The organism is Zoogloea sp., from assembly GCF_041904905.1.
In the GTDB taxonomy this organism is placed as follows: Bacteria; Pseudomonadota; Gammaproteobacteria; order Burkholderiales; family Rhodocyclaceae; genus Zoogloea.
On the sequence record NZ_JAYRMI010000012.1, the window covers coordinates 1 to 52581 of the forward strand.

At 67.9% G+C, this 52581-nt stretch carries 61 protein-coding genes and 1 tRNA gene (1 of these 62 only partly in view); 28 read left to right on the forward strand and 34 right to left on the reverse strand.

All coding sequences use genetic code 11. The annotated features are described in order from the left end of the window. Positions 1 to 297: DUF769 domain-containing protein (locus ACE3N6_RS05375; protein WP_374244156.1), on the reverse strand; the 297-nt coding region annotated here is incomplete at its 3' end. A 486-nt stretch (positions 298 to 783) separates the two neighbouring features. Between ACE3N6_RS05375 and ACE3N6_RS05380 the strand changes: the two genes are divergently transcribed. The 4 genes from ACE3N6_RS05380 (at position 784) to ACE3N6_RS05395 (ending at position 3835) form a co-directional block, all read left to right on the forward strand. Next, positions 784 to 1458 (forward strand): dihydrodipicolinate reductase, encoded by a 675-nt coding sequence (locus tag ACE3N6_RS05380; protein WP_374244157.1) that lies wholly within the window; start codon positions 784 to 786, stop codon positions 1456 to 1458. Positions 1459 to 1523: 65 nt separating this feature from the next. Then, positions 1524 to 2159, forward strand: a complete 636-nt coding sequence (locus ACE3N6_RS05385) for an FMN-binding negative transcriptional regulator (RefSeq protein ID WP_374244158.1) — start codon at positions 1524 to 1526, stop codon at positions 2157 to 2159. A 164-nt stretch (positions 2160 to 2323) separates the two neighbouring features. Then, the gene (locus ACE3N6_RS05390; protein ID WP_374244159.1) at positions 2324 to 2671 is read left to right on the forward strand and encodes a hypothetical protein; all 348 of its coding nucleotides are present in this window, start codon (positions 2324 to 2326) and stop codon (positions 2669 to 2671) included. A gap of 732 nt (positions 2672 to 3403) precedes the next feature. Next, positions 3404 to 3835, forward strand: coding sequence for a GIY-YIG nuclease family protein (locus ACE3N6_RS05395; protein ID WP_374244231.1), 432 nt, complete (start codon positions 3404 to 3406; stop codon positions 3833 to 3835). Between the two features lie 76 nt (positions 3836 to 3911). Here the strand turns inward: ACE3N6_RS05395 and nifM are convergent, their stop codons facing one another. The 6 genes from nifM to nifV form a co-directional block, all read right to left on the reverse strand. Beyond that, the gene (gene nifM / locus ACE3N6_RS05400) at positions 3912 to 4730 is read right to left on the reverse strand and encodes a nitrogen fixation protein NifM (protein WP_374244161.1); all 819 of its coding nucleotides are present in this window, start codon (positions 4728 to 4730) and stop codon (positions 3912 to 3914) included. 3 nt (positions 4731 to 4733) lie between these two features. Beyond that, positions 4734 to 5210 (reverse strand): nitrogen fixation protein NifZ, encoded by a 477-nt coding sequence (locus tag ACE3N6_RS05405; RefSeq protein WP_374244162.1) that lies wholly within the window; start codon positions 5208 to 5210, stop codon positions 4734 to 4736. A 61-nt stretch (positions 5211 to 5271) separates the two neighbouring features. Next, complete coding sequence (gene nifW, locus ACE3N6_RS05410; RefSeq protein ID WP_374244163.1) at positions 5272 to 5613, reverse strand: nitrogenase-stabilizing/protective protein NifW; 342 nt, start codon at positions 5611 to 5613, stop codon at positions 5272 to 5274. A gap of 10 nt (positions 5614 to 5623) precedes the next feature. After that, entirely contained in the window at positions 5624 to 6166 is a 543-nt protein-coding gene (locus ACE3N6_RS05415) for a hypothetical protein (protein ID WP_374244164.1), read from the reverse strand. Positions 6167 to 6173: 7 nt separating this feature from the next. Then, positions 6174 to 6953 carry a serine O-acetyltransferase gene (cysE, locus tag ACE3N6_RS05420; RefSeq protein ID WP_374244165.1) on the reverse strand — a complete coding sequence of 260 codons (780 nt, stop codon included), beginning with the start codon at positions 6951 to 6953 and terminating at the stop codon, positions 6174 to 6176. Next, positions 6946 to 8082, reverse strand: a complete 1137-nt coding sequence (gene nifV, locus ACE3N6_RS05425) for a homocitrate synthase (RefSeq protein WP_374244166.1) — start codon at positions 8080 to 8082, stop codon at positions 6946 to 6948. The genes cysE and nifV overlap by 8 nt, the downstream gene beginning before the upstream one ends. 172 nt (positions 8083 to 8254) lie before the next feature. Here nifV and ACE3N6_RS05430 point away from each other — a divergent pair, with 172 nt between their 5' ends. Then, on the forward strand, positions 8255 to 8728 hold the full coding sequence (locus ACE3N6_RS05430; protein ID WP_374244167.1) for a Crp/Fnr family transcriptional regulator: 474 nt from the start codon (positions 8255 to 8257) through the stop codon (positions 8726 to 8728). On the opposite strand, the gene ACE3N6_RS05435 is transcribed toward ACE3N6_RS05430, so the two are convergent. Then, positions 8721 to 8969 (reverse strand): hypothetical protein, encoded by a 249-nt coding sequence (locus ACE3N6_RS05435; RefSeq protein ID WP_374244168.1) that lies wholly within the window; start codon positions 8967 to 8969, stop codon positions 8721 to 8723. The two genes, ACE3N6_RS05430 and ACE3N6_RS05435, sit on opposite strands and share 8 nt — an antisense overlap. A gap of 232 nt (positions 8970 to 9201) precedes the next feature. On the opposite strand from ACE3N6_RS05435, the gene ACE3N6_RS05440 reads away from it, so the two are divergent. From ACE3N6_RS05440 to aroQ, 3 genes are read left to right on the forward strand one after another with little or no spacing between them, the layout of a single operon-like run. Next, a complete protein-coding gene (locus ACE3N6_RS05440) occupies positions 9202 to 9951 on the forward strand; it encodes a TerC family protein (RefSeq protein WP_374244169.1) in 750 nt (249 codons plus the stop codon). Then, entirely contained in the window at positions 9948 to 10376 is a 429-nt protein-coding gene (locus tag ACE3N6_RS05445; RefSeq protein ID WP_374244170.1) for a universal stress protein, read from the forward strand. The genes ACE3N6_RS05440 and ACE3N6_RS05445 overlap by 4 nt, the downstream gene beginning before the upstream one ends. A 46-nt stretch (positions 10377 to 10422) precedes the next feature. Further along, entirely contained in the window at positions 10423 to 10860 is a 438-nt protein-coding gene (gene aroQ, locus ACE3N6_RS05450) for a type II 3-dehydroquinate dehydratase (protein WP_374244171.1), read from the forward strand. A 7-nt stretch (positions 10861 to 10867) separates the two neighbouring features. Here aroQ and ACE3N6_RS05455 read toward each other — a convergent pair whose 3' ends face one another. After that, on the reverse strand, positions 10868 to 11785 hold the full coding sequence (locus ACE3N6_RS05455) for a LysR substrate-binding domain-containing protein (protein WP_374244172.1): 918 nt from the start codon (positions 11783 to 11785) through the stop codon (positions 10868 to 10870). Between the two features lie 137 nt (positions 11786 to 11922). Here ACE3N6_RS05455 and ACE3N6_RS05460 point away from each other — a divergent pair, with 137 nt between their 5' ends. Both ACE3N6_RS05460 and ACE3N6_RS05465 read left to right on the forward strand, forming a co-directional pair. Further along, on the forward strand, positions 11923 to 13128 hold the full coding sequence (locus ACE3N6_RS05460) for a YbfB/YjiJ family MFS transporter (protein WP_374244173.1): 1206 nt from the start codon (positions 11923 to 11925) through the stop codon (positions 13126 to 13128). Between the two features lie 86 nt (positions 13129 to 13214). Further along, a complete protein-coding gene (locus ACE3N6_RS05465) occupies positions 13215 to 14849 on the forward strand; it encodes a murein L,D-transpeptidase (protein WP_374244174.1) in 1635 nt (544 codons plus the stop codon). 95 nt (positions 14850 to 14944) lie between these two features. Here the strand turns inward: ACE3N6_RS05465 and ACE3N6_RS05470 are convergent, their stop codons facing one another. From ACE3N6_RS05470 to ACE3N6_RS05495, 6 genes are all read right to left on the reverse strand, one after another. After that, positions 14945 to 15703: a hypothetical protein gene (locus ACE3N6_RS05470; protein WP_374244175.1), complete on the reverse strand. Its 759-nt coding sequence runs from the start codon at positions 15701 to 15703 to the stop codon at positions 14945 to 14947. Next, positions 15703 to 16728, reverse strand: a complete 1026-nt coding sequence (locus ACE3N6_RS05475; RefSeq protein ID WP_374244176.1) for a hypothetical protein — start codon at positions 16726 to 16728, stop codon at positions 15703 to 15705. The genes ACE3N6_RS05470 and ACE3N6_RS05475 overlap by 1 nt, the downstream gene beginning before the upstream one ends. 100 nt (positions 16729 to 16828) lie before the next feature. After that, the gene (locus ACE3N6_RS05480) at positions 16829 to 17398 is read right to left on the reverse strand and encodes a YceI family protein (protein WP_374244177.1); all 570 of its coding nucleotides are present in this window, start codon (positions 17396 to 17398) and stop codon (positions 16829 to 16831) included. Positions 17399 to 17435: 37 nt separating this feature from the next. After that, entirely contained in the window at positions 17436 to 18008 is a 573-nt protein-coding gene (locus ACE3N6_RS05485) for a YceI family protein (protein ID WP_374244178.1), read from the reverse strand. Positions 18009 to 18033: 25 nt separating this feature from the next. Then, positions 18034 to 18573: a cytochrome b gene (locus ACE3N6_RS05490; RefSeq protein WP_374244179.1), complete on the reverse strand. Its 540-nt coding sequence runs from the start codon at positions 18571 to 18573 to the stop codon at positions 18034 to 18036. Further along, complete coding sequence (locus ACE3N6_RS05495) at positions 18570 to 19391, reverse strand: dioxygenase (RefSeq protein ID WP_374244180.1); 822 nt, start codon at positions 19389 to 19391, stop codon at positions 18570 to 18572. Before ACE3N6_RS05495 ends, ACE3N6_RS05490 begins: the two co-directional genes overlap by 4 nt. A gap of 121 nt (positions 19392 to 19512) precedes the next feature. Between ACE3N6_RS05495 and ACE3N6_RS05500 the strand changes: the two genes are divergently transcribed. Then, a complete protein-coding gene (locus tag ACE3N6_RS05500) occupies positions 19513 to 20415 on the forward strand; it encodes a LysR family transcriptional regulator (RefSeq protein WP_374244181.1) in 903 nt (300 codons plus the stop codon). On the opposite strand, the gene ACE3N6_RS05505 is transcribed toward ACE3N6_RS05500, so the two are convergent. The 8 genes from ACE3N6_RS05505 to rpsU all read right to left on the reverse strand — a co-directional run bounded on the left by ACE3N6_RS05505 (position 20412) and on the right by rpsU (position 29611). Beyond that, positions 20412 to 20756 carry a diacylglycerol kinase gene (locus tag ACE3N6_RS05505; RefSeq protein ID WP_374244182.1) on the reverse strand — a complete coding sequence of 115 codons (345 nt, stop codon included), beginning with the start codon at positions 20754 to 20756 and terminating at the stop codon, positions 20412 to 20414. The genes ACE3N6_RS05500 and ACE3N6_RS05505 overlap by 4 nt on opposite strands. A gap of 246 nt (positions 20757 to 21002) precedes the next feature. Further along, positions 21003 to 23774, reverse strand: a complete 2772-nt coding sequence (gene mgtA, locus ACE3N6_RS05510; RefSeq protein ID WP_374244183.1) for a magnesium-translocating P-type ATPase — start codon at positions 23772 to 23774, stop codon at positions 21003 to 21005. 47 nt (positions 23775 to 23821) lie between these two features. Further along, positions 23822 to 24595, reverse strand: coding sequence for a methylmalonyl-CoA decarboxylase (gene scpB, locus ACE3N6_RS05515; RefSeq protein WP_374244184.1), 774 nt, complete (start codon positions 24593 to 24595; stop codon positions 23822 to 23824). Positions 24596 to 24710: 115 nt separating this feature from the next. After that, positions 24711 to 24787, reverse strand: a tRNA-Ile gene (locus ACE3N6_RS05520). A 39-nt stretch (positions 24788 to 24826) separates the two neighbouring features. Continuing rightward, a complete protein-coding gene (rpoD, locus tag ACE3N6_RS05525; RefSeq protein WP_374244186.1) occupies positions 24827 to 26785 on the reverse strand; it encodes an RNA polymerase sigma factor RpoD in 1959 nt (652 codons plus the stop codon). Positions 26786 to 26858: 73 nt separating this feature from the next. After that, positions 26859 to 28748, reverse strand: a complete 1890-nt coding sequence (gene dnaG / locus ACE3N6_RS05530; RefSeq protein ID WP_374244188.1) for a DNA primase — start codon at positions 28746 to 28748, stop codon at positions 26859 to 26861. Between the two features lie 54 nt (positions 28749 to 28802). Continuing rightward, the gene (locus ACE3N6_RS05535) at positions 28803 to 29249 is read right to left on the reverse strand and encodes a GatB/YqeY domain-containing protein (RefSeq protein ID WP_374244189.1); all 447 of its coding nucleotides are present in this window, start codon (positions 29247 to 29249) and stop codon (positions 28803 to 28805) included. A 149-nt stretch (positions 29250 to 29398) separates the two neighbouring features. Beyond that, on the reverse strand, positions 29399 to 29611 hold the full coding sequence (gene rpsU / locus ACE3N6_RS05540; protein WP_079432811.1) for a 30S ribosomal protein S21: 213 nt from the start codon (positions 29609 to 29611) through the stop codon (positions 29399 to 29401). 140 nt (positions 29612 to 29751) lie between these two features. On the opposite strand from rpsU, the gene tsaD reads away from it, so the two are divergent. Next, complete coding sequence (tsaD, locus tag ACE3N6_RS05545; protein ID WP_374244190.1) at positions 29752 to 30795, forward strand: tRNA (adenosine(37)-N6)-threonylcarbamoyltransferase complex transferase subunit TsaD; 1044 nt, start codon at positions 29752 to 29754, stop codon at positions 30793 to 30795. A 25-nt stretch (positions 30796 to 30820) separates the two neighbouring features. On the opposite strand, the gene plsY is transcribed toward tsaD, so the two are convergent. Next, on the reverse strand, positions 30821 to 31432 hold the full coding sequence (plsY, locus tag ACE3N6_RS05550) for a glycerol-3-phosphate 1-O-acyltransferase PlsY (RefSeq protein WP_374244191.1): 612 nt from the start codon (positions 31430 to 31432) through the stop codon (positions 30821 to 30823). Between the two features lie 64 nt (positions 31433 to 31496). On the opposite strand from plsY, the gene ACE3N6_RS05555 reads away from it, so the two are divergent. Beyond that, a complete protein-coding gene (locus ACE3N6_RS05555) occupies positions 31497 to 31892 on the forward strand; it encodes a dihydroneopterin aldolase (RefSeq protein ID WP_374244192.1) in 396 nt (131 codons plus the stop codon). Positions 31893 to 31913: 21 nt separating this feature from the next. Here the strand turns inward: ACE3N6_RS05555 and ACE3N6_RS05560 are convergent, their stop codons facing one another. The 9 genes from ACE3N6_RS05560 to leuS form a co-directional block, all read right to left on the reverse strand. After that, entirely contained in the window at positions 31914 to 32294 is a 381-nt protein-coding gene (locus ACE3N6_RS05560) for an H-NS family nucleoid-associated regulatory protein (protein ID WP_374244193.1), read from the reverse strand. Positions 32295 to 32452: 158 nt separating this feature from the next. Continuing rightward, positions 32453 to 32941 (reverse strand): Cys-tRNA(Pro) deacylase, encoded by a 489-nt coding sequence (gene ybaK / locus ACE3N6_RS05565; RefSeq protein ID WP_374244194.1) that lies wholly within the window; start codon positions 32939 to 32941, stop codon positions 32453 to 32455. Positions 32942 to 33007: 66 nt separating this feature from the next. Further along, positions 33008 to 33523 (reverse strand): methylated-DNA--[protein]-cysteine S-methyltransferase, encoded by a 516-nt coding sequence (locus tag ACE3N6_RS05570; protein ID WP_374244195.1) that lies wholly within the window; start codon positions 33521 to 33523, stop codon positions 33008 to 33010. 40 nt (positions 33524 to 33563) lie between these two features. Beyond that, entirely contained in the window at positions 33564 to 34154 is a 591-nt protein-coding gene (locus tag ACE3N6_RS05575; RefSeq protein WP_374244196.1) for a chalcone isomerase family protein, read from the reverse strand. 125 nt (positions 34155 to 34279) lie between these two features. Next, positions 34280 to 35557, reverse strand: a complete 1278-nt coding sequence (locus tag ACE3N6_RS05580; RefSeq protein ID WP_374244197.1) for a glutamate-5-semialdehyde dehydrogenase — start codon at positions 35555 to 35557, stop codon at positions 34280 to 34282. Positions 35558 to 35588: 31 nt separating this feature from the next. After that, positions 35589 to 36614: a DNA polymerase III subunit delta gene (holA, locus tag ACE3N6_RS05585; protein ID WP_374244198.1), complete on the reverse strand. Its 1026-nt coding sequence runs from the start codon at positions 36612 to 36614 to the stop codon at positions 35589 to 35591. After that, entirely contained in the window at positions 36611 to 37156 is a 546-nt protein-coding gene (gene lptE / locus ACE3N6_RS05590) for an LPS assembly lipoprotein LptE (protein ID WP_374244199.1), read from the reverse strand. Before lptE ends, holA begins: the two co-directional genes overlap by 4 nt. Then, entirely contained in the window at positions 37153 to 37365 is a 213-nt protein-coding gene (locus tag ACE3N6_RS05595; protein ID WP_374244200.1) for a hypothetical protein, read from the reverse strand. The genes lptE and ACE3N6_RS05595 overlap by 4 nt, the downstream gene beginning before the upstream one ends. A 17-nt stretch (positions 37366 to 37382) precedes the next feature. Further along, positions 37383 to 40019 carry a leucine--tRNA ligase gene (leuS, locus tag ACE3N6_RS05600; RefSeq protein WP_374244201.1) on the reverse strand — a complete coding sequence of 879 codons (2637 nt, stop codon included), beginning with the start codon at positions 40017 to 40019 and terminating at the stop codon, positions 37383 to 37385. A 217-nt stretch (positions 40020 to 40236) separates the two neighbouring features. Here leuS and ACE3N6_RS05605 point away from each other — a divergent pair, with 217 nt between their 5' ends. Genes ACE3N6_RS05605 through hisD form a run of 13 tightly spaced genes read left to right on the forward strand, consistent with a single transcriptional unit; the run spans position 40237 to position 50576 of the window. Continuing rightward, a complete protein-coding gene (locus ACE3N6_RS05605) occupies positions 40237 to 41040 on the forward strand; it encodes an ABC transporter ATP-binding protein (protein ID WP_374244202.1) in 804 nt (267 codons plus the stop codon). Next, the gene (gene mlaE / locus ACE3N6_RS05610) at positions 41040 to 41822 is read left to right on the forward strand and encodes a lipid asymmetry maintenance ABC transporter permease subunit MlaE (protein ID WP_374244203.1); all 783 of its coding nucleotides are present in this window, start codon (positions 41040 to 41042) and stop codon (positions 41820 to 41822) included. The genes ACE3N6_RS05605 and mlaE overlap by 1 nt, the downstream gene beginning before the upstream one ends. Further along, positions 41822 to 42295 (forward strand): outer membrane lipid asymmetry maintenance protein MlaD, encoded by a 474-nt coding sequence (gene mlaD / locus ACE3N6_RS05615; protein WP_374244204.1) that lies wholly within the window; start codon positions 41822 to 41824, stop codon positions 42293 to 42295. The genes mlaE and mlaD overlap by 1 nt, the downstream gene beginning before the upstream one ends. A gap of 58 nt (positions 42296 to 42353) precedes the next feature. Beyond that, positions 42354 to 43091, forward strand: coding sequence for a VacJ family lipoprotein (locus tag ACE3N6_RS05620; protein WP_374244205.1), 738 nt, complete (start codon positions 42354 to 42356; stop codon positions 43089 to 43091). A 42-nt stretch (positions 43092 to 43133) separates the two neighbouring features. Further along, a complete protein-coding gene (locus ACE3N6_RS05625; RefSeq protein WP_374244206.1) occupies positions 43134 to 43766 on the forward strand; it encodes a phospholipid-binding protein MlaC in 633 nt (210 codons plus the stop codon). Beyond that, the gene (locus ACE3N6_RS05630) at positions 43763 to 44047 is read left to right on the forward strand and encodes a lipid asymmetry maintenance protein MlaB (protein ID WP_374244207.1); all 285 of its coding nucleotides are present in this window, start codon (positions 43763 to 43765) and stop codon (positions 44045 to 44047) included. The genes ACE3N6_RS05625 and ACE3N6_RS05630 overlap by 4 nt, the downstream gene beginning before the upstream one ends. A gap of 21 nt (positions 44048 to 44068) precedes the next feature. Continuing rightward, complete coding sequence (locus ACE3N6_RS05635; protein ID WP_374244208.1) at positions 44069 to 44971, forward strand: ABC transporter ATP-binding protein; 903 nt, start codon at positions 44069 to 44071, stop codon at positions 44969 to 44971. A 15-nt stretch (positions 44972 to 44986) separates the two neighbouring features. After that, positions 44987 to 45742: an ABC transporter permease gene (locus ACE3N6_RS05640; RefSeq protein WP_374244210.1), complete on the forward strand. Its 756-nt coding sequence runs from the start codon at positions 44987 to 44989 to the stop codon at positions 45740 to 45742. A 20-nt stretch (positions 45743 to 45762) separates the two neighbouring features. Continuing rightward, on the forward strand, positions 45763 to 46017 hold the full coding sequence (locus ACE3N6_RS05645) for a BolA family protein (protein ID WP_374244211.1): 255 nt from the start codon (positions 45763 to 45765) through the stop codon (positions 46015 to 46017). A gap of 15 nt (positions 46018 to 46032) precedes the next feature. Then, positions 46033 to 47283: a UDP-N-acetylglucosamine 1-carboxyvinyltransferase gene (gene murA / locus ACE3N6_RS05650; protein ID WP_374244212.1), complete on the forward strand. Its 1251-nt coding sequence runs from the start codon at positions 46033 to 46035 to the stop codon at positions 47281 to 47283. Between the two features lie 13 nt (positions 47284 to 47296). After that, a complete protein-coding gene (locus tag ACE3N6_RS05655; protein ID WP_374244213.1) occupies positions 47297 to 48565 on the forward strand; it encodes an AAA family ATPase in 1269 nt (422 codons plus the stop codon). Positions 48566 to 48618: 53 nt separating this feature from the next. Beyond that, complete coding sequence (gene hisG / locus ACE3N6_RS05660; RefSeq protein WP_374244214.1) at positions 48619 to 49263, forward strand: ATP phosphoribosyltransferase; 645 nt, start codon at positions 48619 to 48621, stop codon at positions 49261 to 49263. Continuing rightward, positions 49260 to 50576, forward strand: coding sequence for a histidinol dehydrogenase (gene hisD / locus ACE3N6_RS05665; protein WP_374244215.1), 1317 nt, complete (start codon positions 49260 to 49262; stop codon positions 50574 to 50576). The genes hisG and hisD overlap by 4 nt, the downstream gene beginning before the upstream one ends. 109 nt (positions 50577 to 50685) lie before the next feature. Here hisD and hisC read toward each other — a convergent pair whose 3' ends face one another. After that, positions 50686 to 51768, reverse strand: coding sequence for a histidinol-phosphate transaminase (hisC, locus tag ACE3N6_RS05670; protein WP_374244216.1), 1083 nt, complete (start codon positions 51766 to 51768; stop codon positions 50686 to 50688). A gap of 110 nt (positions 51769 to 51878) precedes the next feature. Between hisC and hisB the strand changes: the two genes are divergently transcribed. Beyond that, entirely contained in the window at positions 51879 to 52466 is a 588-nt protein-coding gene (gene hisB, locus ACE3N6_RS05675) for an imidazoleglycerol-phosphate dehydratase HisB (RefSeq protein WP_374244217.1), read from the forward strand. After that, positions 52466 to 52581 carry the beginning of an imidazole glycerol phosphate synthase subunit HisH gene (hisH, locus tag ACE3N6_RS05680; protein ID WP_374244218.1) on the forward strand. 523 nt of this gene lie beyond the right edge of the window, so 116 of the gene's 639 nt are visible here — the first part of the coding sequence; it begins with the start codon at positions 52466 to 52468; its stop codon lies beyond the right edge, outside the window. The genes hisB and hisH overlap by 1 nt, the downstream gene beginning before the upstream one ends.

Genomic DNA, 52581 nt, shown 5'->3' on the forward strand with positions numbered 1-52581 from the left:
TCGGACATCGCCGGGTTCGGCACCGCTATAGCACGCGCTGATATTGACGCCGTCCAGGTAGGCGTGGGAAACGCGGTACGCTCCGAACAGGTTGAGCGTGTAGTACTTGAGCGTCAATTCGCGCGGAGCGCGGGGCGAGGATGGCAAGGGCTCATCAATTCGAGCTTGAGGTGACTTGACGGTGCAGGCCGATACTGTCGCGGCCAAGCTGCACGAGAGCAGCCATCTCCATTTTCTTGAACTCATTTTGTCGATTCCCGGTCGCCGGCATAAGCCATCGAGTTGACAGACATGCATGACGAATCCTTGTGTGGCCGCACAGGATAATGTGTAACGGTCGATAGGTCGGTAGGGAATCGCTGGCCCGGCCACCGCACCCACCCGGCCTCACTCCATCCAGCTTAGCGTTCGTCGTCGTGTGCTTACGACGGGCGGGCGCGCCGCCGTCATGGACGGTCGGCCCAGGCCGAAGGTCGGCTGCCCGGCATCGGGCATCGGCGGCGTGACATGCGACCCAGGCCCCGGCCTTGGTCGTCCGCCTGCTGGGGCTCGTTCCTCGCCGGAAGCGGGGGGGCTGCCGGGCCGCGCCCTGGCGGTTTTCATGGTTTATCCGCTGCTGTATAAGTGCGGCGTGGTCACAAAAACCCGGATTGCAAGTCGCCGCGCCGGCGAAGACACCCGGCCCGCTCCGGGGGCGACGGGCCTTGACCACGGCCCGCCCCGGCCGCCGCCGGGCTTGGGCGCCGGGCGTCTTTCGATCTCCACCCATCAAGGTAAGACACAATGCAGGTGCTCATCGTCGGTTCGGGAAAGCTGGCTTCGGAGTTGCTTCAGGCCCCCTCGCTCCCGGCCCCCTTTGTTGTTGACGGCTGGTCGGGGCCCCCGTCGGCGCTCACGCCCGCCATCGTTGTGCACGCCGGCTCTGGCAGGGCGCTGGACGAGGTGATCGCCTATTGCCACAAGACCGGCTCGGTGCTGATCGAGCTGGCCACCGGGTCGAAGCTCGAAGGCGCCGCGCCGAGCTTCCCGGTGGTGCTGTGCCCCAACACCAACATCCTGATGCTCAAGTTCATGAACATGCTGGCGCACAGCGGAAAGCTGTTTCAGGGCTGCCGCATCGGGCTGACCGAATCCCACCAGTCCGAAAAGCGCTCCACCCCGGGCACCGCGCTGGCGATGGCGCAATCCCTCGGGCTGGCCGCCGCCGACGTGGTCTCCGTACGGGATCGCGATGTGCAGCAGACGGCGCTGCACATCCCCCCGGCGCACCTGGACCGCCACGCCGTGCATTCGATCTCGATTGACGACGGCAGCTGTCGCATCGTGCTCGAGACGCGAGTCTATGGGGCCGCCCCCTACGCCGAAGGCGTCTCCCGAATCGTCGCCGCCGCGGCCGCGCGCCCCCTTGAGCACCGGGTGTATCAGGTGGCCGAGTTTGTAGAAAACGGCTGGGTGTAGATGCCGCCAAAGCCCCGCCCCAGCCCCGCAGGGGCGCCTCGATCAAGCCCCTGATCGGAGAGACTGTGTACATCCCCCCTTATCACGAAGAGCAGAACCTGGATGTCCTGCATGGCCTGATGCGGGCGCATCCCCTGGGGGCGTGGGTCGCGCTGGGCCCCGCGGGATTGACGGCCAACCACCTGCCCTTCGTGCTGGACGCCACCCGGGGGCCCTACGGAACCCTCCGGGCCCATGTCTCCCGCGAGAACCCGGTCTGGCAGGCGCTCTCGACCGCCGTGCCCTCCATCGTCATGTTCCAGGGCCCGCAGTCCTACATCACCCCGTCCTGGTATCCCACCAAGCCCATCGACGGCAAGGTGGTGCCCACCTGGAACTACGCCGTCGTTCACGCCCACGGCACCCCGGCGGTCATTCACGACCGCGACTGGCTACTGCAAGCCGTGACCGACCTGACCAGGCAGAGCGAAGCCCACCGCCCCGACCCCTGGAAGGTATCCGACGCCCCCCGCGAGTTCATCGACAAACTCCTCCGCGCCATCGTCGGCATCGAAATCCCGATCTCGGAGATCCACGGAAAATGGAAAGTCAGCCAGGACGAAGCCCTACCCGACCGCATCGCCACCGCAAAAGCACTCCTGCAACTGGACGACCCCAACGCCAAGGCACTGTCGGGCCTGGTGTCGGGCAGGATTGGGTGAGGGGGTGGCCGGTGCTGTCACTGGGACGCTTTTCCACCTACGTCAGCAATGTGGTCGGTCGCGGCCTGTGGCTGCATCGCGGAACTCGAGCCCGAGCCTGTTGACCGAGTGATTGAGAGGTTATAAAATTTCATAACTTTAATAACCATTCAGGGGTGATAAATATGGGCGGTAAACTTGTAAAAGACGGTTCTTCGAGGCATCCAGTACCGGCCGTTTTTGAGTATTTAGGCCTCGGGAATGTGAAGCCGAGTGATGAGCTTATGCTAGTTATGCGCAATCGAACACTTGAAGCGACCGTCAAGCGAGCGTCCGGTGTAACGCAAACGGCTACTTTACACATTGGTTCGGGTGGTTTTAAGTCTATGACTGAGTTTGATCCCGGCCAGATGCCAAAAGATGAGCGCAACGATCTGATCCGCCAAAAGCATGCAAAGGGTGAGAGACAGAGCGCATTAGCCAAGATGTTTGGTATTTCGCAAGCCATGGTGTCCAAGATCGTCCGAGAATAACTCATTTCTGCCCTATGGTTTTTCCTAGGCTCCCGCAGCTACCGATTCTGGATTCACGTCTTTGCTGCATCACCAGTTGCACACCTCGAAGAAACAAGGGGGTGCGAAGTCGTGAGAAGGCTGCGGAACGGCTGGAAATCAATGCTATACGGGCTGCTGTGGTAGTCCTGAAGGTTTTTCGACGATATTTGTATGCTGCAGCTAGCAGGGTGATGCAAAAGCAAAAAATCGGACCCGAAAAAATATGACGCCCTCTCAGAACGGCCCGTATGCGATTTTTTCGGGGTGGCGGGGGTGACGAGACCCCCGAAAACAACGTTTATGACGGCGCTAAATAGTTTTGCATCACCCTGCTAGGCGGCTGAAACCTTGAGAGCAAATGGCCCCAATTTATCGTCATGAGGCCAATATGCAGAACTTCAATCACTCCTTTGGCTGGGTCGGGGCTACGCCAATAGAGACGCAAAGGCCGTGGAATGGGTATCCTGGTTCAGCCACCACAGGCTGCTCGAACGCATTGGCTACATTCCCCCAGCCGAAGGTGAGGCACACTACTACCGGCAACTCGCCAGTCAGGCAGCAACGCTGGCCTGACTTAAATCAAGTGGCCACCACGGCAGGCGGGGCGGTTCAATTCGGCGAAAAATTCAACTGCTATCTATAGGACTAATCAGAAATGGAATTTAAATCGTGGGACTAAGGCTAGATCAACGAGGGCTTGGTTTCGTGTACGTGCTTCGCAGCCTCGACCCGACTTGGTACGGCCGAATCAAGGTGGGCTTGAGTGAGGATCCTATTGAACGGACTAGGCGGTTATATACCACCGGCGTCCCGTTTCCCTTCGTACCCTACTATGCTTGGTCAGTTACTGACATGGCCTATGCAGAACATATCGCGCACACTGTTCTTGCAGATCATCGTGTCAACAACTACCGAGAGCACTTTGACGTCATCCCCTTCCATCGTCGTGAAGAGGTCTTGGGTACATTTGATGATCCAACGGAGGATGAGGTATTAGTGTGCTTAGATGTTCTTTTGGAGCTCATCGAATTCCAGTACCAGTGCAGCAATCTGCGGGGTCATTACAGCGTGGATGTCGCACTGTTGAACGACTACTCGCGTCAGCGGAAGAGAACAGCCAAGAGCCCTGATAGGACCATCTAACCTATCCGACATAGCCCCGTCCAGGACAACTCCGCGCAGCTGCGCCCGTCAGCCAGCTGCGCCGCCCGACTCCGCCTCACCCCCGTTCGGCGAGTCCCTTGATCCATTCCTTCTGCGCGGTCTGGCGGCGTTTGTCGGTCAGGCGGTCGATGATGCGGTTGCGGACTTCGTTGAAGGGGGGGATGCCGAAGGGGAGGATTTCTTCGCACAGGATGATGTGCAGGCCGATGGGGGATTCGAGCACGGGGCTGATCTCGCCGGCCTCCAGGGCGAAGGCGGCGGGTTCGAGTTCGGGGAAGAGCTGGCCGCGCCTGATGGTGCCGAGCTTGCCGCCTTCCATGGCGGTGGGGCATTGGGAGTGGCGCAGGGCGACCTTGCCGAAGGCGTCGGCGTCTTTCACGGTGTGGCGCAGGGTTTCGAGGCGGGCGGTGGCGTCGGCCTTGTCCCGGGCGCTGTCGAAGGTGATGAGGATGTGGCGCAGGCGGCGGGTTTCGGGGCGGTCGAAGGCCTCGGGGTGCATGCGGTAGAAGATTTCGGCGTCCACCGCGGTGACGGCGGGCACGGCGGCGGCGATGCGTTCGAGCACGGCTTCGATGCGCAGATCGCGGGAGACGGCTTCTTCGAGGTCGGCTTCGTCCAGCCCGCTGCGGGCGAGGTCGTGGGCCAGGGTGTCGGCGTCGGTGTAGCGCTGGCGGATTTCACCCAGGCGGGCGGCGAGGGTGGCGGGGGGCACGGCCACCTGGGCGGCTTCGCTGCTTGCCAGGATGCGTTGCTCGATGCCGTACTGGCGGGCGACGACTTCGCTCACCCGGGTGCGCTGGGCGTCGTCCAGCTCGCCGGGGGCGGTCTGGAAGAGTTCCCAGGCGAGCTTGAGCTGGAGGTAGGCGTCGTGCATGGTTCAGGCTCCGTCGTGGTCGTCCGGGTGGTGGCCGGCGCCTTCGAGGATGGCCTCGGGGATCTGCAGCACGCGGCCGGGCAGGTCGTCGAAGTGGATGTGGTAGGCCACGCCGCCGGGGGCGTCGCGGATGACCTTCATCACTTCGCCGATGGCGCCCACGGTGACGAGCACTTCGCCGCCCACGGCGAGCTGGCGGGTGGCCTTCACTTTGTCGCGGAACTCGAAGCGGGAGGGGGTCCAGGCTTCGTCGGCGCCGATGAGTTCTTCTTCGCGGCAGCCGACGATCTTGCCTTCGTCGAGGAAGTTCACCGAGTAGATGACCTGATCCTGCAGGAAGGTGCCCACGTCCACCACGTAGCCGATGCTGCCGCGGCGCACCAGCGGGGCGCCGGGGTCGAGTCCGGGGTAGGTGCCGTCGTTGCGCACGTTGCGCGTGAGGCGCACGGCTTCGCCGTATTCCCAGCGGGCGTTCATCATGGCGGTTTCTCCTGGGGCGGGCCGGGCGGCCGGCGCTGCGGCCCGGCCCGGCGGGCGTGGGTTACTGCACGAAGACCTTGTCGATGGACACGAAGGATTCCATGCCGCCGTCGGGCTTGGAGACGTGCTGGAACACGGCGAAGACCTTCTCGGTGAGGGAGTTGGAGACGACGAAATCCTGGTAGGCGCGCGTGAGCCACAGGCGGTAGATGCCGCGCTGCTTGTCTTCTTCGGGCGGCATGTTGGGCACCTGGCGGGCGAGGTAGTCGTGGAAGCGCTGCAGGATGTGCAGGCGGTTTACGTGGACTACCGAAGCCTCGTAGGGCACTTCGAAGTAGTCGAGAAAGTCTTCGGCGGAAACCAGTTCTTCCATGGCTTCGGCGAGGGTGAGCGTGTCTTCCATGGCAGCCTCCTCAGGCTAGGGCAAGGTCATCGGTTGAGGGTGTTTCTTCGTCGGCGGGCGGCGCTTCGTGGATGGCCACCACTTCGAGCAGGCGGGCGGTGCCGAGCTGGTCGCGGCTGTCGAGGGACGACAGCTTTTGCAGGCGCTGGCGGGATTCTTCGATCCGCCCCAGGCGCAGCAGCACCACGCTGGCGGCCTTGAGGGCGAGCAGGTAGAAGCGCAGCAGGCCGAAGGAGCGGGCGGCGGCGTGGGCCAGCCAGCCTTCGTCGAGCTTCTGCCAGTCGTTGGGCAGGGCGAGGTGGTTGCCCGAGAGCTGCATGGCGCGTTCGGCCACCTGCAGGGCGTCGTCGAGCCGGTGCTGGTAGAAGTAGTAGCGATACAGGCCCACCAGCACGGTGAGGTTCTCGGGCGCCAGCAGGTGGGCGCGCAGCAGGGCGGTTTCGGCGGACGGGTCGCCGTATTCGGCGGAGGCCTGGGCGAGCAGGTGCTCGGCCGCGGCGGGCATGGGCACGTCGAAGTACAGTTCGCAGTCGGAGAAGTCGAGCAGATCCATGGGGGCCTCAGTGGATTTCGGTGTTCTCGCAGCACAGGTCGCCGGCGGAGCAGACGGCGCACTGGCCGCTGTGGTCGGTGGGCGGGGCGTCGTGGCGGAGCGTGGCCAGCTCGCGTTCGAGCTGGTCGATGCGCTCGACGAGGCAGGAGATGGATTTGGCCACCGGGTCGGGCAGCACGTTGTGATCGAGGTTGATGCCGTCCTCAAGGCGGCCGGCGGCGGCGCGGGTGTTAACGATGCGGCCGGGCACGCCGACAACCGTGCGGTCGGCCGGCACGTCGCGCACCACCACCGAGTTGGCGCCCACCCGCACGCGCTCGCCGATGGTGATGGGGCCGAGGATCTTGGCGCCGGCGCCCACCACCACGCCGCTTTCCAGGGTGGGGTGGCGCTTGCCGCGGTTCCACGAGGTGCCGCCCAGGGTGACGCCGTGGTAGAGGGTCACGTCGTCGCCCACTTCGGCGGTCTCGCCGATCACCACGCAGGCGCCGTGGTCGATGAAGAAGCGCCGGCCGATGGTGGCGCCGGGGTGGATGTCCACGTTGGTGACGAGTCGCCCGACGAAGGACAGGAAGCGCGCCGGGTAGCGCCAGCCGGCCTGCCACAGGCGATTGGAGATGCGGTGGGCGAGGATGGCGTGGACGCCGGGGTAGGTGGTCAGCACCTCGATGGAGGAGCGGGCCGCCGGGTCGCGCTGGAAGACGCAGGCGAGGTCTTCCTTGAGCAAGGTCCACAGGGCGGGCTGGGCGGCGAGGGCGGGCGAGGTCATGGTGATGGTGTCAGACATGGCTGTGGCTCCGGGCCGAGGCGAGCAGGGTGTGCAGGTCGGCGACGTCGGGTGAGTGCTTGTGGGCGGCGACGAAGAGCCGGATGTGACCGAGGAGGGCGCTGGCTTCGGTGTCGCCGAGGTTGATCCCGAGCCCGGCATAGACCACCTGCACCGCCCGTGGGCCGGAGTGCTTGCCGAGCACGATGCGGTGGCTGCGGCCCACGTCCACCGGGTCGAAGCCCTGGTAGTTGTCCGGGTGCTTGAGCAGGCCGTCGATGTGGATGCCGGCCTCGTGGGTGAAGGCGCCGGGGCCGACGACGCTCTTCTGCCAGGGCACGTCGCGGCCCGAGGCGTGGGCGACGCTGCTCGACAGGGCCAGGAAGCCCTTCAGATCAATGTCGGTGCGGATGCCGTGGAGCTTCTCGAGGCCCACCACGACTTCTTCCAGCGGGGCGTTGCCGGCCCGCTCGCCGAGGCCATTGACGGTGGTGTTTACGTGGGTGGCGCCGGCCTTGCACGCGGCCAGGGTGTTGGCGGTGGCAAGGCCCAGGTCGTCGTGGGCGTGCATCTCGATCTCGAGCCCGGTGCGGGCCCGAAGGTGGGCGATGCGCTCGAAGGTGCCGAAGGGTTCGAGCACGCCCAGGGTGTCGGCAAAGCGCAGGCGGCGGGCGCCGGCGCGCTCGGCGGTCTCGGCCAGCTGGGCCAGGAAATCCGGATCGGCGCGGGAGGCGTCCTCGCAGCCGATGCCCACATCCAGGCCCAGGTCGAGGCCCATCGCCACGTAGCGGGGCAGTTCGTCCAGCAGCCACTGGCGCGGGCGGCGCAGCTTGTGGGCGAGGTGCTGGTCGGAGGCCGGCACCGAGATGTCGATGAGGTCGGCGCCCAGATTGCGGCAGGCGTCGATGTCGGCGGCGTGCATGCGGCTCCACACCATCAGCCGGGCGCCCAGGCCCAGGGCGGCGACGGCACGGATCGAGTCGCGCTCTTCGGCGCCCATCGCCGGGATGCCCACCTCCAGTTCGGGCACGCCGATGGCGTCGAGCTGGCGGGCGATGGTCAGCTTCTCGTCGAGGGAGAACGCCACGCCCGCCGACTGCTCGCCGTCGCGCAGGGTGGTGTCGTTGATGGTGACAAAGGGCTGGTTCATGGCGCTGGTTCTCCTTGCGGGGGATCTAGCAAGGCCGATGCCAGGCGCTAAGTGACTGATTTTTCAAGTTGCCGAAAATCACCGTCGGCGTCGTGTCGGGAACCCGACAAGGCGAGTGGGGCCCGTGGGCGCCTGAAAACAGTTTGTCACACGGGGGGGCCACAATGGCGGCGTGTGGATACTCAGCCTGCTCAAGCCCGACCGTCCGGCGACGCCGTCTGCCGAGGGTGGGCTTTTGTCGATTGCCGAACCCGTCAAGGAGCGTGCGTCCATGGTTTTCTTCGAGTTGTTCTCCAGGGCCCCGGAGATCGTCCGGGTGGCGCGCGGCGAGGTGCTGTTCCGGGAGGGCGAGCCGGGCGAGGCCATGTACGTGCTGGTCCTTGGTCAGGCGTCGGTCTCGCTGGGCGGGCGCGAGCTGGAGGTACTGCTGCCGGGGGGCATCGTGGGCGAGATGTCCATCGTGTCGCCCGGGCCGCGCACGGCGACGGTGATCGCGGCGGCGGATAGCGAGTTCGTCGAGATCGACGTGCGCCGCTTCCACGAACTGGTGCGGCAGGTGCCGGAGTTTGCGCTGCAGGTGATGCGCACCCTCAGCGAGCGGCTGCGCCGTGCCGACGGCGCGCTGGCCGTCGGTGGCCTCAGGTGAGCCGCACCGGGCGGGCGGCGAGGGCGGCGGCCAGGGTGGGGAAGCGCCGCCCGGGGTCGGCGGCGAGGCGGTAGTAGCGGCAGTCGTCCTCGACGCGGCCGCAGTAGCTGCGCACGGTGACGCGCTGGATGCCGGGAAAGCCCGGGTTCTCCTCGACGGTGCGGATGGCGCCGGTGCCGGTGTCGTAGACGCCGGGCCGGTCGCACAGCCAGTCGGGCTTGAGGGGGAAGGCATCGGTCATGGCTGCCTCGCTGGAAACCGTTCGGAACCCGGAAAAAGCATAGCACCGGCGGGGTCGCGCCGCGGTCGTCGTGGCGCGCGGTCGTCGCGGCGCGCGTGCGTTGCGGCGCGCGTGCGTTGCGGCAGCGCGCGGCGGGCGCTTCGCCTCTACAATTCCATTCTTTCGCCGGGCGGTCTGGCCGGGCGGCGCAGCGGGCGCGTGTGCGGCCCGGGGTAATGGAATCATGCAGGGAATGGTGTTTGACCACGCCTTCTGGATCGCCCTGATCCAGATCGTCGGCATCGATATCGTGCTGTCGGGCGACAACGCGGTGGTGATCGCGCTGGCGGCGCGGGGGCTCGACCCCGTCGACCGCAAGCGCGCGGTGATGTGGGGCAGCACGGCGGCGGTGGCGATGCGGGTGACCCTGACGGTGGTGGCGGCGGAGCTGCTGCGCCTGCCGCTGCTGAAGGCGGCCGGGGCGCTGCTGCTGCTGTGGATCGCGGTGCAGCTGCTGGTGCCCGAGGATGAGGCCGACGGCGCGAGCGGCGCGGCGGTGTCGGGCATGGCGGCGGCGATCAAGACGATCATGCTGGCCGATCTGGTGATGAGCATGGACAACGTGGTGGCGATTGCCGGGGCGTCCAAGGGCAATCTGCTGCTGCTGATCTTCGGCCTGGCGCTCTCCATTCCGCTGGTGGTGTTCTCCAGCACCTTCCTGATGCGGCTGATGGAGCGCTTCCCCATCGTGGTGACGGGCGGCGCGGCGCTGCTGGGCTTTGTGGCCGGCGAGATGCTGGTCACCGATCCGATGCTTGGCCCGTGGATCGACGCCCACGCCGCCTGGCTGCCCCGGGTGCTGCCGGTGGCCGGCGCGCTGGCGGTGGTGCTGACGGGCTGGCTGCTGGCGTCCCGGGCGCGTGCCGCCGAAGCCGCCCGCCAGACCCTCGAACTCGATCTGGGCGAGGCCGCCGGCCAGCCCGCCGCGAAAGGAAAGCCATGACCCGCATCCTGCTGCCCATCGACGGTTCCCCGGTGTCGCTCCGCCTGGCGGCGGCGCTCGCCCGGCGGCTGGAGGGCGTCTCGCCGACGCCGGAGATCCACCTCGTCAACGTGCAGCGGCCGGTGAGCCAGGACGTGGGCCAGTTCGTGGAGCACGGGGCGCTGCGGGATTTCCATCGGGAGGAGGGGCTCAAGGCGCTGGCCGAGACCCGCGCCGCGCTGGAGACCGCCGGCTTTGCCCCGGTGCTCCATGTGGTGGTGGACGACCGGCCGGCCGAGGCCATCGTGCGCTTTGCCCGCGAGCAGGCCATCGACGAGATCGCAATGGGCAGCCACGGCCGCGGCGCGGTGGCGGCGATGCTGCTCGGGTCGGTGGCCCGGGAGGTCGCCCGGCTGGCCGACGTGCCGGTCACCCTCATCAAATGACAGGCCGGCCCGCGCCGGTCATCCCCGTTCTGGAAGGACAGCTCAAGTGAAAACCATCCTCGTGCTCAACGGCATCAACCTCAACATGTTCGGCAAGCGCGATCCGGCCCAGTACGGCACGGCGACCCTCGCCGAGATCGACGCCGCGCTGGTGGCCCTGGGCGCCGAGCTGGGCGTGCAGGTGGAGTGCTTCCAGACCAACCACGAGGGCGAGATGGTGGCGCGCATCCACCGGGCCTTCGACGAGGGCGTGGCGGCGGTGGTCATCAACGCCGGGGCGTGGACCCACTACAGCTACGGCCTGCGGGATGCGCTGGCGATCCTGAAGGCGCCCATCGTCGAGGTGCACATGTCCAACATCCACGCCCGCGAGGCCTTCCGCCACCACTCGGTGCTGGCCGAGATCGCCCGCGGGCAGATCTGCGGGTTCGGGCCGGACAGCTACCTGCTGGGCCTGCGGGCCGCCGTGACGCTGGCGGGCTGACCCGTCTTCAGGCCACGCTGGCGCGGGCCTGCCCCTGCAGCCAGTCGGACAGCAGCCGAACCTCCGGGCGCGGCTCGCCGGAGGCCGCCACCAGAAAATACGCCCGCTGCGAGATGTGCCGGTAGGGGCTGGCCATGGGCAGCAGGCGGCCGTCGGCGAGGTGGGCGGCGAGCAGCACGCTGCGCCCCAGGGCCACGCCCTGGCCGGCCACCGCGGCGGCGATCAGCTGGTCGTAGTGGTTGAAGTGCAGCACCGCCTTGGGCTTCACGTCGGCGAAGCCCAGCTTCTTGAGCCAGGGCGACCAGTCCAGCCACGGTTCGGGCGTGGAGTCGTCGTAGTTGAGCAGGGTGAGCCGGGCGATGTCCTCGCCGCTCGGCGGGCGCCAGGCCAGATCCCCCAGCACCTCCGCGCTGGCGACCGGAAAGATGTCCTCGCCGAACAGCAGGTGGCTGTCCGGCGGCGGCGGGTCGGCCATCACGTAGCGCAGGGCGAGGTCGATGCCCTCGCGCTCGATGTCCACCAGCCGGTTGTTGGCCGAGATGCGCACGTCGATCTCCGGGTGCTCGGCCAGAAAGCGCGACAGCCGCGGCACCAGCCACAGGGCGGCGATGCCGATGGTGGTCGACAGCGTCACCGGCCGGCGCTGCCCCACGCGGATCGTCTCGACGGTGCGGGTGAGGGTGCGGAACACCTCCTGCACGCTCGTCAGCAGCGCCTCGCCGGCGGGGGTGAGGGTGAGCCGGCGATGGCCGCGCACGAACAGCGCCACGCCCAACTGTTCTTCAAGCGTCTGCACCTGCCGGCTGATGGCCGACTGGGTGAGGCACAGCTCGGCGGCGGCGAGGGTGAAGCTGAGGTGGCGGGCGGTGGCCTCGAAGCCCTGCAGCGGCGCCAGGCAGGTGAGGAGACGGAGCGGGTTCTGCATGCGGTTTTCGCATTCGTGGAATGAACATTGATCGTTTGCTTGTAAGCCTTCGGCTGCCAATAATCAAGCTGAAACGCGATGTGCCGGTCGTCCGGACGCATGACCGCACCGCACCCCGCCTCATCGGAGATCTCCCCATGAACGACGAAGACCGCCAGCGCCTGAAGGTGCTCACGGCCGGCATCCTCGGCCTGCTGCTGTTCCTCGGCATCGCCCGCTTCTCCTACACCCCGCTGCTCCCCCTGATGCGCGAGCAGGCCGGGCTGGGCGTGGCGGCCGGCGGCTGGCTGGCGGCAATCAACTACGCCGGCTACCTGTCGGGCGCGCTGCTGGCGATGACCATCGGCGACCTGGGCCTGAAGGATCGCCTGTACCGGGCCAGCATGGTGCTGGCGGTGGCGAGCACGGTGCTGATGGGCCTTGCCACCGACGAGACGGTGTGGGCGCTGTCGCGCTTCGCGGCGGGCTTGTCCACGGCCGGCGGCATGTTGCTGGGCTCCGGGCTCATCATGAACTGGCTCATGCGTAACCGGCATCGCAGCGAGCTGGGCATCCATTTTTCGGGCATCGGGCTGGGTATCGCCGGGGTGTCGGCGGCGGTGGCCTTGCTGAGCCCGTGGCTCGACTGGCGCACCCAGTGGTTCGCGCTGGCCGCGCTGGGCGCGCTGGTGGCGATTCCCGCCTGGCGCTGGCTGCCGCGGCCCGACCTGACGCCGCTGGCCGGCAGCGGCGCCCACATGCAGGACAGGCCGCCCGGCCGGTTCTTCCTGCTGCTGATGATGCTCGCCTACTTCTGCGCCGGCGCCGGCTTCGTGGTGAGCGCCACCTTCATGGTGGCCCAGGTGGGCAGCCTGCCCGGCATGGCCGGCAAGGGGGCGTGGGTGTTCCTGGTGGCGGGCGTGGCGGCGGCGCCGGCCTGCATCGTGTGGGATCTGATCGCCCGGCGCATCGGCCAGCTCCAGGCCCTCACCCTGGCGAGCGGGCTGCAGGCCTTCGGCATCCTGCTGCCGGTGATCGGCGACGGGCTGCTGGCGGCGCTGGCGGGCGCGGTGCTGTTCGGCGGCACCTTCGCCGGTATCGTGAGCCTGGTGATGGCGATGGCGGGGCGCTTCTACCCCACCCGCCCGGCCAAGCTGATGAGCAAGCTCACCGCCGCCTACGGTGTGGCGCAGATCGGCGCGCCGGCCATCACCGGCCTGCTGGCGGGCCAGCAGGGCAGCTACGCGGCGGGCTTCTATCTGGCGTCCGGCGTGATGACGGTGGGCACCCTGCTGTTCGCCCTGCTGCGGCTGGTGGAGCGGGCCGGCGGGGCGGCCCCGGCGGCGGCGGCGGGCGCGGCCTGAGCCCGAGCGCGCGGCCGGGCCGTGCATTGGCGGGGCGCTCGGGGTAATCTACGCCGCCCTCAAAGCCAAGAAGGTTTCACCCCCCGATGCTCGTGTCTCTCCTTCGGCCCTTCCGGCTGTGCGCGCCGCGCATCCGCCTGGGCCTGCTGGCCGCCCTGATGGCGGTGTCCGGCCTGGCCTGCGCCGCCAACGGCGAGGCGGGGTTGCAGTGGTTCGATGGCGGCCGCCCCCGCAACGCGGCGTGGACGGCGGTGGATCTCCTCCTCAAGGCGCCCGACGACGGGCTCGACGCCGACGACTACGATGCCGGCGGCCTGCGTCAGGTGCTTACCGCGCTGGAGGGCGGTGCCAGCCTGCCCGAGGCCGATCTGGCCTCCCTCGACGGCGCGCTGACCAACGCGCTGCAGCGCTACCTCTCCGACCTGCACTTCGGGCGCCTGCCGCCCAAGGCCGTGCGCGACAACGGCGGCGCGGCCAGCCTCGACCGCTTCGACCCGGCCGCCACCCTGCGCCGGGCACTGGCGGCCAACCGGCTGGCCGACGCGGTGGCCGAGGCCGCGCCGGCCCAGTTGCCCTACACCAGCCTGCGCGAGGCCCTGCGGCGTTACCGCGAGCTGGCCGACGACCCGGCTCGCGTCAAGGCCTGGAAGACGCCGCTCCCGGCGCTTGCCGCCCGCAAGCTGGAGCCCGGCCAGCCGTGGGCCGGCGTGCCCGCGCTGGCTGCGCGGCTGGCGGCGCTGGGCGACATGCCGGCCGCGGCGCCTGGGGCCCGCTACGACGGCGCGGTGGTGGAAGGCGTGAAGGCTTTCCAGGCCCGCCACGGGCTGTTGGCGGACGGCGTGATCGGCCGCGACACCCTGGCCCAGCTGGCGGTGACGCCGGCGGAGCGGGTACGCCAGATCGGTGTGAACCTGGAGCGCCTGCGCTGGACGCCCCAGGTGCGGGCGCCGCGGATGATCGTGGTGAATGTGCCGGAGTTCGCCCTGCGGGCTTTCGCCCAGGAGGACGGCCAGCCCAAGGCGAAGCTGCAGATGAAGGTGATCGTGGGCAAATCCCTCGACACCCGCACGCCGCTGTTCGCCGAGGACATGCGCTTCATCGAGTTCAGCCCTTACTGGAACGTGCCGCCGTCGATTGCCCAGGCCGAGCTGGTGCCGAAGCTGCGACGCGACCCGGCGCATTTCACCGATCAGGGCTTCGAGTTCGTGGCGGGGGACGGCCGGGTGCTCACCACGCTGTCGGACGAGAACCTGGAGGCCGTGATGCGCGGCCAGCTGCGCATCCGCCAGCGCCCGGGGCCGAAGAACGCGCTGGGCGACATCAAGTTCGTGTTTCCCAACAACGACAACATCTACCTGCACCACACGCCGTCCACCCAGCTGTTCGCGCGGGCGCGTCGGGATTTCAGCCACGGCTGCATCCGGGTGGAGGCGCCGGTGGAGCTGGCGAAGTTCGTGCTGCAGGATCAGCCCGAGTGGAGCGAGGCGCGCATCCGCGAGGCGATGGAGCGGGGCAAGTCGGCCACCCTGCGGCTGAAGGAGCCGCTGCCGGTGGCGATCGCCTACCGCACGGCGGTGGCGCGGGGCGGCAAGGTGTATTTCTTCCCGGACATCTACGGGCACGACGCCGAGCTGAGCGAGGCGCTGCGCAAGGTGGCGGGGCCGCTCCGCCCGGCCCGGCGGCCGGCGGAGGGCGCCGCGGAGAAGACGCGGCGGGCATGAGTTTGCGACTGCGGGTGTGATGCGGGCGGCACGGCGCTGAGTCGTCAGTTGCAGCGGATTGTAGGGGGCTGCTGGCCGTGCGCTTCTCCGTGACCCTAACGGAACAGGCGGGCTGGCCAACTGTCACGGCGTGCAGCGTCCAGTTGGGGTAGGGCTTCGTGGCTAAAGGGCCGGCCGGGAAATCGGCTTTCAAGTTGGTGCAGACGCAAGCCTTGGCCGAGGAACTGGCCCAGCGCTCCGAAATACACAAAGAACGACACCGCGTGCATTGCGATTACCGCGATGGCGATGCGCTCGGGCAGATCGAAACAGCTCTTGAGCCCGCCGTATAGCAGCACCGATCCTACGCCGGCGGCCAGCGCGCCGGGCAGGCCGGACGATTCGCGATGCTGCGCCGACAGCGTGCGCTGGCGCAGGTTGATCCGCGTTCCCGGCCAGTCGAGATGCTTGGCTTGTGCGTCGACGGCGGGCAACGGGGCGAAGCGCGCATGCCAGAGCGCTGCAGCGATCAGGCTGCCGGCGTGAAGTGCGAGGGTGAAGAGGTCGATGCCCGCGATCTGCGCGCCCGTCACTCCCAGGAAGGCCGGAGCAAGCGCCTGGCTGGCTGGCCACAGCAGGATGGCGGTGAGCGCCCAAGGCCCCAACAGGTTGTGGGCCGAGCCGAAGCGCGACCACACCGCGACATAGCCGAACCATGCGGCTGAAAGCAGCGCCGCCGCGCCGGCAACGCCCCACGCCCAGCCGCGTTCGTCAAAGCGCAGCGCCGCCCAGCAGCCCCACAGAAGGGCCGACAGCAGCGGGCTGCTCCACAGCGCGGCGTAAAGCTGGCCGACGCGTGAGGGTGGATTCAGCATCAGTCGAGCCATCCCTTGACAAGGTCGGCGCTGGCGTCGTCGCCGCCGAAATAGCCCCACGCCGCCTGGACAACGATGCCGACGCCGAGCCCGACGAGGACGGCAGGCGCGCCGGTGATGCCGATCGCCGCGACTGCTGCGCCCGCCGCCCAGCCGGCACCTAAGCCGAGCGCGTTGCCACTCTGGCTCTTGGCCGAACGGACAATGACGTCGGTGGCGAAGCCGGCGCCGGAGGGCGAGGCGTAGCTGTTGTAGAGGTCGATGGCGGCGCTCGGGCCGAAGGCTAGCACGCTGCCCTTGCCGTAGCCGGCGTAACGCAGCACCCGGGAAGCCTGGGCGCGCGCTCCGGCGACCGAGGTCGCGGCCTGCTCGATGCGCTGTACGTCGCGCGCGCCGATCCTTACCGTGGCCGTGCTGCCGCTGGGTCCGACGACGAAGGGCTGCTCCAGCTTCTGCAGGACGGTGGTGGGCAGACTCTTGACGTGTACGACGAGCTTGGCGCCCTTGCGCAATTCGCCGCCCTTGCCGATCCGCGAGGCGGTGATGGTGATGTAGGGGCTGACGCGGATGCTCGGCGCGTCGCCGGCGAGCAGCGTCTTGAAGCCGGCAGCGGCCTGCCTGCGCCACGCGGCACGAAGGCTGGCCTCGACGCTGGCGCTGAGGTTGCCGCCGATGTTGCCGCCGCTGATAAGGGCGTCCTGCAGCGATTTCAGCATTTTATCGAGCCAGCGGTCGGCGGTGGCCGGTGGGAGGGATTGCTCGGGCGGAAAGGTCGCGGCGAGCAGTATGGCGGTGCCGTCGGGGTCGGTCTGGGCGAGCTGCGGCAGCAGCGCCGCGAAAACGGGAAGGTCGAGCCCGAAATCCTGGTCGAGGGTGCTGCCGTAGGTGTCGAGATAGCCGAGCGGGGCGCTGACGCCGGGGGTGCGCTGGCCGGTGTAGCTGGGCGCTGCGCAGAAATTGCGCAGGTCGTCGGTGCGAGAGAAGTTGATCTTCTCCGCGCGGGTGTGCGTCGCGTTCGATGCCATGGATACACCCTCCGTATGTCTCGGTGCTGGGGACTTTTATCCCCGCAGACGGGGTGGGGCGGATGGCGCCGCGCTGGTGGTCGCGCGGCGCCGGCCAGGCTTACTGCTTGATCGCTTCGATCGGCAGGGTGAGGGTCACTTCGTCGCCCACGTAGGGGGCGTACTTGCCCATGTTGAAGTCGGTGCGCTTGACCTTGGCGGTGGCGGTGGCGCCGCAGGCGTCCTTCTTCACCATCGGGTGCGGCATGCACTGGAAGGACACGACGGTGAGGGTGACCGGCTTGGCGATGCCTTTGAGGGTGAGGTTGCCTTCGACCGACACCACCTTGTCGCCCTCAAAGACGACCTTGGTGGATTTGTAGGTGGCGGTGGGGTACTGGGCGGTGGCGAGGAAGTCTTCGCCCTGGATGTGCTGGTTGAACAGCGCCGAGCCGGTGCTCACCGAGGTGGTGTCGATGGTCACCTCCACCGAGCCGGTTTTGGCGGCGCGGTCGAGGGTGACGCTGCCGGTGGTCTTGTCGAAGCGCGACAGCTGCTGGGAGTAGCCCATGTGGTTGTATTCGAAGCGCGGCAGGGTGTGGCTGCCGTCGATCGCGTAGGTTTCCGGGGCGGCCAGGGCCGGGGTGGAGATTGCGGCGGCGGCGAGGGCCAGGGCGGTGAGCTTCTTCATGCTGTTTTCCTTTTAGGTCTTGAGTTGGGGTTGGGGCTTACTTCTTCGCCGGGGCTGCATTGGCCACGACGTGGAACTTGATGTCGATCTCGTTGGCGACGGCGGACACATCGGCCCACGGGCCTTCGCCGATGCCGAAATCCATGCGCTTGAGCACGAAGCCGCCGTCGAACACGCCGCTGGCGCCTTCCTGCCTGAAGGTGAAGGGGGCGACCACGTCGCGGGTCTGGCCCTTGATGGTCATCTTGCCCAGGGCTTCGTACTTGTTGCCGCCCAGGGCTCGCACGCCGGTGGACACGAACTTGGCGGTGGGGAAGGCCTTCACGTTGAACCACTGCTTGCCGACCACCTCGTCGTTGGCGTCCTTGGAGCCGGCGTCGATGCTGGCGAGGTCGATCTCGAGGGTGGTGTGGGCGGCGGTTGGCTTGGCGGGGTCGAAGCCGATCTGGCTGGTGAAGCGCTTGAAGCTGCCGGGCACCGGCACGCCCATCTGCTTGGAGCTGAAGGCGAGGGTGCTCCGGGCGGCGTCCACCTGGTTGAACTCGACGGCCTGGGCGGCGCCGGCGGCGAGCAGCAGCGCGACGGGCAGGGCGATGGCGCGGATGGTCATGGGTTTCTCCTGGGGGGGATGTTCGTCATTTGCCGAAGGGCAGCATGCGGCGCAGGGTGGCGTCGCGGTCGATGAGGTGGTGCTTGAGGGCGCCGGCCACGTGCAGGCCGACGAGCAGCAGCAGACCGAAGTTGAGGGCTTCGTGGACTTCCTTCAGCAGGTGGCCGAGATCGTCGTTCTTGGCCACCAGATCGGGCAGCGGCAGCACGCCGAAATACACCGTCTGGAAGCCCTTGGCCGAACTCATCAGCCAGCCCGACAGGGGCACCAGCACCATCAGCAGGTAGAGCAGGTGATGGGTGGCTTCGGCGATCCTGTGCTGCCAGGCGGGCATGGGCAGCGCGGCCGGCGGTCGGTGGGTGACGCGCCACAGAAGGCGCGGCACGAAGAGCAGCAGCACGGTGATGCCGATCCACTTGTGGTAGGAGTAGAGCTTGAGCTTGGTGGGCGACAGGGGCAGTTCGTGCATGTACACGCCCAGGGGCCAGGCGGCGAGGATCAGCAGGGCGACGATCCAGTGGGCGGCGATGGCGGGGCCGGTGTAGCGTTGGGTTGCGGTGTTCATGGGGCTGAGGGGTCCGGAGTGAAAGGGGCGGGGCTGGCGTCCTGCCAGAGGTAGGCGTCCATGGCCAGACCGCCGTAGGTGTGCTCGGGTTCCAGGCGCAGGGGCTTTTCGCCGGGGTTGGCGGCGCCCAGGGCGACGAACAGGGGCAGCAGGTGCTCCTCGCTGGGGTGGGCTTCGGCGCCGTAGGGGGCGAGGCGGCGGTAGTCGAGCAGGGCCGGGCGGTCGTCCCGGGCCAGGGCGTCGCCCACCCAGTCGGCGAAGGCCACCGACTTGGGCTGCGGGGCGCCGTTGGTGCCCCAGGTGAGCCAGCCGAAGTTGTGGGTGACCGCGCCGGAGGCGAGGATCAGCACGCCTTCGTCCCGCAGCGGGCGCAGGGCGGCGCCGATGCGGCGGTGCCAGTCGGGCCCGGCGAAGGGTTGCAGGGCCAGCTGCACCACCGGCACGTCGGCGGCCGGGTACATGGCCTTGAGGGGAATCCACGCGCCGTGGTCGAGGCCGCGGTCGGGCGTTTCGGCGTTGGGCAGGCCGGCGGCGGCAAGCAGATCGCGCACCCGGGCGGCCAGCTGCGGGGCGCCGGGGGCGGGGTAGTTCATGGCGTAGAGCGCCGGCGGAAAGCCGCCGAAATCATGGATGGTGTCCGGCGTGGCGGCGGTGCTGACGGTGGGCTCGCGGGTGGCCCAGTGGGCGGAGATCGCGAGGATTGCCTGCGGGCGGGGCAGCCCGGCGCCGAGCTGGGCCCAGGCGGCTACGGTGGGGCCGGGGTTGAGCAGCACGTCGGGCGCGCCGTGGGATACGAAGAGAACGGGCTGGCGGTTCATCTTTTTGGGCTCCTGGTAGGCAGTGTATCGACTGCCTGCTTCGATGCAGACGAACTTTAGGCTTTTGATTCGTTCAAAAACAGCCTTTAATAAGCATATCTTTGTTGCTGAAATTGAAACAATGGACCGACTGAACGCAATGGAGGTCTTCGTCCGGGTGGCCGAGACGGGCAGCTTCACCGCGGTGGCCGAGCATCTGGGGTTGGCCCGCTCGATGGTGACCCGTCAGGTGTCGGCGCTGGAGGCTCATCTGGGCGTCAAGCTGATCGCCCGCAGCACGCGCAGCCTGAAGCTGACCGCCGCGGGAGAGGTGTACCTGGAGCGCTGCCGGGCGATCCGGGGGCGGGTGGGGGCGGCGGCGGGCGACCTGTCGGGCGACGGGCGGGCGCCGCGGGGGCCGATCCGGATCAGCGTGCCGGTGAGCTTCGGGGTGCGGCATCTGGCGCCGCTGGTGGCGGAGTTCGTCAATCTCTACCCGGCGGTGAGCCTGGACGTGGATTACAACGACCGCCAGGTGAACCTCATCGAGAGCGGCATCGACATGGCGGTGCGCATCACCGGCCAGCTCGACCCGACCCAGGTGGCGCGGCGGCTGAGTTCGTCGCGGATGCTGACGCTGGCCTCGCCGGATTACCTGGCCGCCCATGGCCTGCCGGAGCGCCCCGAGGCGCTGGCGGCCCATCACTGCCTGGGCTACACCGGCACGCCCCGTTCGAGCTGGCCTTTCCGGGTGGGCGAGGAGACCGTGTGGGTGCCGGTGAAGAGCCGGCTCCAGGCCAACAACGGCGAGGCGCTGCTGGATGCCTGCGAGCGGGGGCTGGGCGTCTGCCGTCAGCCCAGCTTCATTGCGGCGCCGGCGGTGAAGGCGGGGCGGCTGGCGGTGATCCTGAACAACTACCCGGGCCCGGAGGTGGGCATCCACGCGGTGTTCCCGAGCAACCGCTACCTGCCCACGCGGGTGCGGGCGCTGGCGGATTTCCTGGCGGAACGCCTGGGGCCGGTGCCGGCCTGGGATCGGCTCTAGCGCAGCAGGTAGGCCACGCCGACGAGGATGGCCACGGCGGTGGCCACCAGCACCGCGCCGGCCGCCACATCCTTGGCCACGCCGATCTCGGGGTGGCGGCCGGGGTGGAGGAGGTCGGCGAGGGTTTCGATGGCGGTGTTGGCCATCTCGGCCACCAGCACCAGCCCGACGGCCAGCCCGACCAGTGCCCACCACAGGGCGGGGGCGCCGGTGAGGGCGAGGAAGATGGCGACCGCCACCGCGGCGGCGCCGTGGGTGCGCATGCTGCGTTCGCGCCGGAAGGCGGCGGCGATGCCGCTGCGGGCGTAGCCGAAGCGGCGCGAGAATCCTTGTCCTTTCATGCCGCCAACTTTACGCCAAGGCCCGCGCGGCCGCCAGCCTGGGGCGGGGTGTTGCGGTGCGGGCATTACGATACAAAAAACAGGCTGGACGGACGCTAAAGAAATCGTATCCGGCGGTCGTTAAGGGGATGACTCCTCCATACCCGTATCGGGTTTGCGCTGACCGCCGGGGGGCCTTGTCGTGCTGTGCCTTGCCCGGCGGTCGCATTTTTTGCGCGCTGCAGTCTTTCCCCACCCTTCCCCCGCCTACCAGCCGAAGCGTCGGCCGTACCAGCGCTTCATGGCCTGGATCAGGACCGCGTAGCCCAGCAGGATCGCCGCCAGCCAGCCGAAGTAGCCCACGGGCAGCGCCTGCAGTTTGAAGTAGGCGGCCAGCGGGCCCATCGCGATGGCGATGCCGGTGAGCACCGTGGCGGCGGTCATGGCGGCCAGGGGCAGGGCGGGCCGGCTCTCGACGAAGGGTAGCCGGCGGGTGCGGATCATGTGCACCGCCAGGGTCTGGGAGAGCAGCCCCTCGACGAACCAGCCGGACTGGAACAAGGTCTGGGCCGCCGGGGCGGTGGCGTGGAAGACGAACCACATCAGCCCGAAGGTGGCCAGATCGAAGATGGAGCTGATCGGCCCGAAGCACAGCATGAAGCGCCCAAGCCCATCGACGTTCCAGTGCTGGGGCGTGCGCAGGGCGTCTTCGTCCACGTTGTCGAAGGGGATGCCGGTCTGGGAGATGTCGTAGAGCAGGTTCTGCACCAGCAGGTGCATGGGCAGCATCGGCAGAAAGGGCAGGAAGACGCTCGCCACCAGCACAGACAGGACGTTGCCGAAGTTGGAGCTGGCGGTCATCCGGATGTACTTGAGCATGTTGGCGAAGGTCTTGCGGCCTTCGCGCACGCCGTCGGCCAGCACCATCAGGCTCTTTTCGAGCAGGATGATGTCGGCGGTTTCCTTGGCGATGTCGGCGGCGCTGTCGACCGAGATGCCGATGTCCGCCGCGTGGAGGGCCGGGGCGTCGTTGATGCCGTCGCCCAGAAAGCCCACCACGTGCCCGTTGGCCCGCAGCGCGCGCACCACCCGCTCCTTGTCGAGGGGTGACAGCTTGGCGAAGACGGTGGCGGTCTCCACCGCCTGCCGCAGGGCCGCGTCGTCCATCGCCGCCATCTGACTGCCCAGAATGGGCGTGGCGGCGTCCAGCCCCACCTCGCGGCACACCCGCGCGGCGACGAGCGCGTTGTCGCCGGTGAGCACCTTGGCGGCGATGCCGTGGGCGCGCAGGCTGGCAAGGGCGGGGGCGGCGCTGTCCTTGGGCGGGTCGAGGAAGGCGAGGTAGCCGGCGAGGGTGAGGCCGGCTTCGTCGGCCACGCTACAGGTGGCCTGGGCCGGCGCGAGGCTGCGGCTGGCCACGCCCACCACCCGCAGGCCGTCGGCGTTGAGGCGGTCGGTGAGGGCGCGGATGTGGGCCAGCACGTCCGGGGTGAGGGGCGCCACGGTGTCGCCCCGGCGCACCGTGCTGCAGGCGGCGAGGATCTCCTCGATGGCGCCCTTGCAGATGAGGCGCGGACGGTCGTCGGGGGCGCCCTGGCGGGCCACCGCCACCGACATGCGACGGCGCTGGAAGTCGAAGGGGATCTCGTCCACCTTGCGGAAGCGGTGGGCCGGGTCGCGGCCGGCGAGGGCGTCGCCCCGGGCCAGCACGGCGGCGTCGAGGGGGCTCTTCAGGCCGGTCTGGTAGTGGCTGTTGAGCCAGGCGTATTCGAGCACGTCGAGGGAGGGCTGGCCGTCGATGTCGGTGTGGCCGGCCAGGGCGATGCGGTCCTGGGTGAGAGTGCCGGTCTTGTCGGTGCACAGCACGTCCATCGCGCCGAAGTTCTGGATCGCGTCGAGCCGCTTGACGATCACCTTGCGCCGCGAAAGCAGCACCGCGCCCTTGGCGAGGGTGGAGGTGACCACCATCGGCAGCATCTCGGGGGTGAGGCCGATGGCCACCGACAGGGCGAACAGCAGCGCCTCGAGCCAGTCGCCCTTGGTGAGACCGTTGATGGCGAAGACCACCGGCGTCATTGCCGCCATGAAGCGGATCAGCAGCCAGCTGACCCGGTTCACCCCGGCCTGGAACGCGGTGGGGGCCTGCTCGACCGCCGCCACCCGGTCGGCCAGGGTGCCGAAGTAGGTGCGGGCGCCGGTGGCGAGCACCACCCCGGTGGCCGTGCCGCTGAGGACGGTGGTGCCCATGAAGGCGAGGTTGGGCAGGTCCAGCGGGCTGCCGGCGGCGGTGTCGGGCGGGGTGGCGGATTTTTCCACCGGCAGGGCCTCGCCGGTCATCGCGCCCTGACCGACGAACAGATCCCGCGCCGACAGCAGGCGCAGGTCGGCCGGCACCAGATCGCCCGCCGACAGCACCGCGATGTCGCCCGGCACCAGCTCGCGGGGGGCGATCTCGACGCAGCGCACCGGACGACCGCCCACCTCCACGTGGCGGGCGTCGGCCGTCGCGTCGGGGGCGGCGTCGGCGCTCTCCCGGCGCAGCACGGTGGCGGTGCTGCTTACCATGGCCTTGAGGGCATCCGCCGCCTGACCGGAGCGCCGCTCCTGGGCGAAGCGGATCAGGGTGGAGAGCACCACCATGCAGCCGATCACCGCGGTGGCCTTGAGGTCGCCCGAATACCACGAGACGGCGGCGAGCACCGACAGCAGCAGGTTGAACGGGTCGATGTAGCAGTGCCACAGGTGCACCAGCCCGGGCAGGGGCCGCTCGTGGCTGACGATGTTCTCGCCGGCGTGGCGGCGGATGCGGGCGGCCTGACGCGGGTCCAGGCCGTCGGGGTGGCTGTGGAGGCGGGCGAGCAGGCGTTCGGGCGCCTCGGTGGCGGCCGCCTGCAGCGCGCGGGCCAGATCGGGCGGCAGCGTCTTGCTGACCGGCGCGTGGCGCAGGCCCTCGAAACCCAGATGGCGCAGGAAGTGCCGGGTGGCACGGCGCCGCTTCAGGTGGGAGGCGAAATGGGCGCGGAGGTAAGACGGCTTCATCGGGTGGCCCCTGGTCTGGGGCCGAGTCTACGCCCTTCCGGGCCGGCCTACTCGCCCTTGAACACCGGCGCGCGTTTCTCGCGGAAGGCCCGCACGCCTTCGGCGTAGTCGTGGCTGTTGTACACCACCCGGCGCAGGCCCTGGATGCGCTCGAAGTCCTCCGGCGACATGGTGTGGGCGCCGGCCAGGATGCGCAGCTGCTCCTTCATCACCGAGATGGAAAGGGGCGCGTTGGCGGCGATGCGGCGGGCCATGGCGTAGGTGATCGCCTCCAGCTCGCCCTTGTCGGCCACCTTGTTGATGACGCCCAGGCTGCACAGGCGCCCGGCGGGAATCGGGTCGGCGGTGAACAGCATCTCCTTGGCGATGTTGAGCGGCGCGGCGTTGAGGAAGGTGAGCAGGCCGCCCACGTTGTAGGGCACGTTGAGGCGGGCGGGCGTGGCGGCAAAGGTGGCGTCGCTGGCGGCCAGGATCGCGTCGCAGGCGAACACCGTCTCGCAGGCGCCGCCCCACACGCTGCCTTCGATCATCGCGATCACCGGGGCCGGAAACAGCTCGATCTCCCGGATCAGCTTGCGCATCGGATCGCGCCAGGCGAGCGGGTCGAGGCCCGCCGCCGGCAGCTCGTCGATGTCGTGACCCGCCGACCACACGCTGCTGCCCGGCTTGGCCCGCAGTACCACGCAGCGCACACCGGCCGCGCGGAAGGATTCCAGCGCCGCGCTAAAGCCGTGGACCATCTCCTCGCAGAAGGCATTGCGGCGCGAGTCCCGGTCGAGGGTGATGGTGCCGATGTTGTCGGAGATGGCGAGCAGCAGCATGGCGAGACCTCGGGAGGAAAACTCCGATGATACCCAGCCCGGCTGACGCGCGCGCCGCCGGCCCCAAAAGCAAAAGGCCAGCCCTCGTGAGGCTGGCCTAAGTGCTTGATGCGTATGGTGGGCCCAACAGGACTTGAACCTGTGACCAAGCGATTATGAGTCGCCTGCTCTAACCAACTGAGCTATGGGCCCGTCGAAACGGGGGCCGGGCTGCCGGGGCAGCCTGGCGGGTCAGGCTTCGTTGTCGAGGAAGCTGCGCAGGCGCTCCGAGCGGCTCGGGTGGCGCAGCTTGCGCAGGGCCTTGGCTTCGATCTGGCGGATGCGCTCGCGGGTCACGTCGAACTGCTTGCCGACTTCTTCCAGGGTGTGGTCGGTGTTCATCTCGATGCCGAAGCGCATGCGCAGCACCTTGGCTTCGCGCGGGGTGAGGGAATCCAGCACCTCCTTGGTGGCGTCGCGCAGGCTGGAGTACAGCGCCGCTTCGGCCGGGGCCAGGGTGGCGTTGTCTTCGATGAAGTCGCCCAGGTGGGAGTCGTCGTCGTCGCCGATGGGGGTTTCCATCGAGATGGGCTCCTTGGAGATCTTGAGGATCTTGCGGATCTTCTCCTCGGGCATTTCCATCTTCTCGGCCAGGGTGGCGGGATCGGGCTCGTTGCCGGTTTCCTGCAGGATCTGGCGGGAGATCCGGTTCATCTTGTTGATCGTCTCGATCATGTGCACCGGGATACGGATGGTGCGCGCCTGGTCGGCGATCGAGCGGGTGATGGCCTGACGGATCCACCACGTGGCGTAGGTGGAGAACTTGTAGCCGCGACGGTATTCGAACTTGTCCACGGCCTTCATCAGGCCGATGTTGCCTTCCTGGATCAGGTCGAGGAACTGCAGGCCGCGGTTGGTGTACTTCTTGGCGATGGAGATCACCAGACGCAGGTTGGCCTCGGTCATCTCGCGCTTGGCGCGGCGGGCCTTGGCTTCGCCGGTGGACATCTGCTTGTTGATGTCCTTGAGTTCTTTCAGCGGGATGCCGATGCGTTCCTGCAGGTCGATGAGCTTCTGCTGCTCTTCGAGCACGGCGGGCTGCATGCGCATCAGGACCGCCGCGTTGCTGGGGCCGGCGGCGATCTCGGTCTTCAGCCAGTCGAGGTTGGTCTCGTTGCCGGGGAAGCTTTTGATGAAGTGCTGACGCGGCATGTTGGCCTTGTCGACGCACAGGTGCAGGATCTTGCGCTCGTGGGCGCGGGCCTGATCGACCATGTGACGCACGGCGTCGCACAGGCGCTCGGTGGTGCGGGCGGTGAAGCGGATGTTCATCAGTTCGATGGACACCTGCTCCTGGAGCTTGAGGTAGTTCTTGTCCTGGTAGCCCTTCTTCTGGAGGGCGGCGGCCATCTTTTCGTAGTGGCTGCGCAGGTTGGCGAAGCGCTCGAGGGCTTCGGCCTTCATCTTGATGAGGGACGCCGACTGGGCGCCACCGCCGCCGTCGCTGTCTTCCTCGTCTTCTTCCTCGGCGTCGTCCACGTCGAGATCCTCGCTCTCGGCGAGGGCTTCGATGTCTTCGACCGCGTTGGGGTCGATCAGGCCGTCGATGAGCTCGTCGATGCGCATCTCGTCGCGGGAGATCTTGTCGGCGGACTCGAGGATGTCGGCGATGGTGGTCGGGCAGGCGGAGATCGCCTGGATCATGTGCTTGAGGCCTTCCTCGATGCGCTTGGCGATCTCGATCTCGCCTTCGCGGGTGAGGAGTTCCACGGTGCCCATCTCGCGCATGTACATGCGGACGGGGTCGGTGGTGCGGCCGAACTCGGAATCCACCGCGGACAGGGTCTGCTCGGCTTCGGCTTCGGCCTGCTCGTCGTCGACGACGGTGGGGGCGACCTCGGACATCAGCAGGTCTTCGGCGGCCGGGGCCACGTCGAACACCTGGATGCCCATGTCGTTGAAGGTGCTGATGATCGACTCGATCTGCTCGGCGTCGACGAGGTCGTCCGGCAGGTGGTCGTTGATCTCGGCGTAGGTCAGGTAGCCCCGCTCCTTGCCGAGGGCGATCAGGGTCTTGAGCCGCGTGCGGCGGACTTCGGCCTCTTCCGCCGAGGGGGCCTCGGCGATCATCGGGGCGAGTTTGTCCTTGACCTTCGCGGCGCGCGGCTTGGCCGGGGCCTTGCGAGGTTGTTTGGGCTTGTCCGTGGTCATGGCGGTCCTCGATTGGTCGTCCGGTGATGGACGGTTGTCTCGGCGTGCGTTTTGCGCGAAACCGAAAATTATATTACGAATCCGATGCTTTTGGGCGAGGCTTAAGTCTCTGTTTGGCGGAAATCAGCTCCTTGAGGCGCTGCTTTTCGGCGGCGCTCAGGGTCGTCTCGCGGGCCCGGGCGTTGAGGCCGACGATCTCCTTTTCGATCAGATCCGCTTCAAGCTTGTAGAGCGTGTCGTTGAAGAGGCGTTCAATCGTCGTGTCGTCGATGGTCTCGTCGGCCAGCTGGGCGGCCGCGCGGGACACCGCGGCGGCGTGGGGGGTGTCGCGGTAGTGCTCGGTGAGCGCAGCAAGCCCGTGGGTGGGCAGGTCGCCCACGCTCATGGCGTCGACCAGGGCGATCAGGGCGAGGCCCTCGGGGGTGTCGTTGGGCAGCAGATCCACGGGCAGCCGGGCAGCCCACACCGGGTGCTGGACGACCAGCTTGAGGAGGGTCTCGATGGGTGACTGCGGCGCCTGGCGCGGCGGGAGGCGCGGCAGGCCCTGGCGACGCTTGTTGCGGAAACCGCCGAAGCCGCCATTGCCGCCGAAGCCGTTGTTGCCGCCGAAATCGCTCCGGCCGCCGAAGCTGCCGCGGTCGAAGTCGTCGAAGGGGGGCGGCTCGTCGTTCCGGCGGGGCATTGCGGCGTTCTTGAGGCCGAAGGACTGCTCGATCTCGGCCTGGGTGAAGCCGGCGGCGTCGGCCAGCATCTTGATGACCTGCAGGCGCAGCAGCGGGGCGCCGATCCGGGTGACCAGCGGCTTGGCCTCGTGGACGAGCCTCGCGCAGCCTTCGGCGGTGGCGAGGTCCACGTCCTTCTTTAGCTCGGCGAGGAGGAATTCGGCCAGCGGAAGGGCGCGGTTCATGGCGGCGCGGAAGGCGTCCGGGCCTTCGGCGCGGACGAAGCTGTCCGGGTCGTGCTCTTCGGGCAGGAACAGGAAGCTGAGGGTCTTGTTGTCGGCCAGGTGTTCGAGGCTGACCTCCAGCGCCCGGCCCGCGGCGCGGCGGCCGGCGGCGTCGCCGTCGAAGCAGAATACGACGCGGTCGGTGAGGCGCAGGAGCTTCTGGATGTGGTGCGGCGTGGCGGCGGTGCCGAGGGTGGCCACGGCGTTGGCGACGCCGAACTGGGCGAGGCCGACCACGTCCATGTAGCCCTCGACCACCAGCACGCATTCCTGGTCGCGCACCGCCTGGCGGGCCTGGACGAGGCCGTAGAGTTCGCGGCCCTTTTCGAAGATCGGGGTCTCGGGCGAGTTGAGGTACTTGGGCTCGCCCTTGCCCAGGACGCGACCGCCGAAGCCGATCACGTTGCCGCGCTGGTCCTGGATCGGGAACATGATGCGGTCGCGGAAGCGGTCGTAGCGGCGACCCTGCTCGTTCTCGAGCACCAGCCCGCATTCGAGCAGACTGGCGGCGGCGTAGTCGGCGAAGGCGGCCTGCAGGGCCTGCCAGCCTTCGGGCGCGTAGCCGAGGCCGTAGCGGGCGGCGATCTCGCCGGTCAGGCCGCGGCCCTTGAGGTAATCGATGGCCACCGGGCTGCGCTTGAGCTGCTCTTTATAGAAGCGCGCAGCCTGGGCCATGAGTTCGGTGAGGGAGTGCTCGCGGACGCGGTCGCGATTGGGGGTGAAGTCGTCCTGGGGGACTTCCATCCCCACGTTGCTGGCCAGCTCCTTGACCGCATCGACGAAGCCGAGGCCGCTGTACTCCATCAGGAAGCTGATGGCGCTGCCGTGGGCGCCGCAGCCGAAGCAGTGATAGAACTGCTTGGTGGGGCTTACCGAGAAGGAGGCGGACTTCTCGCCGTGGAACGGGCAGCAGGCGAAATAGTTCGCGCCGCCCTTCTTGAGCGGCAGATAGCGTTCGATCACCTCGACGATGTCGACGCGGGCGAGCAGATCCTGAATGAAGGATTGCGGAATCATGATGACCAAGCCGGCGCCGGCGGACTTGCCGCCACGGCGCCATCTTCATGAATCCTAGTTGCTGAGGCGGGATTTCACCAGTTTGGAAACTTCGGCCATGTCGGCCTTGCCGGCGAGCTTCGGCTTGAGGACGGCCATCAGCTTGCCCATGTCGGCGGCGCTGGCGGCGGCGGTGGCGGCGATGGCGGCATCCACCTCTGCGGCGATCTGCTCAACGCTGAGGCCGGCGGGCTTGTAGGCGGTGAGCACGTCGATCTCGAAGCGCTCGGCGCTGGCCAGATCGAAGCGTTGGGCGGCTTCGTACTGGGCGACGGAGTCGCGCCGCTGCTTGAGCATCTTGTCCACCACCGTGATGACCGCGGCGTCGTCCAGCTCGATGCGTTCGTCCACTTCCTTCTGCTTGATGGCTGCCAGCAGCAGGCGCAGCGCCGACAGGCGGGCGGTTTCCTTGGCACGCATGGCGGCCTTCATGTCTTCGTTGATCTGGGCTTTGAGGGACACGAAAGAGATTCCTGGCGAAAGGGTGGGCGACGCGACGCAGGCCCGACAAGGCAAGGCTGCGGGCTGGCGAACCAAAAGGCAAACGCCACGCGTTCGCGCAGGTGCGCGTATCGCGTGGCGAAGCGGGAAGCGTGTACTCGGGGTGTTGCTTAGTACATCTTCGGGGGCAGGGTCTGGCTGCGCAGGCGCTTGTGGTGGCGCTTGACGGCGGCGGCCAGCTTGCGCTTGCGTTCGGCGGTCGGCTTTTCGTAGAACTCGCGGGAGCGGAGTTCGGGCAGGAGGCCCACTTTTTCAATGGTGCGCTTGAAGCGACGGATGGCTACTTCGAACGGCTCGTTTTCTTTGACGCGAATACCCGGCATTGCGTGCTTCCTCGAAAATTCTTTGGACGGAAAAACGAAGAGTATAACCAAGTCGCTGCGGTCCACCAAGCCCATTTTTCGTTTCCTCGGTGGTGGGGCGTCCGGAAGGGTAAAATCGCGTTTTTTCTTCGGGCTGACCCATGCGTGTTCTGGGCATCGAAACCTCCTGCGACGAGACTGGCGTGGCCATCTACGACACCGCTCGCGGCCTGCTGGGCCATCGTCTCCACTCCCAGATCGATCTCCACGCCGCTTACGGCGGGGTGGTGCCGGAGCTGGCGTCCCGCGATCACATCCGCCGCCTGCCGCTGCTGCTGCGGGAGACCCTCGAACTGACCGGTTTCGCGATGGCCGACATCGACGCGGTGGCCTACACCGCCGGCCCGGGGCTGGCGGGCGCGCTGCTGGTGGGCGCCAGTGTGGCCGAATCCCTGGGGGTGGCGCTGGATGTGCCGGTGCTGCCGGTGCATCACCTGGAGGGGCATCTGCTGTCGCCGCTGCTGTCGGCCACGCCGCCGAGCTTTCCGTTTGTGGCGTTGCTGGTGTCGGGTGGTCACACCCAGCTGATGCGGGTGGCTGGCGTTGGCGATTACACGCTGCTGGGCGAGACGGTGGATGATGCCGCGGGTGAGGCCTTCGACAAGACCGCCAAGCTGATTGGCCTGGGCTACCCGGGTGGCCCGGCGCTGGCGAAGCTGGCCCAGCAGGGTGCGCCCGGGCGCTTCAAGCTGCCGCGGCCGATGCTGCACAGCAAGGATTTCGATTTCAGCTTCAGCGGCCTGAAGACGGCGGTGCTCACCGCTGCGTCGGCGCCGGGCTTTGCCCCGGACGACCGGGCCGATCTGGCGGCGGAGTTTCAGGCGGCGGTGGTCGAGGTGCTGGTGGCCAAGTCGATGGCGGCGCTCAAGCACACCGGGCTCAGGCAGCTGGTGGTGGCGGGGGGGGTGGGTGCGAATCTCGCGCTACGGGCCCAGCTCGACGCCGCGGCGGCAAAGCGCAAGGCGCGGGTGTTTTATCCGGAGCTGGAGTTGTGCACCGACAACGGCGCGATGATCGCCTTTGCCGGGGCGCTGCGTTTTGCCGCCGGCGAGACGGTCGAGTCTGCCGCAGGGCGGTTTGCGGTGCGGCCGCGCTGGAGTCTGCAGGACATCCGGCCACCCCGGGTGGTCGGGCAGGCCGATTGAGTCGGGTTGCGGTAGGGCCGGCGTTTCAGCCGGCCTTTTTCTTGCTGCCAATGCGGCTCTCCTGACCCGAGAGCAGTCGCTTGATGTTGTCCTTGTGGCGCCATACCAGGAGGCCGGACATCAGGGCGATGGCGGTGATCCAGTTAGGGCCCAGGTCGAACAGGTAGGCGAGCGCCGGCGCGGCCAGGGCCGCGCACAGGGCGGCGAGGGACGAGTAGCGCAGGGTGAAGGCGACGCCGAGCCACACGCCCAGCACCGCCAGCCCGAGGAGACCCTTTGCGCCGATCAGCACCCCGGCGGCGGTAGCGACGCCTTTGCCGCCCTTGAAGCCGAGGAAGACCGGAAAGAGGTGGCCGAAGAAGGCCGCGAGACCGGCGGCCGGTGCGGCGATGGCGCCGATGCCGAAGCCCGGCGCGAAGCTGTCGGCAAGCCACACTGCGAGCCAACCCTTGAAGGCGTCGCCGATCAGCGTCAGCGCCGCGGCGAGCTTGTTGCCGCTGCGCAGCACGTTGGTAGCGCCAGGGTTGCCCGAACCGTACGAACGGGGGTCGGCCATGCCGAAGAGGCGGCTGACGACGACGGCGAAGGGGATGGAGCCGATCAGGTAGGCCGCGATGAGCAGAAGGACAAAATGCATTTTGGCGTGAGTGCTTTTGGAGGCGTACGGGCTAGAATGTGCGCGATTTTAGCTGGGACACACGATGGATTTCATTTTTATCGAAGCGCTGCGGGTCAAGTCGCGGGTGGGCATCTATCCGCGGGAGCGGGTGGCGGAGCAGCCGCTTGAACTGAACCTGACTTTCGGCGTGCCGGATGCGGCCGCCGAACATGACGACATTGCCGATACGATCGATTACGCCAAGGTGATCGAGCGGATTCGCGACGAGCTGGCAGTGCGTCAATTCAATCTGATCGAAACGCTGGGGGAATTCATCGTCAAATTGTTATTCGACGAATTCGGCGCCCCTTGGGTGAAGCTGGCGATTGCCAAGATTGGCGTGATGAAGGATGTGCGGCGGGTGGGCGTATTCATCGAGCGGGGACGTAACGGCGCGGAGCCACCTGCCCACGCGCCCTCTGCCGGCCTGCCGGGCTGAGCCCGGCGGCGATGGGCCGGATCAGGCCTCGGTGCTGGGCGCGCGCAACTCGTCGAGCGCCTTGCCCTGGGCCAGCCAGTCGATCACCCACTGGGGCTTGCGGCCGTGGCCAGTCCAGCCAATGGCGGCGTTCTCCGGGTGGCGGAACTTGATGACCGAAGCGGGCTTGGCGGCCTTCTTGGCGGCCGGCTTGGTTGCAGCCTTCTTGGGCGCAGCGGCCGGTTTTTCGGTGCCTTCCGGGTTGCCGATGACATCGGTCAGGCTCATGCCGTGTTCGGCGGCGAGCTTCTGCATGCGCTTGAGCAGATCCTTCTTGGCCGTGTCGGAACGACGCCGGATTTCGGTCTCGACCTTGGTCTGGAGACGGCGCAATTCAGCAAGGGAAAGGGAGGAGATATCCATGGCAGTGCATTCCTTCGGCGTGGCGTTTTGAGTGCGATCAGCGATTGAGTGGCTGTGGCGACCTGATCTGCAATCGCCACAGCGGGGCTTTTATCGAGCCCTTATTCAAGCCTTTATTCTGCCACTTTTGTGCACCGATTGGGCAAGTGTTTTGTTATTCATTCTATCGCGACATTGACCACCTGCGGTTTGAGCGTCTGGACAATGTCGTGAGGATGGACGCCGACAAGGAATCCTCTCTTGCCGCCGTTGATATAAATCAGTGGCAGTTCCAGGATGCTGCGTTCCATGAATAAGGGCATGGACTTGCGGGTGCCGAAGGGCGAGGTGCCGCCTACCATGTAGCCGGTGTGGCGCTGGGCGACGGCCGGGTCGCAGGGGCTGATCTGCTTGTGGCCGGTCTGGCGGGCCAGTTCTTTGGTGGAAACCTTGCGGTCCCCATGCATCAGGATGACGAGGGGCTGCCGGCTTTCGTCTTCCATCACCAGGGTTTTGACGACGCTGTGTTCGGCGACATTCAGTTCTCGCGCCGAAACCTTTGTGCCGCCGTGTTCTTCGTAGGCGTAAAGGTGGGTGGAAAAGGGAATCCGGTGCTGGCGGAGGAAGCGGGTCGCCGGCGTTTCCGGCGCGTGCTGATCGCGGGTCATGGTGGGTATTCGGAAAGGTGAAAAGCTGTGGAATCGCGGCAATGGCCGGCGAGGGGGGCTGGAATGTCAGATTGCCCCTTCGTGGCGCAATAGCCAGTATTTTGTGTCAATTAGGTGGCCCTTATTCTCATGGGCGAATCCGCCCAGGCCGGCTGCCGCGACTACCCGGTGGCAGGGGATGACGACCGGGAACGGGTTGTCGCCGCAGGCTTGCCCGACGGCGCGGGCGGCGCTTTGGGCGTCGCGGGCAAGCTCGCCGTAGCTGCGGGTGCTGCCGCGGGGAATCGCGGCGATGGCGGCCCAGATCCGACGGCGGAACGGGGTGCCGTGGCTGGCCAGGGGGAGGATGAACGGAAAGTCGGGGTCGCTCAGATAGGCGCTCAACTGGTCGATGGCCATTTCGGCCAGCCGATTGGTGGGCGATATCGCAGCGCTGCCTGCGGGCAGGAAGTCGATGCGCTGGATCAATTCCGCGTCGATGGCGACGCCAATAGCGCCGAATGGCGTCGGCATCACCGCGGAAAAGTCGGGAATGGTGGGCTGCCGGCCGAAGGCCAGCGGACGATTCGAGGAGAGGGCCATGGCGGAATTCTGCGCTTGCGGCCCGGCCCGGGCAAGGTGCTCAGGTTTTGCCGAGCAGGGCGTTCTTCAGATCGGCATCGACCGGCTTGTCGCCCAGCCAGATGCGCAGCAGGCCGCGATAGAAGTCTTCGCCCGGGAGGTCCTTGCCGCGGGTTTCATTGCCGACGGATAGCCGGGTGCCGCTGGCTGGCAGCCATTCGAGGCGGATCTGGGTGCCTGCTGGGGCGGATTTGAGCCCCAGCAGGGCGCTGCGGAGTTCGTCGCTGCGGGCCTGGAGCCGGGCGAATTCGGCCTCGCTGTGATTCTTCCTGAGCCCGTCGACGAGAGCGTCGGCGAATTGTTCGGCGGTGAGTTCGCGCAGGGTGACGATCTGGATGCGTTTGGGGCCGGTGAGGGCGGCGACGGCGTCGGGGGTGTCGGCGCGCCGCGGCAGGTAGAGGCCCATGGCGTAGACCTTGAGCATCAGGCGGGTGCGCAGACCGGCGCCGTTGAGGGCGAGGTCGCTGCCGCCGACGGTGGTCCGGTCGTCGAAGCGGACGCCGGCGATATCCGCGGCCTGGGCGGGCAGGGCGGCGATCAGGGTGGTGGCAAGACTGGCGGCGGCGAACGCGTGGCGCAGGGTGGGTTGCATGGCTGTCTCCTCGGTGTGGGTGGGCAAACGCCCGTTCATCGAGTTTTTACTCGATTTCGAACGGGCGTTTGAATCTTAACCGGAAGACTTCCGGCAGGGAAAGCGCGATGTGCGTCGGGCGGTTGTCAGGCGCGGACTTCGCCGTTGCCGAAGACGATCCACTTCTGGCTGGTGAGGCCTTCGAGGCCGACCGGGCCGCGGGCGTGGATCTTGTCGGTGGAGATGCCGATCTCGGCGCCGAGGCCGTATTCGAAGCCGTCGGCGAAGCGGGTGGAGGCGTTGATCATCACCGACGCGGAGTCGACCTCGCGCAGGAAGCGCATCGCCCGGGTGTAGTCCTCGGTGACGATGGATTCGGTGTGCTGGGACGAGCAGGTGTTGATGTGATCGATGGCTTCGTCGAGGCCGGCGACGACCTTGACGGCGATGATCGGGGCGAGGAATTCCTCGGTCCAGTCGGATTCGACCGCCGCCTTGAGCTGGGCTTCGGGCACGCCGGCTTCGCGCAGGATCGCCATCGACGCCGGGCAGGCGCGCAGCTCGACGCCCTTGCCGGCGAGCATGGCGCCGATGGCGGGCAGCTGGGACTTGGCGATGGCGACATCGACCAGCAGCGATTCGGTGGTGTTGCAGGTGCCGTAGCGCTGGGTCTTGGCGTTCTCGACGATGGCGAGGGCCTTGGTCGGGTCGGCGCGCTCGTCCACGTAGACGTGGCAGTTGCCGTCCAGGTGCTTGATGACGGGGACGCGGGCGTCGCTTGAGATGCGCTCGATGAGGCCCTTGCCGCCGCGGGGGACGATCACGTCCACGAACTGGGGCATGGCGATGAGTTCGCCGACGGCGGCGCGGTCGGTGGTCTCGACGACCTGGATGGACAGCTCCGGCAGGCCGGCGGCAGCCAGGCCGGCACGCACGCAGGCGGCGATGGCCTGGTTGGAGTGCAGGGCTTCCTTGCCGCCGCGCAGGATGGCGGCGTTGCCGGACTTGAGGCACAGGGCGGCAGCGTCGGCGGTGACGTTGGGGCGGGCTTCGTAGATGATGCCGATGACGCCCAGGGGCACACGCATCTTGCCGACGGTGATGCCGGACGGGCGGCGCTTGAGGTCGGTCATCTCGCCCACCGGGTCGGGCAGGGCGGCGATCTGTTCGAGGCCCTGGGCCATCGCCTCGATGCCTTTTTCGGACAGGGTGAGGCGGTCGATCATCGCCGGCTCGAGGCCATTGGCGCGGGCTTCGGCGAGATCCTGCGCGTTGGCGTCGAGGAGTTGCGTCTTGCGGACGCGGATCTCGGCGGCCATGGCCAGCAGGGCGGCGTTCTTGGCGTCGGTGGAGGCGGCGGCCACGGCGCGGCTGGCGGCGCGGGCCTGGCGGCCGACGGTGTGCATGTAGGTCTTGATGTCCATCTTTTCTCGCTTTGAGTCGATTGCCGGCGGGTCAGCGCCGGGCCGGCGTGGCGCCCCGGGTGAGGCGCAGGCAGAGCTGGAGGAATTCGTCCCACACGTCGCCACCGGCCAAGCCTTTTATCATCCGGTCAATCTTTGCGGCGTGCAAGATGGCGGTGCGCAGGGGGGCGCCGTCGAGGCGGGGCAGGGCGCGCTGGATGGCCTGGCGGCGGCGGTCGTCGAAGATCCGCTCGGCTTTCATCAGGCCCTGCAGGGGCTGGCCGTCGTCCAGGCCCTGGCGCAGGTTGGCGAGGGTGCGGATCTCGTTGGCGAGGGCCCACAGGATGAGCGGCGGGGCCTCGCCTTCGCCCTTGAGGCCTTCGAGGAGGCGCGCGCAGCGGGTGGCGTCGCCTTCGAGCATGGCCTGGCGCAGGGCATCGACGTTGTAGCGGGCGACGTTGAGGATGGCCTCGCGCACCGCGTCGAACGAGAGTTCGCCCGGCGGGTGGAGCAGGCCGAGTTTGAGGATCTCCTGGTGGGCGGCGAGGAGGTTGCCCTCGACGTGGTCGGCGATGAAGGTGAGGGCTTCGGGGCCGGCCTTCTGCTGCTGGCGGGCGAGGCGCTGGGCGATCCAGTCGGGCAGGCGGTCGCGCTCGGGGGCGTTGGTCTCGACGGCCACGCCGGCTTCGGCGAGGGCGACGAACCACGCGGCCTTGCGGGTCGCCCAGTCGAGTTCGGGCAGGGTGACGAGGGTGACGACACCGTCGTCGAGGGTCTTGGCGTAGCGCTGCAGGGCCTCGCCGCCATCCCGGCCGGGCTTGCCGTTGGGGATGCGCAGGTCGACGAGCTTGCTGGCACCGAACAGCGACAGGTTGCCGGCGGCGGACTGGAGTTCCGTCCATTTGAAGCCCTGGCCGGCCACCAGCACCTCGCGCTCGGCGTAGCCCTGCTTGCGGGCGGCGGCGCGGATGGCGTCGCCGGCCTCGAGGACCAGCAGGGGCTCGTTGCCGTGCAGGACGTAGAGCGGGGCGAGGGGCTTGTCGAGGTGCGCGGCGAGCTGTTCGGGGCGCAGGTTCACGGCTTGGCGGCAGGTGATGCGGCGGGCGGCGCCTCTGGCATCCTGGCGGCAGAGAGGCGGCGCATCAGCTGCTGGACGAGGTCGTTCTGCATGTCCCGGTAGAGCAGGGCTTCTTCCTGCTGCTTGGCGAGGAGCTGGGTGTCGTCGAAGGCCAGATCGCGGCGCAGGAGAATCTCGTTGGAGGGCATGATCTCCTGGCCGGTCTTGTCGACCAGCCGGAAGATGAAGCGCTGGCGCAGCTGGTACTCGCGCACCCGGCCCTGGGTGTTGAGGGCGAGGATCAGCTTGTCCTTCACGTCGGCCTGTACCTCCAGGCGGACCTGGGCGTCCTCGGGTTTGTCGGTGACGATGGTGTTGCCGTTGGCCCGGATCTGGCGCCGGATGGCGGCGGCCAGTTCGGAGTACGGGTACATGCTCAGGTAGATCGAGTCGAAGGGCAGCGGGCGGGCGCCGCGCAGCTGGAAGCCGCAGCCGGCCAGGAGCAGCGAGGCGCCGCCGAGGGCGAGCAGGGCCCGACGGCGGGCGGAGTGGAGGGCGCTCATCTGACCTTGTCCTCCCGCAGGCGCTGGCGTTCCTTCTCGTAGGCGTCGAAGCTGGGCGGCGGAGGTTCGCGGCTGATGTCGCGGCCGGGTTCGTACTGGCGCCGGGCGTTGTCCTGGCGCAGGCCTTCGTAGAAGGCCCGGTCGCCCGGGGTGCTGGAACAGCCTGCGGCGAGCAGGACGAGCAGCAGACTGGCTGGGATGCGCATCACGCGGAACCTCCGTTCGATCAGCCGACGATGTTGACGAGACGGCCGGGCACGACGATGACCTTCTTCGCCGGGCGGCCTTCGAGGAACTTCACCGCGGCCTCGTTGGCGAGGGCGGCGGCTTCGATGACGTCCTTCGGCGCATCGGCGGCGATGCGGACCGAGCCGCGCAACTTGCCGTTCACCTGCAGCATCAGCTCGACTTCGTCCTGCACCAGCGCGGCCTCCAGCGGCTCGGGCCAGGCGGCGGCCAGGATGTCGTCGCCGTAGCCCAGCTCGCGCCACAGGGCGTGGCTGATGTGCGGGGTGAGCGGCGAGAGCACGCGGAGCAGGATGCCGAAGCCTTCCTCGATCGCCTCGGCGGCGAGGGCGCCTTCGCGCGGGGCCTTCTCGAGGGCGTTGAGCATCTTCATGGTGGCGGAGGCCACGGTGTTGAACTGCTGCTTGCCCAGGTCGTAGTTGGCCTGCTTGAGGAGCAGGTGGATCTCGCGGCGGAAGGTGGCGAGCGCTTCGGGCAGCTTGGCGCCGGCGAGCTGGCGCTGGGCGCCGATCTGCGCGCGGATCTCGGTGCCGAAGAGGTGGCCGAAGCTCCATACCCGCTTGAGGAAGCGGTAGGCGCCTTCGACGCCGGCGTCGGACCATTCGAGGGTCTGCTCGGGCGGCGCGGCGAACATCATGAAGAAGCGCGCGGTGTCGGCACCGTATTGCTCGATCAGGGCCTGCGGGTCCACGCCGTTGTTCTTGGATTTGGACATGGTGGTGAGCTCGTGCTCGAGCACCGTGCCGTCCTTCTTGAGCGTGGCGCCGGTGATCTGGCCCTTGGCATCCTTCTGGATGTCGATCTCGCTTTCCCAGAAGTAGTTCTTGCCGCCGCCTTCGGGCTTATGGAAGAAGGCGTTGTTGAGCACCATGCCCTGGGTGAGCAGGTGCGCAAAGGGCTCGCGGTATTCGACGAGGCCCAGGTCGCGCATCACCTTGGTCCAGAAGCGCGAGTACAGCAGGTGCAGGATGGCGTGTTCGATGCCGCCGATGTACTGGTCGACGGTCATCCAGTAGTTGGTCTCGTCGTCGACCATCTTGTCGGCGCCGAACTTGGTGGCGTAGCGGGCGTAGTACCAGGACGAATCCACGAAGGTGTCCATGGTGTCGGTCTCGCGACGGGCCGGCTTGCCGCACTTGGGGCAGGTGCAGGCGAGGAAGTCCTCGCGCTTGTGCAGCGGGTTGCCGGCGCCGTCCGGGACGCAGTCTTCGGGCAGCACCACCGGCAGCTGGTCGTCGGGCACGGGCACCGAACCGCAGCTGTCGCAGTGGATGATGGGGATCGGGCAGCCCCAGTAGCGCTGGCGGGAGATGCCCCAGTCGCGCAGGCGCCATTGCACCTTTTTCTCGCCCAGGCCCAGGGCGGCGAGGTCGGCGGCGATGGCATCGACCGCGGCCTGATAGCCGAGGCCGTCGTACTTGCCGGAATTGACGCAGATGCCATCCTTGCTGCCGTACCACTCTTCCCAGGCGTCCAGCGAGTAGGGCTTGTCGCCCAAGGCCACGACCTGCTCGATGGCGATGCCGTACTTCCTGGCAAACGCGAAATCCCGCTCGTCGTGGGCGGGCACGCCCATCACGGCGCCGTCGCCGTAGCTCATCAGCACGTAGTTGCCGACCCACACCTCGACCTGCCTGCCGGTGAGCGGATGGGTGACGTAGAGGCCGGTGGGCAGGCCTTCCTTCTCCATCGTGGCCATGTCGGCTTCCATCACCGAGCCGTGCTTGCACTTCTCGATGAAGGCGGCGAGGCCCGGGTTGGTCTTGGCGGCGTGCAGCGCGAGCGGGTGTTCGGCGGCCACGGCGCAGAAGGTGACGCCCATGATGGTGTCGGCGCGGGTGGTGAACACCCACAGCTTGCCGTCGCCGATCGGGCCGCCACCGTTGTCGGGGTCGGCGATGTCGTGGCGGAAGGCGAAGCGCACGCCGGTGCTCTTGCCGATCCAGTTGGCCTGCATCAGCTTGACGCGCTCGGGCCAGCCGCCAAGCTGGTCGAGGTCGGAGAGCAGCTCGTCGGCGTAGTCGGTGATCTTGAGGTAGTAGCCGGGGATCTCGCGCTTCTCGACCAGCGCGCCGGTGCGCCAGCCGCGGCCGTCGATGACCTGCTCGTTGGCGAGCACGGTCTGGTCGACCGGATCCCAGTTCACCACCTGGGTCTTGCGCTCGGCGATGCCCTTTTCAAGCATGCGCAGGAAGATCCACTGGTTCCACTTGTAGTACTCGGGCGTGCAGGTGGCCAGCTCGCGGCTCCAGTCGATGGCAAAGCCGAGGGACTTGAGCTGCTGCTTCATGTAGGCGATGTTGTCGTAGGTCCACTTGGCGGGCGGCACCTGGTTCTTGATCGCGGCGTTTTCGGCGGGCAGGCCGAAGGCGTCCCAGCCCATGGGCTGCAGGACGTTGAAGCCCTTCATCTTGTGGAAGCGGGACAGGACATCGCCGATGGTGTAGTTGCGCACATGGCCCATGTGCAGCTTGCCCGACGGGTAGGGGAACATCGACAGGCAGTAGTACTTGGGCCTGGAGGCGTCGGCGGAGACGCGGAAGGCGGCGCTGTCGTCCCAGTATTGCTGGGCGGCACGTTCGATGTCGGCGGGTCTGTACTGTTGTTTGTCCTGCATTTTTTCCTGCGTCGGCGGGGAAGATCGAAGAGGGATGGGTGCGCCGCGCGTCGCGGGCGAACCGAAACCGCGCATTATAAACGGCTCTGGCGACGGCCGCTTCGGGATGCTCAACGCCTTGATGTCACGAGATATTTCTCTACCCGTCAGGGCTTTTCCGCATGTCACGAAACAAACCCTCTGCTACAATCGGCATCCCGCATTGCAACATTTTCCCATGTCCGAGCCGCTGGTCCGACTTGAAAACGTGCGTTTCGCCTATGGCGAACGGGCGATCCTGCGCGACATCTCCATGTCGATCCCGCGGGGCAAGGTCGTGGCCATCATGGGCGGCAGCGGCAGCGGCAAGACCACCCTGCTGCGCCTCATCGGCGGGCAGGAGCGGGCCGCCGGCGGGCGCGTCACCGTCGATGGTCAGGACGTGGCCGGCCTGGGGCGCGAGGCCCTCTACGCCATGCGGCGGCGGATGGGCATGCTGTTCCAGTTCGGCGCGCTGTTCACCGACATGACCGTGTTCGACAACGTGGCCTTCCCGCTGCGCGAGCACACCGACCTGTCGCCCGAACTCATCAACGACCTGGTGCTCATGAAGCTCCACGCGGTGGGCCTGCGCGGCGCCGCGCGGCTGATGCCGGGCGAACTCTCCGGCGGCATGGCGCGGCGCGTGGCGCTGGCCCGCACGATCGCCCTCGACCCCATGCTGCTGATGTACGACGAGCCCTTCACCGGCCTCGATCCGATCTCCCTGGGCGTGATCGGCCAGCTCATCCGGCGCCTCAACGACGCGCTGGGTGCCAGCTCGGTGATCGTCACCCACGACATCCACGAGTCCCTGCAGATCGTCGATTACATTTACTTCATCTCCGAGGGGCGCGTGGTGGCCGAAGGCACGCCGGACGAGATCCGCAATTCCACCGACCCCTTCGTGCACCAGTTCGTGAATGCCGAGGCCGATGGTCCGGTGCCCTTCCACTACCCGGCCGGCGACTACGCCACGGCGCTCACCGGAGGGGTGGGCTGATGGGGGGCGTGTTCCGCAGGCTGGGCCGGATGGTGGTCGACGGCATCTGGCAGCTGGGCTTCATCGCCCGCTTCTTCTGGTTGATCCTGGTGTACTCGGGCCAGTCCTTCACGCGCCTGCACCTCACCATCCGTGAGTTGTATTTCAGCGGCGTGCTGTCGCTGCTCATCATCCTGGTGTCGGGCCTGTTCGTGGGGCTGGTGCTGGGGCTGCAGGGCTACGAAATCCTCCAGCGCTACGGCTCCACCGAGGCGATGGGCACGCTCGTTGCGCTGTCGCTGCTGCGCGAGCTGGGGCCGGTGGTGGCCGGGCTGCTGTTCGCCAGCCGCGCCGGGTCGGCCGTCACCGCCGAGATCGGGCTGATGAAGGTCACCGAGCAGCTCAAGGCGATGGACATGATGGCGGTGAGCCCCATCGCCCGGGTGGTGGCGCCGCGCTTCTGGGGCGGGGTGATCTCCATGCCCCTGCTGGCGGCGCTGTTCTCCACCATGGGCATCTTCGGCGGCTGGCTGATCGGCGTGGTGTTCATCGGGGTCGACCACGGCGCCTTCTGGGGGCAGATGCAGTCGGCGGTCGATTTCCAGTACGACGTGCTCAACGGGATCTACAAGAGTTTCGCCTTCGGCGTGGCGGTGGCACTGATCGCCGTCTTCGAGGGTTACGACTGCGTGCCGACCGCCGAGGGCGTGTCCCGGGCCATCACGCGGACGGTGGTGAGTTCGGCGCTGGCCATCCTGGCGCTCGATTTTGTGATGACGTCTTTCATGTTCAGGGGTCTATGATGAGTCGCACGACGCTCGATCTGTGGGTCGGGGTTTTCGTGGCGATGGGGATCGCCGCGCTGCTGTTCCTCGCGCTCAAGGTGGGCAGCATTTCGGGGTCCGAGATCAAGTCGCCTTACACCCTCACGGCGCACTTCGACAACATCGGCGGGCTCAAGCTGCGGGCGCCGGTCAAGAGCGCCGGCGTGGTGGTCGGCCGGGTCGAGCAGATCCGCTACGACAATGAACGCTTCCAGGCCGAGGTGGTCTTCACCGTGGACGGGCGCTACAAATTCCCGACCGACACCTTCGCCAACATCCTCACCTCCGGTCTTCTGGGCGAGCAGTACCTGGGCCTCGACCCCGGCGGCGACGAGAAGACCCTGGCGCCCGGCGAAGTCATCAAGAAGACCCAGTCGGCCGTTGTGCTGGAAAAGCTGATCAGCCAGTTCATGTTCAGCAAGGCCGAAGGCGAGCCGGCGCCGGCCAAGTAAGGCGCGGCAGAAACAACGACAGAGAGCGGAGGCCGCCCCGGCCGCCTTCGAGACAGCCATGAACAACCTCACCCTCGACTCGACCCCTCTGCGGCGCGGCGCCCTGGCGCTGCTGCTGGCCTTCGGCCTGTCGGCCTGCGCCAGCACCGGCGGGCATCCCGGCGATCCGCTGGAGTCCGTCAACCGGGCCACCTTCCGCTTCAACGAGACCGCCGACCGCTACGTGATGCGCCCGGTGGCCGAGGCCTACGATCTGGCCCCGCTGCCGGTGAAGGTGGGTGTGGGCAACTTCTTCGGCAACCTGGCCGATATCTGGATCGGCGTGAACAACCTGCTCCAGGGCAAGCCGGTCGATGGCCTCTCCGACGGCGGCCGGGTGCTGGTGAACAGCACCGTGGGCATCTTCGGCATCTTCGACATCGCCACCGAGCTGGGCCTCGAGAAGCACGACGAGGACCTGGGGCAGACCCTTGGGCGCTGGGGAGTGGGCGACGGGCCCTACCTCGTGCTGCCGCTGCTGGGCCCCAGCAACCTGCGGGACACCGTCGGTCTGGTGGGCGACCTGAGCGCCGATCCGGTGTGGGGCATCGAGGACATGGGCGACCGCAACCGCGTCACCGGCCTGCGCTTTGTCAATCGCCGGGCCCAGCTGCTGGGGGCGGACACCACCGCCGAGCAGGCCGCGCTGGACAAATACGCCTACATGCGCAGCTTCTACATCCAGTATCGCCGGAACCAGGTCTACGACGGCCGCCCGCCGCGGGACAAGGATCTGGACGACCCCGGCGCCGACTGATCCGCCCGGCCCCGACCCGAACAAGAACCGAGAGAACACGCCATGAAGAAAATCTCCTCCCTGATCGCCGCCCTCGTGCTGGGCTTTGGTGTGCAGCTTGCCGCCCTGGCCGATACCGTCGCGCCGGACGCCCTCGTCAAGGGCGTGACCGACGACGTCATCGCCATCGTGCGGCAGGACAAGGCCATCCAGTCCGGCGACACCCGCAAGGCCGTCGAGCTGGTCGAGACCAAGGTGCTGCCGTACTTCGACTTCGCCCACATGACCCGCCTTGCCGTGGGCAAGGACTGGAAGCAGGCCACCCCCGACCAGAAGGCCCAGCTCACCCAGGAGTTCAAGACCCTGCTGGTGCGCACCTACTCCAACGCGCTCACCCAGTACCGCAACCAGCAGATCGACTTCAAGCCCCTCAAGGCGAAGCCCGAAGACACCGACGTGGTGGTGCGCACCGAAGTCCGCCAGCCCGGCGCCAAGCCGGTGCAGATCGACTACGCCCTCGACAGGCAGGGCGACGCCTGGAAGGTCTACGACGTGATGGTGGCCGGCGTCAGCCTCGTCACCAACTACCGCGACAGCTTCGGCCAGGAGGTGCGCGCCGGCGGCATCGACGGGCTCATCAAGTCCCTCAAGGACAAGAACAAGCAGCTCGAAACCACCGTCGCTTCCAAGAAATGATCCGCGAAGACGGCGCCCGGCTCGCCCTCGAAGGCCCGCTCACCCTCGTCACCGTCGCGCCGCTGGCCGAAGCGGGGCGCGGGCTCGTGGCCGCGGCCGACCGGGTGGTCGACCTCTCCGCCGTCACCCAGGTGGATTCGTCCGCGCTGGCCCTCCTGCTCAGCTGGACGCGGGTGGCCCGCGGCGCCGGCCGGCAGCTCTCCATCGCCGGCGCCCCCGCGGCGCTGGTGAGCTTGGCGTCCCTCTACGACGTCGATACCATTCTGCCTCTCGGGCGCTGAGCCCTTTCCCCGGTTTCCTCCATGAGCCCTGCGATCCGCATTGCCGGCGTCACCAAGCGTTTCCGCGCGCTGCAGGCGCTCGCCGGCATCGACCTGGAGGTCGGCCAGGGTGAGTTCTTCGGCCTGCTGGGCCCCAACGGCGCCGGCAAGACCACCCTCATCTCCTGCCTCGCCGGCCTCGCCCGGCCCGACACCGGCACCCTCGAGGTGATGGGCCACGACGTGGTGCGCGACTACCGCGCCGCCCGCCTGGCCCTGGGCGTGGTGCCCCAGGAGCTGGTCTTCGACCCGTTCTTCTCGGTGCGCGAGATGCTGCGCATCCAGTCCGGCTACTTCGGGCTCAAGCGCAACGACGACTGGATCGACGAGATCCTCCACCACCTGGATCTCACCCCCAAGGCCAACGCCAACATGCGCATGCTCTCCGGCGGCATGAAGCGGCGCGCCCTGGTGGCCCAGGCGCTGGTGCACCGTCCGCCGGTGATCGTCCTCGACGAGCCCACCGCCGGCGTCGACGTGGAGCTGCGCCAGGGCCTGTGGCAGTTCATCCGCAAGCTCAACCAGGACGGCCACACCATCGTCCTCACCACCCACTACCTCGAAGAGGCCGAAACCCTGTGCGGGCGCATCGCCATGCTCAAGACCGGCCGCGTCGTCGCCCTCGACACCACCGCCAACCTCCTGCAGCGCTTCGCCAGCCACACCCTCACCGTCAGCCTCGCCGCGCCCATCGTGCTGCCGGCGCCCCTGGCCGCACGCGTCGCCCGGGCCGACGGCGCAAAGCTCGCCTTCGGCTTCGACAGCTTCGACGAGGTGGCTGGGTTGCTCGACGGCGTGCGCTCGGCGGGCGGCAGCATCGTCGACATGGCCCTCGGCAAGCCCGACATGGAGCAGGTCTTCGTCGGCATCATGAACCAGAACTAGCCGCGAGCCGACATCATGGAAGGTTTCAAGACCCTGCTCTACAAAGAGTGCCTGCGCTTCTGGAAGGTCGGTTTCCAGACCGTGCTCTCGCCGGTGCTCACCGCGGTGCTCTACCTGCTGATCTTCGGGCATGTGCTGGAGGATCACGTCCAGCCCTTCCCGGGTGTCAGCTACACCGCCTTCCTGGTGCCCGGGCTGGTGATGATGACGGTGCTCCAGAACGCCTTCGCCAACAGCTCCTCGTCCCTCATCCAGAGCAAGATCACCGGCAACATCGTGTTCGTGCTGCTGCCGCCCATCTCGTATCGGGAGTTCTACGCCGCCTACGTGATCGCCGCGGTGCTGCGCGGCGCCGCCTGCGGGCTGGGCGTGCTGGCGGTGTCGCTGGCCTTCGTGTCGTTCAACGTCGCCCAGCCCGGCTGGATCGTCGCCTTCACCCTGCTGGGCGGCGCCTTCCTGGGCAGCCTGGGGGTGATCGCCGGCATCTGGGCCGACAAGTTCGACCAGCTCGCCGCCTTCCAGAACTTCCTCATCATGCCGCTCACCATGTTGTCGGGCGTCTTCTATTCGATACATTCCCTGCCCGTTTTCTGGCAGGGTGTATCGCATTTCAACCCGTTTTTCTTCATGATTGACGGCTTCCGCTACGGCTTCTTCGGCGTGTCCGACGTGTCGCCGTGGACCAGCATCAGCGTCGTGACCGCCTGCTTCGTCGTGCTCGCGGCGGTCGTCCTGCAGATGCTGGCCCGCGGTTACAAGCTGCGCGCCTGATTCACCCCAAGGATCGAATGATGTTTGACGCACGTGAAATCGAACGGCTGATCGTCGCCGGCCTCGACTGCGAGTTCCTCCAGATCGAAGGCGACGACGGGGTCCACTTCTCCGGCATCGTCGTGAGCGCCGCCTTCGAGGGCAAGACCAAGGTGCGCCAGCACCAGGCCGTCTACGCCACCCTCGGCAAGCTGATGGGCAACGAGATCCACGCCCTCCAGCTCAACACCTACACCCCCGCCCAATGGGCCGAATTTCAGAAGGAACTGGGCTGACCGCCCGCACTGTCGATGGATAAACTTTTGATTGCCGGCGGCGCCCGCCTGTCCGGCGAGATCGCCATTTCCGGCGCCAAGAACGCCGCGCTGCCGATCCTCTGCGCCGCGCTGCTCACCACCGAGCCGGTCACCTTCACCAACGTGCCGCGCCTCAACGACATCGGCACGCTGCTGCGCCTGCTCGAGCAGATGGGCGTCAAGGTCACCCGCGACGGCGACAGCGTCACCCTCGACGCCGGCGGCGTGAACAACCCGGTCGCCTCCTACGAGATGGTCAAGACCATGCGCGCCTCGATCCTCGTGCTGGGCCCGCTGGTGGCCCGCTTCGGCGAGGCCCGCGTGAGCCTGCCCGGCGGCTGCGCGATCGGCGCCCGCCCGGTGGATCAGCACATCAAGGGCCTGCAGGCCATGGGCGCCGACGTGAAGGTCGAGCACGGCTACGTCCACGCCCGCGTGCCGCGCCTCAAGGGCGCCCGCATCTTCACCGACATGGTCACCGTCACCGGCACCGAGAACCTGATGATGGCCGCGTGTCTGGCCGACGGCGAGACCGTCATCGAGAACGCCGCCCGCGAACCCGAAGTCGTCGACCTGGCCAACTGCCTGGTGGCGATGGGCGCCCAGATCTCCGGTGCCGGCGGCGACGTGATCCGCATCCGCGGCGTCAAGGCCCTCCACGGCGCCACCTACCGGGTGATGCCCGACCGCATCGAGACCGGCACCTACCTGTGCGCCGCGGCCGTCACCGGCGGCGAAGTGCGTCTCACGCAAACCTCCGGCAGCTACCTCGACGCCGTCATCGACAAGCTGATGGACGCCGGCTGCGAGATCGTCACCGAGCGCGACGCCATCCGCCTCACCGCCCCGGCCCGCCTCAACGCCGTGAGCCTGCGCACCGCCCCCTACCCGGCCTTCCCCACCGACATGCAGGCCCAGTTCATGGCCCTCAACGCGGTGGCCGACGGCACGGCGGTGATCCGCGAGACCATTTTTGAAAACCGCTTCATGCACGCGGTCGAGCTGCAGCGCCTGGGCGCCGACATCAAGATCGACGGCAACACCGCCTTCGTGAAGGGCGTGCCGCGCCTGCAGGGCGCCACCGTGATGGCCACCGACCTGCGCGCCTCCGCCAGCCTCATCATCGCCGGCCTGGTGGCCGAAGGGGAAACCACCGTCGAGCGCATCTACCACCTGGATCGCGGCTACGAGAAGCTCGAAGCCAAGCTCGCGGCGCTGGGCGCCAACGTCCGCCGCCTGAGCTGACACGCCGCCCGCCATGGAAGCGTGGATCGTTTCACTGGCGGGCAGCAACCCGGTGTTCTCCGGCGGGCTCGCCCTGGGCCTGCTGGGGGCCGCGGCCTACTGGCTGAAGGATGCGCTGCCGTCGGCGCTGCGCTTCCTCAGCCGCTATGTCGTGTCCACCGTCACCGTCGACAACCGCGACGAGATCCTCTTCCCCACCGTCGTCGAGTACATGCACGCCCGCGACGTGCTGCGCCGGATCAACCAGTTCACCGTGCACGCGGTGAAAGAATCCGACGCCTACCAGAGCCTCGCCGACGACCTGCGCCAGGGCGTGCGCCCGCGGGCCTTCCTGTCGCCGGCCGAGGGCTTTCACCTCTTCTGGCTCGATGGCCGGCTGATGTGGATGCGCCGCGAGGTGAGCGTCGGCCAGACCATCTTCGAGAAGATCGCGCTGTCGTGCTTCGGGCGCGACAAGTCGGTGCTGGAAGCCTTCATCCACGCCGCCATCGACGCGCGCGTGGCCCGCGAACTCGACAAGATCGCCATCTACATCCCCAACCCCTACACCCACGGCGACTGGTCGCGGGCGCGGCTGGGCAACAACCGCCGGCTCGCCTCCATCGTGCTCAAGGCCGGGCAGACCGAGCAGATCCTGGCCGACCTGGGCCGCTTCTTCGCCGACAAGGCCCGCTACGACGACCTGGGCATCCCCTGGCGGCGCGGTTACCTGCTGTACGGCGCGCCGGGCACCGGCAAGACCTCCCTCGTCACCGCGCTGGCCTCCGAGATGCGGCTCAACGTGTGCAGCCTGTCGCTGGCCGCGTCGGGCATCACCGACGACAAGATCGGCAGCCTGCTGGCCAGCGTGCCGCCGCGCTCGATCATCCTCATCGAAGACGTGGACGCCTTCTTCCGCCAGCGCGAACAGCAGAGCCAGCAGGTCAAGCTATCGTTCTCGGGCTTCCTCAACGCGCTGGATGGCGTCGCCGCCCACGAAGGTTCGGTGGTCTTCATGACCACCAACCACCCGGAAACCCTCGACCAAGCGCTGGTGCGCTCGGGCCGGATCGACTTCCGGATGGAACTTGGCCCCTGCGACCGGCATCAACTGGCAGGCATGTTCCGCAAGTTCCACGACGACCCGGCGCTGGCCGCCGCCTTTGCCGCCGCGCTGCCCGAAGGCGTGCTGTCGCCGGCAGCGGTGCAGGAGCGGCTGCTCAAGGCCCGCACCCCGCTCGACGCCTTCGCCCGCTTCGATCTGCCGCCGCCCGCCGGGCCGGCCGGCACCGCGGCCGACTGACGGGCAGCCCCGCGATCGGCTAAAATCACTTTTTGCTCAGACAGATCATCACCTTGAACGGCATCACGCTTGCCCTTTCGAAGGGCCGAATCTTCGAAGAAACCCTGCCGCTGCTCGCCGCCGCCGGGATCACGCCGACCGACAACCCCGAGTCGTCCCGCAAGCTCATCATCGGCACCAACCGGCCGGACGTGCGCCTCGTCATCGTGCGCGCCACCGACACGCCGACCTACGTCCAGTACGGCGCCGCGGACCTCGGCATCGCCGGCAAGGACGTGCTGATCGAGCACGGCGGCGCCGGCCTGTACCAGCCGCTGGACTTGAACATCGCCAAGTGCCGGCTGTGCGTGGCGGTGCCCAGGGAGTTCGACTACGCCGCGGCGGTCAAGCGCGGCGCGCGCATCCGCGTGGCCACCAAGTACGTCAATGCCGCCAAGGCCCACTTCGCCGCCAAGGGCATGCACGTCGATCTCATCAAGCTGTACGGCTCGATGGAACTTGCCCCGCTGGTCGGCCTCGCCGACGCCATCGTCGATCTGGTCTCCACCGGCGGCACCCTCAAGGCCAACAACCTGGTCGAGGTCGAGGACATCATGCCCATCAGCTCCCGGCTGGTGGTCAATCAGGCCTCCCTCAAGCTGAAGCGCGAACTCATCCAGCCCGTGCTGGAAGCCTTTGCCGGAGCCATCAAGCCATGAGCGAGCAGATCCGCCGCCTGTCGTCCGCCGAACCCGGCTTCGCCGCCACCCTCGACGCCCTGCTGGCCTTCGAGAGCGGCACCGACGCGGCCATCGAGCAGGCCGTCGCCGACATCCTCGCCGCCGTGCGCCGCGATGGCGACGCGGCGGTGGTCGAGTTCACCCGTCGCTTCGATCGCCTCGACGTGGCCGACATGGCCGCCCTCGAGCTGCCCCGCGCCGAACTCGACGCCGCGCTGGCCGGCCTGCCCGCCGAGCAGCGCGCCGCGCTGGAAGCCGCCGCCGCCCGCGTGCGGAGCTACCACGAGCGCCAGCGCCTCGAATCCTGGAGCTACACCGAAGACGACCCCGCCATGCGCGGCACCCGTCTTGGCCAGCAGGTCAACCCGCTGGATCGCGTCGGCCTGTACGTGCCGGGCGGCCGGGCGTCTTATCCCAGCTCGGTGCTGATGAACGCCATCCCGGCCAAGGTGGCCGGCGTGGGCGAACTCATCATGGTCGTGCCCACCCCGCGCGGCGAGAAGAACCCGCTGGTGCTGGCCGCCGCGGCGATCACCGGCGTCGACCGGGTGTTCACCATCGGCGGCGCCCAGGCCGTGGCCGCGCTGGCCTACGGCACCGCGACCATCCCGCAGGTGGACAAGATCGTCGGCCCCGGCAACGCCTACGTGGCGAGCGCCAAGCGCCGGGTGTTCGGCACCGTCGGCATCGACATGGTGGCCGGCCCGTCCGAAGTGCTGATCGTCTCCGACGGCTCCGGCAACCCGGACTGGGTGGCGATGGATCTCTTCGCCCAGGCCGAGCACGACGAGCTTGCCCAGTCCATCCTGCTGTGCACCGACGAAACCTTCATCGGCCGCGTCGAGGCCAGCATCGCGAAGCTGCTGCCCGAGATGCCCCGCCGCGAAACCATCGCCACGTCCCTCAAGAACCGCGGTGCGCTGGTGCGGGTGCGCGATCTGGCCGAAGCCTGCGAGATCGCCAACCGGATCGCACCGGAACACCTGGAGCTGTCCCTCGCCGAGCCGGGCCCGTGGGTGGAGAAGATCCGCCACGCCGGCGCCATCTTCATCGGCCACCACTCGGTCGAGGCGCTGGGCGACTACTGCGCCGGCCCCAACCACGTGCTGCCCACCATGCGCAGCGCGCGCTTCTCCAGCCCGCTGGGGGTGTACGACTTCCAGAAGCGCACCAGCCTCATCGAGGTGTCGGAGGTCGGCGCCCAGACCCTGGGCAAGGTCGCCTCGATCCTCGCCCACGGGGAGGGGCTGCAGGCCCACGCCCGCTCGGCGGAGATGCGTCTGAAGGGCTGATCGATCGAATGATTCGATCAAACCTGTCGAATCATTCGATAGGTTTCGCCGCAACAACAAAAAGCCGCGTCCTTGAACGCGGCTTTTTGTTGTCCGGGGGGCGGAGGCGTCAGCCCAGGATGGCCTTCAGCGCCGTCACCAGCAGGTCGCACTGTTCGTCCGTGCCCACCGTGATGCGCAGGAACTGGTCGATCCGCGCCGCCTTGAAGTGGCGCACGATGATGCTGCGCTCCCGCAGGCGGGCCGACAGGGCGGCGGCGTCGTGGCCCGGGTGGCGGGCGAACACGAAGTTGGCGGCCGACGGCAGCACCTCGAAGCCCAGCCCGGCCAGATCGGCGGTGAGGCGCTCGCGGCTGGCGATCACCTTGCGGCGGGTCTCGTCGAACCACGCCTCGTCGTCCATCGCCGCGCTGGCGCCCACCAGGGCGAGGCGATCCAGCGGGTAGGAGTTGAAGCTGTCCTTGACCCGGGTGAGGGCCTCGATCAGCTCGGGCTGCCCGATGGCGAAGCCCACCCGCAGGCCCGCCAGCGAGCGCGACTTGGACAGGGTTTGGGTGACCAGGATGTTCGGGTGCCTGCGGATCAGCGCCACCGCGGTGGGGATCGCGTCGAGCCCGCCGAAATCCACGTAGGCCTCGTCGATCACGATGGGCGCATCCGGCAGCGCGGCGGCCAGGCGCTCGACCTCGGCCAGCGGCAGCAGGCGGCCGGTGGGGGCGTTGGGGTTGGGGAAGATCACCGCGCCGACGTCGCCCGCGAGGTAGTCGTCGACGCGGATCGAGAAGTCGTCGGCCAGCGGCACGGCGCGGTAGTCGATGCCGTACAGCCCGCAGTACACCGGGTAGAAGCTGTAGGTGATGTCGGGGAAGCGCAGCGGCTTGTCGTGCTTGAGCAGCGCCTGGAAGGTGTGGGCCAGCACCTCGTCGGAGCTGTTGCCCACGAACACCCACTCGGCCGGCACGTCGAAATGGCGGGCGACGGCGACCTTCAGCTGGCTCCCGAGGGGGTCGGGGTAGAGCTTCAGGCGGTCGGCGTCGGCGCCCAGTTCGGCGTGGATGGCGGCCAGCACGCGGGGGCTGGGCGGGTAGGGGTTCTCGTTGGTGTTGAGCTTGACCAGGTTGGCGAGCTTGGGCTGCTCGCCCGGAACATACGGGGTCAGGCCGTGAACGACGGGGCTCCAGAAGCGGCTCATGGCGGATCGGCTCGGGCGGCTTGTGCGCCGCAAGGGACGGTGAAAACGTGAAATGCTATCATGGCCGTTCCGATTACCTCGTTTCGACCGTTTCTCCTGGAAAACCCCCAATGCGGCAAGCCGAAATCTCCCGCGATACCCTCGAGACCAAGATCCGGGTCAAGCTCGACCTGGACGGTTCGGGCAACAGCCAGCTCAACACCGGCATCGGTTTCTTCGACCACATGCTCGACCAGATCGCCCGTCACGGCGCCTTCGATCTCGAGATCGAAGCCGTCGGCGATCTGCACATCGACGGGCATCACACCGTGGAAGACGTGGGCATCACCCTCGGCCAGGCCTTTGCGAAGGCGGTGGGCGACAAGAAGGGCCTGACCCGCTACGGCCACGCCTACGTGCCGCTCGATGAAGCCCTCTCCCGCGTGGTGGTGGATCTGTCCGGCCGCCCGGGGCTGGAGTTCGACATTCCCTTCACCGCCGCCATGATCGGCGCCCTCGACACCCAGCTGGTGTACGAGTTCTTCCAGGGCTTCGTCAATCACGCCGGGGTCAGCCTGCACATCGACAACCTCAAGGGCCGCAACGCGCACCACCAGTGCGAGACCGCCTTCAAGGCCTTCGGCCGCGCGCTGCGCATGGCGGTGACGCCGGATCCGCGCCAGGCCGGCGTGGTGCCCTCCACGAAGGGAGCGCTGTGATGAGCAAGGTCGCCATCATCGATTACGGCATGGGCAACCTGCGTTCGGTGGCCAAGGCCATCGAGCACGTCGCCACCGGGGCCAGCGTGGTCGTCACCGCCGATCCGGCCGAAGT

Coding starts and splice junctions, on each gene's coding strand:
- ACE3N6_RS05475 (WP_374244176.1), bottom strand. CDS start 16,728: ATGGCATCGAACGCGACGCACACCCGCGCGGAGAAGATCAACTTCTCT.
- dnaG (WP_374244188.1), bottom strand. CDS start 28,748: ATGATTCCGCAATCCTTCATTCAGGATCTGCTCGCCCGCGTCGACATC.
- mlaE (WP_374244203.1), top strand. CDS start 41,040: ATGGGGGGCGTGTTCCGCAGGCTGGGCCGGATGGTGGTCGACGGCATC.
- ACE3N6_RS05415 (WP_374244164.1), bottom strand. CDS start 6,166: ATGGATCTGCTCGACTTCTCCGACTGCGAACTGTACTTCGACGTGCCC.
- hisB (WP_374244217.1), top strand. CDS start 51,879: ATGCGGCAAGCCGAAATCTCCCGCGATACCCTCGAGACCAAGATCCGG.
- hisC (WP_374244216.1), bottom strand. CDS start 51,768: ATGAGCCGCTTCTGGAGCCCCGTCGTTCACGGCCTGACCCCGTATGTT.
- ACE3N6_RS05485 (WP_374244178.1), bottom strand. CDS start 18,008: ATGACCATCCGCGCCATCGCCCTGCCCGTCGCGCTGCTGCTCGCCGCC.
- cysE (WP_374244165.1), bottom strand. CDS start 6,953: ATGTCTGACACCATCACCATGACCTCGCCCGCCCTCGCCGCCCAGCCC.
- ACE3N6_RS05495 (WP_374244180.1), bottom strand. CDS start 19,391: ATGAACCGCCAGCCCGTTCTCTTCGTATCCCACGGCGCGCCCGACGTG.
- ACE3N6_RS05505 (WP_374244182.1), bottom strand. CDS start 20,756: ATGAAAGGACAAGGATTCTCGCGCCGCTTCGGCTACGCCCGCAGCGGC.
- plsY (WP_374244191.1), bottom strand. CDS start 31,432: ATGCATTTTGTCCTTCTGCTCATCGCGGCCTACCTGATCGGCTCCATC.
- ACE3N6_RS05390 (WP_374244159.1), top strand. CDS start 2,324: ATGGGCGGTAAACTTGTAAAAGACGGTTCTTCGAGGCATCCAGTACCG.
- ACE3N6_RS05440 (WP_374244169.1), top strand. CDS start 9,202: ATGGTGTTTGACCACGCCTTCTGGATCGCCCTGATCCAGATCGTCGGC.
- ACE3N6_RS05455 (WP_374244172.1), bottom strand. CDS start 11,785: ATGCAGAACCCGCTCCGTCTCCTCACCTGCCTGGCGCCGCTGCAGGGC.
- ACE3N6_RS05640 (WP_374244210.1), top strand. CDS start 44,987: ATGGAAGGTTTCAAGACCCTGCTCTACAAAGAGTGCCTGCGCTTCTGG.
- mgtA (WP_374244183.1), bottom strand. CDS start 23,774: ATGAAGCCGTCTTACCTCCGCGCCCATTTCGCCTCCCACCTGAAGCGG.
- leuS (WP_374244201.1), bottom strand. CDS start 40,019: ATGCAGGACAAACAACAGTACAGACCCGCCGACATCGAACGTGCCGCC.
- rpoD (WP_374244186.1), bottom strand. CDS start 26,785: ATGACCACGGACAAGCCCAAACAACCTCGCAAGGCCCCGGCCAAGCCG.
- ACE3N6_RS05490 (WP_374244179.1), bottom strand. CDS start 18,573: ATGAACACCGCAACCCAACGCTACACCGGCCCCGCCATCGCCGCCCAC.
- ACE3N6_RS05575 (WP_374244196.1), bottom strand. CDS start 34,154: ATGCAACCCACCCTGCGCCACGCGTTCGCCGCCGCCAGTCTTGCCACC.
- ACE3N6_RS05435 (WP_374244168.1), bottom strand. CDS start 8,969: ATGACCGATGCCTTCCCCCTCAAGCCCGACTGGCTGTGCGACCGGCCC.
- ACE3N6_RS05465 (WP_374244174.1), top strand. CDS start 13,215: ATGCTCGTGTCTCTCCTTCGGCCCTTCCGGCTGTGCGCGCCGCGCATC.
- lptE (WP_374244199.1), bottom strand. CDS start 37,156: ATGAGCGCCCTCCACTCCGCCCGCCGTCGGGCCCTGCTCGCCCTCGGC.
- ACE3N6_RS05570 (WP_374244195.1), bottom strand. CDS start 33,523: ATGGCCCTCTCCTCGAATCGTCCGCTGGCCTTCGGCCGGCAGCCCACC.
- ACE3N6_RS05445 (WP_374244170.1), top strand. CDS start 9,948: ATGACCCGCATCCTGCTGCCCATCGACGGTTCCCCGGTGTCGCTCCGC.
- ACE3N6_RS05555 (WP_374244192.1), top strand. CDS start 31,497: ATGGATTTCATTTTTATCGAAGCGCTGCGGGTCAAGTCGCGGGTGGGC.
- hisD (WP_374244215.1), top strand. CDS start 49,260: ATGAGCGAGCAGATCCGCCGCCTGTCGTCCGCCGAACCCGGCTTCGCC.
- ACE3N6_RS05645 (WP_374244211.1), top strand. CDS start 45,763: ATGTTTGACGCACGTGAAATCGAACGGCTGATCGTCGCCGGCCTCGAC.
- ACE3N6_RS05630 (WP_374244207.1), top strand. CDS start 43,763: ATGATCCGCGAAGACGGCGCCCGGCTCGCCCTCGAAGGCCCGCTCACC.
- nifM (WP_374244161.1), bottom strand. CDS start 4,730: ATGCACGACGCCTACCTCCAGCTCAAGCTCGCCTGGGAACTCTTCCAG.
- ACE3N6_RS05580 (WP_374244197.1), bottom strand. CDS start 35,557: ATGGACATCAAGACCTACATGCACACCGTCGGCCGCCAGGCCCGCGCC.
- mlaD (WP_374244204.1), top strand. CDS start 41,822: ATGAGTCGCACGACGCTCGATCTGTGGGTCGGGGTTTTCGTGGCGATG.
- ACE3N6_RS05480 (WP_374244177.1), bottom strand. CDS start 17,398: ATGAAGAAGCTCACCGCCCTGGCCCTCGCCGCCGCCGCAATCTCCACC.
- ACE3N6_RS05460 (WP_374244173.1), top strand. CDS start 11,923: ATGAACGACGAAGACCGCCAGCGCCTGAAGGTGCTCACGGCCGGCATC.
- ACE3N6_RS05560 (WP_374244193.1), bottom strand. CDS start 32,294: ATGGATATCTCCTCCCTTTCCCTTGCTGAATTGCGCCGTCTCCAGACC.
- nifW (WP_374244163.1), bottom strand. CDS start 5,613: ATGGAAGACACGCTCACCCTCGCCGAAGCCATGGAAGAACTGGTTTCC.
- rpsU (WP_079432811.1), bottom strand. CDS start 29,611: ATGCCGGGTATTCGCGTCAAAGAAAACGAGCCGTTCGAAGTAGCCATC.
- murA (WP_374244212.1), top strand. CDS start 46,033: ATGGATAAACTTTTGATTGCCGGCGGCGCCCGCCTGTCCGGCGAGATC.
- ACE3N6_RS05605 (WP_374244202.1), top strand. CDS start 40,237: ATGTCCGAGCCGCTGGTCCGACTTGAAAACGTGCGTTTCGCCTATGGC.
- ybaK (WP_374244194.1), bottom strand. CDS start 32,941: ATGACCCGCGATCAGCACGCGCCGGAAACGCCGGCGACCCGCTTCCTC.
- ACE3N6_RS05380 (WP_374244157.1), top strand. CDS start 784: ATGCAGGTGCTCATCGTCGGTTCGGGAAAGCTGGCTTCGGAGTTGCTT.
- ACE3N6_RS05470 (WP_374244175.1), bottom strand. CDS start 15,703: ATGCTGAATCCACCCTCACGCGTCGGCCAGCTTTACGCCGCGCTGTGG.
- ACE3N6_RS05500 (WP_374244181.1), top strand. CDS start 19,513: ATGGACCGACTGAACGCAATGGAGGTCTTCGTCCGGGTGGCCGAGACG.
- ACE3N6_RS05625 (WP_374244206.1), top strand. CDS start 43,134: ATGAAGAAAATCTCCTCCCTGATCGCCGCCCTCGTGCTGGGCTTTGGT.
- ACE3N6_RS05635 (WP_374244208.1), top strand. CDS start 44,069: ATGAGCCCTGCGATCCGCATTGCCGGCGTCACCAAGCGTTTCCGCGCG.
- ACE3N6_RS05655 (WP_374244213.1), top strand. CDS start 47,297: ATGGAAGCGTGGATCGTTTCACTGGCGGGCAGCAACCCGGTGTTCTCC.
- nifV (WP_374244166.1), bottom strand. CDS start 8,082: ATGAACCAGCCCTTTGTCACCATCAACGACACCACCCTGCGCGACGGC.
- ACE3N6_RS05405 (WP_374244162.1), bottom strand. CDS start 5,210: ATGATGAACGCCCGCTGGGAATACGGCGAAGCCGTGCGCCTCACGCGC.
- tsaD (WP_374244190.1), top strand. CDS start 29,752: ATGCGTGTTCTGGGCATCGAAACCTCCTGCGACGAGACTGGCGTGGCC.
- scpB (WP_374244184.1), bottom strand. CDS start 24,595: ATGCTGCTGCTCGCCATCTCCGACAACATCGGCACCATCACCCTCGAC.
- ACE3N6_RS05620 (WP_374244205.1), top strand. CDS start 42,354: ATGAACAACCTCACCCTCGACTCGACCCCTCTGCGGCGCGGCGCCCTG.